This is a genomic window from Streptomyces sp. NPDC045287, assembly GCF_056432325.1.
Genome location: NZ_JBWKJG010000005.1, coordinates 115,344 through 171,683, shown reverse-complemented (window position 1 = coordinate 171,683; position 56,340 = coordinate 115,344). Strand labels below are relative to the sequence as shown.

The following is a 56,340-nucleotide window of genomic DNA, read 5'->3' as shown; positions in this document are numbered from 1 at the left end:
GCCGGCGCGCCGAGGCGCCGGGCGGTGTACGGACACGCATGAACGTCTCCTCGTGCGGGGGAGGGGAGTCGAGCACCTGGGTGGCGTGTCTGGCGCCGCCCCGCCGAGCCGTTCACCATCGGCGGCCTGCCGCGAAGGCGACAGGGGTGGGGCAGCACCCAATTGTTCGTCATGTCGAACGGCGTTCGTCGAATCGTCGAGACCATAGTTCCGTGAACGGGTGGCCGTCAATGTCGATGACATCCGCAATCGCCTCGGGGGGTAAAGGCGTAGCGGCCGGAAGGGGAGGCGCGCGGGTTCGGGTTCGGAGAGCGCGGGGGAAAGGGAATTCGGCGCGCCGGAGGCATTGACGCGCTCTCGGCGGGGTTTTACGGTCTGATCGGCTTCTCGAATCGCATTCGATATATCGGACATGGTGGTGTCGTCGAACCGCCTTCTCGCCTCCGCTTGTCCGCCGTGCCCGCCCCCCTCCCCCCACGAGCCCGGAGAGCCGATGAACCCGTCCGCCCCCTCCCGTCCCACGCGCCCCTGCGCACGCTCTTCCCCGGTGCCGCCGCGGCCACCCCGGTGACCCTGGCCGCCCCCCTTTCTCCGTTCACCCGGCCCGCCCGCGCCGCCGACTCCGCCTACGACGCGGGTTGCCGCACCGAGTCACCGCACCACCTCGCGCCGACCCGCGGGCGGCGCCGGGCGGAAGGCGGGAGAAAACGCTTCGGGAAAGTGACGTCCGGCCGGAAAGCACGGCCACCGGAGGAATTCTCCACCGCTGCTTCGCCATGCCGTTTTCCCGGGCGTGCGGCGGATGTCCGGCCTCACGCACGCGTATTTCGGCGCGTCTTCTCGCCGAGAGCCCTTTTCCCTCTCGCTGGGGGCGGCGGGCGGTGAGCGAGTGGGCGAGTGGACGTGAGGGCGTGAGGGGCGGATGCGGGAAGAGGCGTAACCCCTGGGAGAGGGCTGCCGTTCAGGGTCGACCTTGTCCGCCCGGAGCCTCGTGTGCTCGTCTCCCCGCAGGGCCCGCCGGGACCCTCCGGGGCCCACCTGCCCGGTTCGGCCCTGCGGTTCCCGGCCGGGAATCCGGTCGCCCCCGCTCCCGGCCTCGCTGGGGCCGCGCGGGCCGCTCTCCGCGAAGCCCCCGTGATCCTGAACGGCACGCCGCCGACCGGGGCCCCCGGCCGAGCGCCGGGGAGACCGCCGCCGACCGGCCCTGCCGGCCGGGTGCCCGAACCGTACGCGAACCCCCGGGTGCGACAGGCCCCGTACCGGATGCTGCCGCGGTCCGCGCGGCGATTCGGCTCCCTGCCCCCGCAACGCGCGGCCCACGACCCGGACCCGACCTCGGCGAGCCACGAGCGGACCACCCGGGCAGGCCGGACCACCCGGACCACCCGGGCAGGCCGGACCACCCGGACCGCCCGGGCAAGCCGGCGCCCCTGATCCGGATCCGCAGCGGCCCGCTCGTGCGCCCGAGGCGGCCGATCGGGAAACGATCAGGATCGGAGAAGCACAGGAGCCGGTCCGCGCCTACGGTGACGGGCATGGACATCACGATTCACACGACCTTCCTGCCGCACGACGACCCGGACGCCTCGCTCGTCTTCTACCGCGACGTCCTCGGCTTCACGGTCCGCAGCGACGTCGGCCAGGGCAAGATGCGCTGGATCACGGTCGGACCCGCCGGCCAGCCGGGCACCTCCATCCTCCTGGCCCCGCCGGCCGCCGATCCGGGCGTCACCGAGGACGAGCGCCGCGTGATCGCCGAAATGATGGCCAAGGGCACGTACGGCTGGATCCTGTTGGCCGCCCCGGACCTCGACGAGGTCTTCGAGAAGGTGCGGGCCGGGGGAGCCGAGGTCGTCCAGGAGCCGACCGAGCAGCCGTACGGCGTGCGCGACTGCGCCTTCCGTGACCCGGCGGGCAACCTGATCCGCATCCAGGAACTCCGCTGACGGCAGCCCCGGAGAGAGTCACGGAAGAGTGGGGAGTACGCATGTGCCGTCCCGCGTGGGCCCGCGCCCGCACGGCAGCGATACGGCTGCACGAACTGGCGCGGTTGCGCCGGGTCCGTGACCGCATCGACCGGGAGTACGCGAGGCCGCTGGACGTCCTGGCGCTGGCGAGGGAGGCGGGCATGGCGGCCGGGGAGCTGAGCAGCCGGTTCCGGCTGGCGTACGGCATGTCCCCGTACGGCTATCTGACGGAGCGTCGGGCCGAGCGCGCCCGCTTCGCCGCACTGGTTTCCGCCACACCGCCACACCGCCGCGCGGACGCGGGGAGCGCCTGAAGGACACCCTCGCCCGGCCGGAGGACGACGTCGGCCTCCGGGCGGCGGCCCCGGGATCCTCACGACCCACCCCGACTCCCGGCCCCCGGGACGGCTCGGGATCCCGACCCCCGGCCCCGCGTCCCGACCACCAACCGGGGCCCGCTCGCGGACGGCCGGGCCCGCCCGGGCCCCGGGCCGACGCGGGACGGCCGCCGGCTCGGCTGATCCGGTCAGTTTCGGAGAAGCGGGCGGGGGACCCGAAACCTAGTCTGAAACGGCGCGATCGATCCACACCACGAGGAGAACAGCGATGACCACCAAGACCTCGACCGAGACCACCGCCAAGACCACCGCGAAGGACTCCGCCGAGGGCCACGACGGCTTCACGGCGGAGGAGCGGGAGGCGATGAAGGAGCGCGCGAAGGAGCTGAAGGCGTCGAAGGGCCGCGGTTCGCGCGCCAAGGCGGACGGCGAGGCCGACGTCCTCGCGAAGATCGCGGAGATGGAGGGCACGGACCGGGTCCTCGCCGAGGGCGTCCACGCCATCGTCAAGAAGGTCGCCCCGTCCCTCGCCCCGAAGACCTGGTACGGCATGCCGGCGTACGCCAAGAACGGCAAGGTCGTCTGCTTCTTCCAGAGCTCCGGGAAGTTCAAGTCCCGCTACGCCACCCTCGGCTTCAACGACCCGGCGAACCTGGACGACGGCGAGATGTGGCCCACCGCCTTTGCCCTCACGGACCTGACCCCGGCCGTCGAGCAGCGCATCGCCGCCCTCGTCGAACAGGCCGCCTCCTGACCCCGGCCGGCCCGCCGCGGCACCCGCGGCACCCGCGGGCCACCGACCGCCGAGGCGGCGCGGGGCCCGGGACGGCGCCGGCCGCACGGTACGCGGAGCCGTCCCGGTCATGACGGCCAGGTCGAAACCTGGGGGTCGGGTTCACCCGGCCGTGCCGGACCGCCCGGGCGAACGCGCCGGACCGGGGGAACGGGCTGCGCCTCCGGCCGGGTCGCCGTGGGCGGACACCTCCGCCCACACGGTCTTGCCGCCGGGCGGATAGGCGGCGCAGCCCCACCGGTCGGCGAACGCGCCGACCAGGAGCAGACCGCGACCCCTCCCGTCGGCGTCCACGACGTGTGGCGCCCGTTCGCCGCGTGCGTCGGTCACCTCGATGCGGAGCCTCCCGGTACCCGGGTCGAAGGCGAGCCCGAGCCGGAAGCCGCGCCCCCGGACCCGCCCGTGCAGGACGGCGTTCGCGGCGAGCTCGGCGACGATCCACTCGGCGCGCTCGGACACGTCCTGCGGGCAGTCCCAGGCGTGGAGCTCCAGGGCCGCCAGCAGCCGCGCGAGCCTGGCGCCCCGGCGGGTGGAGGAGAAAAGCTGGCTGAAGGCGTGCGCTGTGGGGGACAACTGCGAAGTGCTCGGGTTCATGGGGCCACGGTGGCGGGACCGCCCGCGGCTGCGCGAGAGCCACACCCCGTACGCAGAGTCAGCGTACGGGCACGGAAGGTAGACGGTACGGTGCGTTTGCCGCCACGCTTGATCGGTCGCGCCGTGGAGATCGGCCGACCGGGACAGAGGTCCGTGCGGGCAGGTGTGTGGAGGTGGCCGCGTATGACGGTGATCGAGGGGGACGTCGACGGAGGGGCGGGGGAGCGGGACTAGACGGGGCCGACGGGCGATGGGGAACGGGAACCCGCCCCCTCGGACAGTCTGCGGACGTTCGGCGCCGTCGTCCAGGCGCTGCGCGAGCACGCGGGCCTCAGCCGGGTGGAGTTCGGCGCGCGGATCCGGTTCTCCAAGCACACGGTGGAGTCGGTGGAACTGGGCCGGCGCATGCCGGACGAGGCGTTCGTGGAACGGGCGGAGGAGGCCCTCGGCAACACCGGCGCGCTCCGGAAGGCGGCCCGTCACCTGACGCGCGGCGAACCGGGCCTCGCGGTGTGGTTCCGGCGGTGGGCCCGGCTGGAGAAGGCGGCGGTGAGCATGTGCACGTACGAGTGCAGGCTGGTGCCGGGACTGCTGCAGTCGGAGGCGTACGCGCGGGCGGTGTTCGACAACAGCATCCCGCTATTGACGGACGAGCAGTTGGAGACCCGGCTCGCCGCGCGGATGGAACGGCAGCGGATGCTGTACGAGCGGCCGACGATCCCGTTCAGCTTCATCGTGGAGGAGTCGGTCCTTCGGCGCAGACTGGGCGGGGTGGACGTGCAGATGAGCATGCTCGACCGGATGCTGGAGCTCAGCGCGCCGCGCAACGTGACGCTGCAAGTGGTGCCGCTGGAGGCCGAGATTCACGCGTGCCTGGACGGTCCGGTGCAGCTGCTGGAAACTCCGGACCGACGACGACTCGCGTACTCCGAGGGGCAGCAGAATGGGCGGCTGATCAGCGGCCCGAAAGAGGTGAGTCTTCTCTACCAGCGCTATGACACACTGCGCTCGCAGGCCCTGAACCCCAACATCTCGCGGGGTCTGCTGGAGCGACTGCGAGGAGAGCTATGAGCGCGACGGAATTGGCCTGGTTCAAGTCCAGCTACAGCGGTACCCAGGGCGACAGTTGCGTGGAGGTCGCCCTCACCGAGCGGACCGTTCATGTTCGGGATTCCAAGGACGTGGGCCGTCCCGCCCTCGCGGTGGGGCGTGAGGGATGGGGCCGGTTCGTGCGGTACGCGGCGGACCGCTGACGGTGCGGGTGTCGGCCCGGCGCGCGGCCGGGCCGACGGGGCGGGGGCCTCAGGTCAGGGTGTTGCGCAGGTGGGGGCCGAGGTACCCGACGTACACGCGGCCGGTCCGGGGCCCGTCGTCGTAGAAGTGCAGCCGGGGCGCGATGGTGTTCCCGGAGCCGATCTTCAGGTGTGCCTGCATGAAGACCACGCCGTCCGCGTGGACCTTCCTCGGGACCGGCAGCATGCGTTCCCGGCGCAGCTTGTCCGTGCGGGCGACGGTGTCGGACTCGCGCATCGCCACCTTCGCCGCCGGGAAGGGGAAGTCGCGTGACTCCTCCCCCTTGCACCAGCTCAGGAAGTCACCGCCCGCCGAACCCCCGGCCGACGCCCTGGCGTAGTGGTTCAGGGCGAGCAGGGCGTCCCAGGCCACCCGCAGCCAGTTGTCCACGGACTGGCTGTCGAGGTCGCGGGTGGGCTTGGCCTTGCCGGTGAAGGCGAGGTGGGTCAGTTCGCCGAACCGCTCCAGCAGGTCGGCGAACGTCTCCGGATAGGTGATGTCGGGCGCGTCGGGTACCGCGTACGAGGCCCCGTACCGGCCGACTTCCGCCAGCCTCTCCTGGAGGAAGCGAACCTGCCGCTGCGCGTGCTGGAACTGGTCGTACAACTCCTCGTTCTCGCCGCGCAGTTCGTGGGCGGTGCGTTCCGCCTTGTCGAGGTCGGCGTTGAGGTCGCTGATCTTCTTCGCCTGCGCGGCCTCGGTCTGCTCGGCCTCGTTGAGCATCGCGTGGAGCGTCGTGTTCTCGCCGGTCAGCCGCTGGACGTCCGTACCGTGCTCCCGGGCGCGCGGTCTGGTCCGCAGGATCGGCAGGGAATCCAGGGCGCCGGGCAGGGGCTGCCGCAGGGCCAGGCGCTGGGGGAGCGAGGCGAGGACGGACGCCGCCCGGTGCACGTTGGCCTCGATCGTCCTGCGGGACATCACCGGGTGGCGCTGGGCGTCGGGCTTCCAGGCGGGGTCGAGGCCCGGGAGGTACGTGCGGATGCCGCCGCCGAAGACCGGGTGGAACTCCAGGGCCCGGTTGAAGTCGGGCTGGGCCTCGGGGGACAGCACGTACAGTACGGCGAGGCCCGGGAGGTACTTGTACGCCCTCTCCACGGTCAACTCCGCCCAGTCGTCCACGTCCACGCCGTAGGGGACGCTCGCGACGACGACGGGCAGGCGGCGTTCGCCGTCGCAGAGCTCCTCGACGACCTCCGCGACGTCCTCCGGCTCGATGAAGACCGGTGCGGCCTTCACCTCGGCGAGACCGTCCCGGGCGCCGAGCGAGTCCAGGAGCAGACGGGCGATGCCGGGCGTGTTCGCGCGCTTGGGCACCTGGTCCGGGGAGGCGGGGCGGTGCTCGATGTCCACCTGGAGCCAGGTGCGGCGCCGGTCGTCCTTCGGGTCCGCCCGGACGACCAGGGTGGACTGCCAGGTACCGTCCTCCGGCGAGGGCGTCTCGCGCATCCGCCAGCGGGTGTGCGCGCCGTGCCGGCCGGACGACGAGTCGCAGTCCAGGATCACGTGGGGGGCGATGTCGTTCCGGCCCTCGTCGAGCGCCGACGTGTCGTACCCCTTGCCCTCCAGCCAGGCGTAGAGCTGGCGTTCGGCGTAGGCGGAAGCCGTGACGAAGTCCTGCTGGGTCGATATGACCATGCGGTAGCCGCGGGGTTCCATGGGCGATCCTTTCGAAGCGGCCGGTCGGCGCTGACCGGCCACTCGGCGTGGCTGAGCTGTGGGATCAACGGATCGGTCCCCCGCCTGTGTCGGGGCGCGGCCCGAGGGGGGTGCGGGTGAACGTGTAGTTTTTGGCATCGGCCAGGAGGTTGTCCAGGGTGGCGCCGCTCGCGGTCGCGCGGTCGTGCGCGGCGGGCGTCGGCTCCTCGGCGCGGCGCCGAGTGCCGTACCGGGCCCCGTCCCCGCACGGGGCGGGGGCCCGGGCAGGCCGGTGCCGCCGCGCGACCCGGGACGGCGGTGACGGAAGCGGCCCCACGGGGCGTCCGCCGCCCGCGCCGGTGCGCGACCGGCCGGTGCGGCCCCTCGGGCCGGCGGTTTTCGGTCCAGTACGCCCACGACGGAGAAGAGTCCCCATGCCGCTCCACCCCGGAAGCGCCGCGACCCCGCGCGTCCGCGAGGCCACGCCCGCCGACGGCGAGGCGATCACCGCCGTCTTCCTCGCCTCGCGGGCGGCGACCATGCCGTACCTGCCGAGGCTCCACAGCGACGAGGAGACGCGCGCCTGGATCGACGCCGTGGTCCTGCCCGGCAGCGCCGTCTGGGTGGCCGAGTCGGGCGACCCGGCGGAGGTCGTCGGCTTCGCCGCCCTCGACGGGACCGTCCTCGACCACCTGTACCTGCGGCCCGACGTGCGGCGCCGGGGCATCGGGTCGGCCCTCCTGGAGGCCGTCAGGGAAGCCTCCCCCGAGCGGCTGTCGCTCCACGTCTTCCAGCGCAACGCGGACGCCCGCGCGTTCTACGAGCGCCACGGCTTCACCGCAGGCGCGTTCGACGACGGCAGCCGCAACGAGGAGAACGAGCCCGACGTGACCTACCACTGGACCGCCGGCTGAAAGGCGGCGGTCGGGAGGCGGGATCGTCGTAGCGTCGGCCGCATGGACTCCGCGGACCCCTACACCTTCCGTACCGCCCGCCCCGGGGACGCCGCCGCCGTCGAGGCGGTCGACGGGTCCTTCACCACCGCCACCGTGTTCGAGGTCGCCGTGCGCGAGGACGGGTTCTTCGTGCGGGAGGTGGCCGTGGACCCGCCCCTGACCAAGGTCTTCCCCGACGACGGGACGGAGGGGACCGACGGTGGCGACGGCGACGGCGGTGGCGGGCGGCGGGTCTTCGTCGCCGCCGCCGGGGACGGCGGGATCGCCGGGTTCGCCGCCGTCTCCCACTCCGCGTGGAACCGGCGGCTCGTCGTCGAGGACATCGAGGTCGCCCCCGCGCACCGGGGACGCGGGGTGGGGCGCGGGCTGATGGGGTGCGCCGTGGAGTTCGCGCGGGAGTGCGGGGCCGGGCACCTGTGGCTGGAGGTCAGCAACGTCAACGCCCCGGCCGTCCACGCCTACCGGCGGATGGGGTTCTCCCTCTGCGGGCTCGACACCGCCCTGTACGACGGGACCGCCTCCGAGGGCGAGCAGGCGCTCTACATGAGCATGCCGCTTCCCCGGCCCTGAGCCGGGCGGGTTCCCGTACCGCCCGGGCGCGATCAGGCCAGTTGCGTCGCCTGGAGCCGGGCGTAGGCCCCGCCGCGCGCGAGCAGCTCCGCGTGGGTGCCGGTCTCCTGGACGCGGCCCCGGTCCATCACGACGATGTGGTCGGCGTTCCTGACGGTCGAGAGCCTGTGCGCCACGACGAAGACCGTCCGGCCCGCGACCAGGCGGGCCAGGGCCTCCTGGACGAGCGCCTCGGAGCGGGAGTCCAGGGCGGAGGTCGCCTCGTCGAGGACGAGGACGCGGGGGTCCCGCACGAGGGCCCGCGCGATGGCCAGCCGCTGGCGCTGGCCGCCCGACAGCCGGGTGCCGCGCTCGCCGACGACCGTGTCGAGCCCCTCGGGGAGCCCGTCGACGAACTCGGCGGCGTTCGCGTCCGCCAGCGCGCGGCGGACGGTCTCCTCGTCGACGTCCGGCAGGCCGTAGGTGACGTTGTCGCGGACGCTCCCTTCGAAGAGGACGGACTCCTGGGGGACGACCGAGACGAACCTGCGGTAGTCGCGCAGGTCCAGCTCGCTCATGTCGCGGCCGTCGAGGAGGAGGCGCCCGCCCGTCGGACGGTGGAACCCGAGGACGAGGTTGAGCAGCGTGGACTTCCCCGCACCGGAGCCGCCGACGATCGCGACGGTCCGGCCGACGGGGACGTCGAGCCGGATGCCGCTCAGCGCCGGCCGGCTCTCGCCGTCGTAGGTCAGGCTGACGTCCTCGAAGCGGAAGGCGCCCTCCACGGCGGTCACCCGGACCTTGCCGTCGTTGTGTTCGAGGTCGGGGTCCTGGAGGACCTCCCCGACGGACCGCACCGACTCGACGGCCTTGCCGACGACGGGCGCCAGCGTCAGCAGCGCCGTCACCGAACCGGTGAGGGTCGAGAAGTAGGCGCTCAGCATGACGATCTCGCCCGGGGTGACGTCCAGCCAGCCGTGGTAGGCGACGAGCGCGGTGCCCACCAGGCAGCCCGTGCCGAGGGCGTTGAAGACCACCCAGGACAGGGACCCGAAGCGCGCGTTGAGCAGGTCGAGGCGGGAACCCTCGTGGAGCACGGTGTCCAGGTCCCGGCCGACGCGCCCCAGGGCGGTGCGTTCGAGGCCGTGGGCGCGGGTGATCGGGATGAGCGTGGTCATGTCGCTGACGCTGGACGACATGCGTTCGACCGAGCGGCGGTACGAGGCGTTGCGCTCACCGAGCCGGGCGCGCAGCATCCCGACGAGGAGGACCGAGACCGGCACCAGGACGAGGAAGACCGGCAGGAAGGCGGGGGTGATCACGGTGATCACGCCGAGTCCGCCCGCCAGCGTCGCGACGGCGGTGAGCCCGTTGTCGGCGGTCTGCTGGAGTCCGGTCTCCAGGGTCTCGACGTCCCTGACGACCTTGGTGTGGAGCACCGAGGAGTTGGTGCGGCTGTGGTAGCCGATGGAGAGCTGCTGCATGCGGTGCACGAGCGCCGACCGCAGATCGCGCCCGACACGACGGATCGAACCGTGCATCCAGTGCACGTACAGCAGGTGCAGCGGCGGGTTCAGGGCCAGGACCGCGAACATCACCGCGCAGTTCCACCACAGCTCGGCCAGCGGCCGGTGCTCGACGACGACGTCGATGACGTTCGCCGTCACGGGCGGGAGCAGCCACACGGGAGCGTGCTTGCCGAAGAAGACGGCCACCGCACCGGCGAGCCGCGCACGGGCGGGGCCGAAGAGGTAGAGCAGGGTGCGCAGCGGATGCTCTCCCCGGTAGCGGTGGTCCAGCGGGGTCTCCGGCGTGTGCATGGGGCTGATTCCTTCTCTCGGGGTCCGGAACCCCGCGCCCGCGACGACGGCGCGGTGCCGGGGCCGGGGCGGTACGCGCGTCCGGCACGCGCGGAGCCCCCCGCGCCTGGTGGCGCGGGAGGCGGGTGGCGGAAGGCGGTGGACCGGCGGGCGGGGGACGGCCGCGAGGGCCGGTCGGCGCGTCCTCCTCGTCTACTTCGTGGCCCCCTGCGCGAAACCGTTGTAGATCCACCGCTGGAGCAGCAGGAAGACGACGAGCGTCGGCACGATGACGAGGATCGCCCCCGCCGAGATGGCCTCCCAGTGGGCGCCGAAGGGGCCCTTGAAGCGGAACAGGGCGGTGGAGATGGTGCCGAGGTCCTCGGAGTGCATGTAGAGGAAGGGGATGTAGAAGTCGTTGTAGGTCGTGATCCCCTTGATGATGACGACGGTGGCGATCGCCGGCTTCAGCAGCGGGAAGATGATCTTCCGGTAGATCGTGAAGGCGTTCGCGCCGTCCAGCCGGGCCGCCTCGTCCAGCGAGGTCGGGATGGAGCGGATGAACTGCAGGAAGATGTAGATCGACACGATGTCCGTGCCCATGTAGAGCAGGATCGGCGCCCAGCGCGTGTCCACGAGGCCGAAGCTGTTGATCACCTGGAAGGTCGCGACCTGCGTGGTGACACCCGGTACCAGGGTGGCCACGAGGAACAGCGCCATGACGGTCTTCTTCGCCCGGAAGTCGAAGCGGTCGATCGCGTAGGCGGTCATCGAGCCGATGAGGACGGTCCCGCCGATGGAGAAGAACAGGATGAAGGCCGTGTTGCCGAAGGCGGACAGCATGTTGCCGTCGGTGAAGGCGGTGACGTAGTTGTCGAAGTTCAGCCAGTTCCCCGGCAGGGAGAGCGCGCCCCCCTCCGTGGCCTCCTCCGACGTCTTGAGGGACATCAGGAACACGACGACCAGCGGCAGCAGGACCACCATCGAGGCGGCGACCAGCGACAGGTAGGTCAGCGCGGTCCCGATGGGCGGACGGCGGCGCCGGGCGGGCGGTGCGGCGGTGAGGTCGGAGGTCATACGAGATCCACCTTGTCGTCGGGCACGAGCCGGCGCTGGATCCACGTGATCAGGAGGATGATCGCGAGCAGTACCACGGCGGCGGCGGAGGCCAGGCCGGTCTTGTTGAACTGGAAGGCGAGCTTGACCGTCTGGATGACGAAGGTCGAGGTGCCGGTCGCGCCGCCGGTCATGATGTAGGGGATCTCGAACACGGACAGGGAGCCCGAGATCGCCAGGATGACGCTGAGGCTGAGGACGGGCTTGATGCTCGGGGCGATGATGTGGCGGAACTGCTGCCACCTGCTCGCGCCGTCCAACTGGGCGGCCTCGTAGAGCTCGCCGGGGATGGACTGGATGGCGCCGAGGAAGAGGACGAAGTTCAGCCCGGTGTAGCGCCAGATCGACACCCCCGCGAGGGAGGTGTTGGCGGAGGTGGGGTCGCCGAGCCACGAGTGGTCCGTGGTCACGCCCAGCCAGGACAGGACGGAGTCCAGGGTGCCGCCGTCCTGGAAGAAGTAGAGGAAGACGAAGCCGATCGCGACGCCGTTGATCAGGTAGGGGAAGAAGAGGATCCCCTTGAAGAAGTTGCGGAACCGCAGGTTGAAGCTGAGGACGGTGGCGAAGTAGAGCGCGACGGCGATCTGGAAGAAGGACGCCGCGAGGTAGTAGCCGCTGACGAAGAAGACGCGGAAGAGCTCGGGGCGGGTGAAGATCTGTACGTAGTTGTCGAAGCCCGTGAAGTTCCGGTCCGGGCTGACCCCGTCCCAGTCGGTGAAGCCGTAGTAGACCATGTTCGCCACGGGGACGTAGGTGAACGTGATCAGCAGCGCGAGCGGCAGCACCAGGAAGAGCCACGGCGTGATCCGCCGCAGCGGGCTGTCGCGCCAGGAGCGCTGCCGGGGGGCCTCGGGCGCGCCGCCGCGGCGGGCCCGCCGGCCCGCCGTACGGGTCTTCTCCGGAGCGGACCGCCCGGTCGTGGCGGCGCGCCCGGGGGCGGTGTCGGTTGTTTCGGTCATGTCGGCCTTTCGTGTCCGCGTCTGCGGGCGGAAGGGCCCCGGCCGGTGTCGTGCGGCCGGGGCCCGGTCCGCCGGTGTCAGGAGCCGGCGGTCTTCGCGGCCTCGTTCCACCGCTTGTCGAGGTCGGCGAAGAACTCCTGGAGGTTGCCCTTCTGCGCGCCGCGGGCGATGTCGACGAGCTGCTGCCGGTAGTCGGGCTTGGCCAGGCCGATCTCGGCGGCGTTGTCGATGGCGTTCACCTTCCCGGTCTCCGCCTCCGAGCGCTCCACCACCTTGACATCGTTGTCACCAAAGTCCTTGAGGGTGTCCGGCATGGCGGCGGCCTTCACCGCGGAGATGGCGCCCTCCTTCGCCGAGTAGCCCGACTTCTCGGTGAACCAGTCGATCCAGGCGCGCGCCGCGGACTTGTGCTCCGAGTGGGCGTTGACGGCCTGCTGGTAGTCCGAGGCGGCCGTCGCGCAGAACACGCCGTCCTTCTGGACGGGGAACGGCATGAAGCCGATCTCGGCGGGGTCGGCGCCGGCCTTCTTCGCCGCGTCCTGCATCTGCGTGATCGCCCAGGAGCCCAGGTGCATGGTGGCGATCTTCCCCTTGGCGATCATGCCCTTGGAGGCTTCCCAGTTGGTCGTGTTGGGGTCCTTCTCCGACAGGCCGCCCTTCACGATGTCGTGCAGCAGCGAGTCGATGACGTGCAGCTCGCTGCCCTCCTTCCAGGGGGAGACCGGGCCGGCCAGCTTGTCGTTGGCCTTGGCGTCGCAGGTGACCGAGCCGATGTTGTTGCTCCAGGCCGTCATCGGCCAGTTGTCCTTGAAGTTCGTGTAGTACGGGACGGCGTCCGTCTTCGCCTTGATCGCCTGGAGGTCGGCGAGGAACTCCTGCGGGGTGGTCGGCCAGTCGGTGATGCCGGCCTTCTTCCAGACGGCCTTGTTGTAGACGAAGCCGTTGGCGGTGCCGAACTGGGCGATGCCGTAGACCTTGCCGTCGACCTCGGTCTTGTCGCTGAAGCGGTACTTCGAGCCGAGCTCCTCACGGGTGCCCAGGGGGGCGAAGAACTTCGGGTAGTCGTTCTTGGCGACGGCGGCCGGGATCATGAGGACGTCACCGTAGTCCTCGGTGTTCATCCGGATCTTGACCTCGCCCTCGTAGTCGGTGAGCGCCTCGAAGGACACCTTCACCTTGGGGTAGGTCTTGTTGAACTCGGCGGCGTACTTGTCCATCGTCCCGTTCTGGACGAGGTCCGTACGGTGCGTGAGGACCTTGATCTCGCCGGAGACGTCACCCGGGGAGGACGGCGCGGCAGCCGTCTCCCCGGAGGGGGCGCCCCCGCCACTGCACCCCGCGACGGTCAGCATCGCGGTGGCGAGAAGCGCCCCCGTGAGCGTCTTCTTCTTCCCCATGTGCCCAGCTCCTTCAGGATTGCGGCTCAACTCTGCCGGTGGGATGTCGGCACTATGTCAGTCGGATGTGAACCGGTAAAGCTCCGGTTTCCAGCGTGATGCCTAATCGTTACTCTCGACCCGGTGTCCGAGCAGGTCTCGGCCGTGCAACGGCCGGGCCCCGCCCTGGTTGTCGGGAGCTAGACCGGTTTATGGACAGGGGGTGATCGGCAGGTTAGGTTGTCCGCCGTCGTACATCCGACCCGGCCTGAGTCAGGCGATTGGAGCCGCACCATGAAGGACATCACGCAGCTCACCGAGGGCTGGAGCCTGCGCCACGGCGACGCGCTCCTCGACGCCCGCGTACCCGGTTGCGTCCACACCGACCTGCTGGCCGCCGGGGTCATCCCCGACCCGTTCATCGGCCTCAACGAGAAGGAGGTCGCCTGGGTCGGCCGCCAGGAGTGGACCTACACCACGCGGCTCGCCCACGACAGCGCCCACGAGCGCACCGACCTGGTCTTCGACGGCCTCGACACCGCCGCGCACATCACCCTCGACGGCGAACCGGTCGGCACCACCCGCAACATGCACCGCCGCTACCGCTTCGACGTCACCGGACGCACCGGCGAGCTCCAGGTCCGCTTCGCCTCCGCCTACGACGAGGCGGACGCCGTCCGCGCCGTGACGGGGGAGCGGCCCAACGTCTACCCCGAGCCGTCGCAGTACATCCGCAAGATGGCCTGCAGCTTCGGTTGGGACTGGGGGCCGACCGTGGTCACCGCCGGCATCTGGCGCCCCGTCCGGCTGGAGCACTGGTCGACCGCCCGCATCGCCGACGTCCGCCCCCTCGTCACGGTCGACGGCGGCACCGGCCGCGTCGAGGTCCGGCTGGACCTGGAGCGCACCGCGCGGGGCGAGGGCCGCCCGCTGACCGTCCGCGCCCGCGTCACCGGCACCGGCGCGGAGACGGAGACGGAGGCGGCGGAGGCGGAGGCCGTCGCCACCGGCGACGGCGCCGTCCTGCGGCTGGAGGTGCCCGACGCGCGCCTGTGGTGGCCCCGCGGCTACGGCGAGCAGCCCCTGTACGACCTGGAGGTCACCCTCGCCGACGACGACGGCCCGCTCGACGCGTGGCAGCGCCGGATCGGCTTCCGCACCGTCGAGCTGGACCGCTCCGCCGACGAGCACGGCACCGGCTTCACCTTCGTCGTCAACGGCGTCCGCGTCTTCGCCCGCGGCGTCAACTGGATCCCCGACGACGTCCTGCCCTCCCGCATCACCCCCGAGCGGTACCGCACCCGCCTCACCCAGGCCGCCGAGGCCAACATCGACCTCGTACGGGTGTGGGGCGGCGGCATCTACGAGGACGACGCCTTCTACGACGCCTGCGACGAGCTGGGCCTGATGGTCTGGCAGGACTTCCTCTTCGCCTGCTCCGCCTACCCCGAGGAGCAGCCGCTGCGCGGCGAGGTCGACGCCGAGGCGCGGGACAACGTCGTCCGGCTCATGCCGCACCCCAGCCTGGTCCTGTGGAACGGCAACAACGAGAACCTGTGGGGCTTCCGCGACTGGGAGTGGGAGCCCGCCCTGGCCGGCGACTCCTGGGGCGAGGGCTACTACCTGGGCCTGCTGCCCCGGATCGTCGCCGAACTGGACCCCACCCGCCCCTACGCCGCCGGCAGCCCCTGGTCCGGCTCCTGGGACCACCACCCCAACGACCCGGCCCACGGCACCCACCACTCGTGGGAGGTGTGGAACCGCCAGGACTACGCCGAGTACCGGGCGAGCGTGCCCCGCTTCGTCGCCGAGTTCGGCTGGCAGGCGCCGCCCGCCCTGGCCACCCTGCGGCGCGCCCTGCCCGGCGAGCGGCTCGCGCCCGACTCGCCCGGCATGCTGCACCACCAGAAGGCCGAGGACGGCAACGGCAAGCTGAACCGGGGCGTCGCCCGCCACTTCCCGCTCCCCGAGGACGACTTCGACCGCTGGCACTACCTCACCCAGATCGTCCAGGCCCGCGCCGTCGCCGCCGGCATCGAGCACTGGCGGGCCCACTGGCCCGTCTGCGCCGGCACCGTCGTCTGGCAGCTCAACGACTGCTGGCCCGTCAGCTCCTGGGCCGCGATCGACGGGGACGGCCGCCTGAAGCCGCTCTACCACGAGCTGCGCCGCGTCTACGCCGACCGGCTCCTCACCCTGCTGCCCGACGCCGAGGGGCCGACCCTCGCCGTGGTCAACCAGTCCGCCGAGCCCTGGCGCGCCGCGGTGACGCTGCGCCGCCTGGCGGCGGACGGCACCGCCCTCCACCGCACCACCGTCGACGTGGCCGTGGAACCGCGCTCCGTCGTCCGCCTGCCCGTGCCCGCCGATGCCGCGCCCGCCGCGGGGTCCGCGAAGGAGTTCCTCGTCGCCGACGCCGACGGGCTGCGCGCCGTGCACTTCCCGGTCCCCGACAAGGACTTCGCCTACCCGCGGCCCCGGTTCGACGTCGCGGTGGAGCCGGTGCCGGGCCAGGAGGATAGAGTCGACGTCGTGGTGAGCGCGCACACTCTTGTCCGAGACCTCCTGCTCCAGGCCGACCGGCTCGGCGCGACGGCGACCGCCGACCGCGGCCCGCAGACCCTCCTGCCCGGCGAGCAGACCCGCATCCGGGTCTCCGGCTGCGGCGCCCCGGAGGTCACGGACGTCCGCTCCGCCCTGTTCTGCGTGGACGTGATGTGAGCGGCCCGCCGGAGCGCGTCACCATCAAGGACGTCGCGGCCAGGGCCGGGGTGTCCAAGGGCGCCGTGTCGCTCGCGTTCAACCACAAGCCGGGCGTGTCCGACGCCACCCGCGAGCGGATCTTCGCGGTCGCCCGCGAGCTGGGCTGGGCACCGAGCGCGACCGCGCGCAGCCTCTCCAGCCAGCGGGTCGACATCGTCGGGCTGGCGCTGTGCAGGCCGGCCCGGCTGCTGGGCATAGAGCCGTTCTACATGGACTTCATCTCCGGCATCGAGAGCGTCCTCGCGGACCGCTCCTGTTCCCTGCTGCTGCGGCTGGTCCGCGACGTCGACGAGGAGATCGCGCTCTACCGGAACTGGTGGCGCGGTCGCATGATCGCCGGGGCCGTCCTCGTCGACTTCCGGCAGAACGACCCCCGCGTCCCGTCGCTCCAGGCCATCGGGTTGCCCGCCGTCGCCGTCGGCCACCCGTCCCTGACGGGCTCCTTCCCCGCCGTGTGGACGGACGACGCCACGGCGGTCGGCGAGGCCGTCCGCTACCTGGCGGCCCTCGGGCACCGCCGGATCGCCCGCGTCGGCGGTCCGGCGGAGCTCGGCCACAGCGCGATCCGCGCGGAGGCGTTCCGGTCCACGGTGCGCGGGCTGGGACTGGAGGAGGGCCGGCAGATCGCGACGGGCTTCGACGAGAAGGAGGGCGCCCGGGCCACCCGGTCCCTGCTGCTCGCCGCGGACCGGCCCACGGCGATCGTGTACGACAACGACATCATGGCCGTCGCGGGCGCGGGCGTCGCCGCGGAGATGGGGCTGGTCGTACCGGACGACCTGTCGCTGCTGGCGTGGGACGACTCGCAGCTCTGTCGGATCACGCATCCGACGCTGTCCGCGATGAGCCACGACGTGCACCGCTTCGGCGCGGAGGTGGCGCGCGTCCTGTTCGAGGTGATCGAGGGCACGCACACCGGCCCGCACCAGGTGCCGACGCCGACGCTGACTCCGCGCGGCTCCACCGCGCCGGCGCCCGCGTCGCACGGCCGGCCGGCCTGACACGGCGGAGGGCCGCGCCCCGGAGGGGGCGCGGCCCTTGGTCGTACCCGGCTTCCGCGGCGCCGGGTCAGCCCTTGGCGCAGGGGGCGCCGTTGAGGGTGAAGGCGGCCGGCACGCCGTTCGTACCGGTGAACGAGGCGTTGATGCCGAAGCTCACCGAGCCGCCCGCCGGGATGGTCTCGGTCCACGACTCGGGGGTGGCCCGGACCTGGGTGCCCTGCTGGACGACCTTGGCGTTCCAGGCGGAGTGCACCGTCTGGGAGCCGGGGAAGGCGAAGTCGAGCTGCCAGCCCTTGACGGCCGTCGTCCCGGTGTTGCGGATGGTCACGTCGGCGTTGAAGCCGCCGCTCCACTCGTTCATCCGGTACGTGACCGCGCAGGCGCCCGTGGACTGCGCCGGCGCCGTGGTGACGGCGACCGGGGCGGAGCGCGCGGAGCGGTTGCCGGCGGCGTCGCGGGCGTAGACGGCGAAGGAGTACGCGGTGGACGGCGTCAGGCCGGTGACGGTCGCGCTGTTCACGGCGGCCGTCGCGACGCGGGTCTCCGCGGTGCCGTCGAGGCGCACCACGTCGTACGCGGTGACCGCCGTGTCGTCGGTGGAGGCCGCCCAGCCGAGCGTCACGCTGGTGGAACGGACGTCCGACGCGGTCGGGGTGCCCGGCGCGGTGGGGGCCTTGGTGTCGCCACCGCCGCCGCCGGAGTAGACGCTCGCCTCGCGGGAGGTCGCCTTGATGCCGTTCGCGCCGTTGAAGATCCGCTCGCCCCACGAGGAGAGGCGGGAGGGGTCGAAGCCGAGGGCCATGTCGAGGTACTCGACGCCGCCGCCGTTGCCGCTCCACGACCACCCCAGGTAGCCGAGGCCGAGCTCCTCGGTGGTGGCCATGATCGCGTTCTCGTCGGGGTTGCCGTCGGAGTGGTCGTGGCCGAACTCGCCGACGACGATCGGCAGTCGGGCGGAGACAAACCGGTTCAGGTAGTCCCGCACCTCGGCCGCCGTGTCGAACACGCCGTACATGTGGATGGAGAACACCGTGTTCCGCGCCGGGTCGGCGGAGAACACCCGCTGGGCGTTGTCCCGCATGGTGAAGGACCAGTCCTGGCCCCAGTTCGGGCCGTCCACCATCAGGGTGTGGGTGAATCCGGCGGTGCGGAGCCGGTTGATCGCGGCGGACGTGTCCGAGGTCCACGCCGTGTATCCGGAATTGCCGTGCGGCTCGTTCCCGATGTTCAGGACGACGTACTTCTCCTGGCCCTTGAGGGCGCTCTGCACACTGACCCAGTAGTCCACGGCGCGGTCCAGCGACACCGCGCCGGCCTGCTCGCCGTACCCGGTCGTGTCGTGCGCCTCCAGGACGCAGACGAGCCGGTTCTCCTTGCACTGGGCGACGACGGCCGCCACGTCGGCGGTGTCGTTCTTCGTCCAGCGGTCGCCCGTGGCGAGGACGACGCGGACCGTGTTGGCGCCGAGCGCCTTGACGTCCTTCAGGGCCTTCGGCGTCGTGGCCGTGTACCAGGCGTGGGCGTGGTTGACGCCGCGCATGACGAAGTCGTTGCCGTTCGCGTCCAGCAGTCGGCCGTCGCTGACCTGGAAGCCCGGTGCCGCAGTCGCCCCGGCGTCGGCCGCCTGGGCGGCGGAGGGGGCGGTGAACACCGAGGCCGCCATGGCCAGCAGCGCTCCCGCCGCGGTGGCCAGTCTGTTTCTCATCGCTTGCTCCCAACGTGGTCGCACGTACGCCGCGGACGCGTGCGTTCCCGGCGTACGGCTGGCGGTTCCCTTGCGGGGCTGTGCTCCCGGCCCCCGCGGACATTCCCCGGAGGTGCTTGGGGGCGGAGAATGTCCGGTGGGTGTCGCGCATTCACGAAAATGGTGCGTCGGAGAGCCGGGATGGATTCCCGCTGTCCGGTCCGAGATTGCGGCTCCAAGACCGGACAGCGGGGGAGCGGGCGCCGGCGGGGAACGCGGCACGCGCCCCGGGTAAAGGGCGTGTGACCGACGGTGGTTCATGGTCCGACCGGCGACTGGAAGAGAGGCTAGAACGCAGTCACGACCGGGACAACCGTTGGGGCGAAACCGGTTAAGTTTAGTTGTCGTTCACCTTGCGGAGGTGTTCCGGATGTCCGGTCGGGGTGTTTCATCCCGCCGTGGCGGTGGCCCTGAAGACCGTTCCGTCCCCGGTCACCTCGATCTCCTCGCCGGCCGGGACGTACGCCGAGGCGCCCGGCCCGAGGTCGAGTTCGCCCTCCCGACCCGCCAGTCGGACGCGGCCGTGGGTGCACACGAGGATCTGCGGGCCGGCCCCGTCGAGGTGGTGCGCGGCGCGGGCCGTGCCCGGCCGGAGCCGGGACAGCCGGAAGTCGTCGACCGGCGCCGGGTAGACCTCCTCGCCCCCGTCGAGGACCACCGGGCGCACGGCGCCGGACGGCCCGGCGGCGAAGCGCACCACGCGCAACAGCTCCTCCACGTCCACGTGCTTGGTCGTCAGCCCGCAGCGCAGCACGTTGTCCGAGCCGGCCATGACCTCCACGCCGAGCCCCCGCAGGTACGCGTGCGGCACCCCCGCCCCCAGGAACAGCGCCTCGCCGGGGGCGAGCCGGACCTGTCGCACCATCAGGGCGGCGAGCACCCCCGGGTCGCCGGGGTGGACGCGGGCCACGTCCTCGTAGACCGCGCACTCCCGCCCCCACGCGCCCCCGCCCCGCGCCACGCGCCCCAGCGCGCGGGTGACCTCGGCGAGCAGGGCCGGGTCGGGGGAGGTGAGGAACGCGGAGAACACCTCGCGCAGGGCGTCCTCCTCGGTGCCGGAGCGCAGGGCGTGCGCGTACGGGGCGAGGCCGGCCACCCCGAGGGTGTCGAGGAGCTCGGCGCACTCGCGGGCCGGACGGAAGCCGCACAGGCCCTCGAACGGGCTGAGCGCGACGATCATCTCCGGCTTGTGGTGGGCGTCCCGGTAGGTGCGGTGCGGCGCGTCGAGGGGGACGCCGGCGGCGTTCTCGCGCGCGTAACCGGCCGCCGCCTGCGCCGCGTCGGGGTGCACCTGGAGCGACAGGGGCGCGTCGGCCGCGAGGAGCTTGAGCAGGAACGGCAGCCGCGGCCCGAACCGGCGCACGGTCGCGTCGCCCAGCTCGGCACCGGGGTCGGCGGCGATGACCTCGTCGAGCGGCGACGGGCGGCCCCCGCGCGACACCCGGGAGGGGGCCGCGGGGTGGGCGCCCATCCACAGCTCCGCCTGCGGCGTGCCGTCGGGGACGGTCCCCATCAGTTCGGGCAGCGCGGTGGGGGAGCCCCAGGCGTAGGGGCGGACGGTGTTGCTGAGGAGGTCCACGGGTGGGTTCCTTTCGACCGGCCGGCCGAGGGACGTGCCACCCGGGGCGGCGGGAGGGAGGGGGGAGACGGGGAACTACGGGCAGGGCGGGCCGGGGGCCGGCCCGCCGGCGGGCGCGGTCAGCCCGCCGGTACGCGCGGCGCGGGGACGGATCCGGTGCGGGCCGCCGCGGCCGCCGCGCCGATGAGCCCGGCGTCGAGGGCCAGTTCCGCGGGGACGACCGGCACGCCGCGCGCGAAGCCCAGCACCGCGTACGCGTCCAGCCACCGCCGCAGCGGGGCGAACAGCGTGTCACCGGCCTGCGCCACGCCCCCGCCGATGACCACCACGTCCAGCTCGACGAGGGTGATGGTCGCCGCGATCCCGGCGGCCAGGGCCTGCGCGGCCCGGTCGTACGCGGCCCGGGCCGTCGCGTCGCCCGCGCGGGCGGCGTCCGCGACGGCGGCGGCGGTCGCCGCGGTGCCCGGGGGAGGCGTCCACCCGGCGGCCAGGGCGCGGGCGGCGATCGCCGTACCGCTCGCCAGGCCCTCCACGCACCCGCGCGCGCCGCACGGGCACGGATCGCCGTCGAGGTCCACGGAGATGTGGCCGATGTGCCCGGCGTTGCCCGAGGGGCCGGTGTGCAGCCGCCCGTCGAGGACGAGCCCGCCGCCGACGCCCGTGGACACCACCATGCACAGCGCGTTGTCCCTGCCCCGCGCCGCGCCCATCCAGTGCTCGGCGGCGGTCATGGCGACTGCGTCGCCGACCAGCACCGGCCGTATGCCGGCGGGCATCCGCGGATGGGTCCGCACCCGCTCGACCAGCGGGAACGCGCGCCACCCGGCGATGTTGACCGGGCTGACGGTCCCGGCGGCCGTGTCGACCGGGCCCGCGCAGGCGATCCCCACGCGGTCCAGGGACGCCCAGGCCGGGTGCGCGGAGAGCTCGTCCAGGACGGCGGTGACGGCTCCCATCAGCGCCTCGGCCGGCTCGCGGGCGGGCGTCGGCCGCTGCGCCCGGGCCACGAGACGGCCCTCCGGGTCGACGAGCGCCCCGGCGATCTTCGTACCGCCGATGTCCAGAGCCCCGTACACCATCGCGTCAGCCTTTCGTCACGGGTAGCGCGGGGCCGGGCGCCCCGCGAGGGATCACTGTGCCTGGAAGGTGACAACGTTGTCTAGCCGGTCGGCGGAGTTCAGCATAGGTTTAGTAAATCCCTCTCCCATTGGTCGGACCACCCTTTACGACGCCACTTGATCGGTTCAGTATCGGAGGGCCGTCCCCACCGCTCGAAGGGCACCGACACCCCGATGACCGACTTCCCCTCCTTCCCCCGCCACTTCGTCTTCGGCACCGCGACCGCCGCGTACCAGATCGAGGGCGCCGTCCGCGAGGGCGGGCGCGGGGACTCCATCTGGGACACCTTCGTGCGGCTCCCCGGCCGCGTCGACGGCGGCGACTCCGGTGACACCGCCTGCGACCACTACCACCGCCACGCCGAGGACATCGCCCTGCTCAAGGAGCTGGGCGTCGACTCGTACCGCTTCTCCATCGCCTGGCCCCGCGTCCAGCCGACCGGCACGGGCCCCGCCAACCCCGCCGGGCTCGACTTCTACGCGCGCCTCGTCGACCGCCTCCTGGAGGCCGGTGTCGAACCGGCCGTCACCCTCTACCACTGGGACCTGCCCCAGGCCCTGGAGGACCGGGGCGGCTGGCGGAACCGGGACACGGCGCTGCGGTTCGCGGAGTACGCCTCCGTGGTCGCGGAGGCCCTCGCGGACCGCGTGCCCCGCTGGATCACCCTCAACGAACCGTGGTGCAGCGCCTTCCTCGGCTACGCCAACGGCCACCACGCCCCCGGGGCCCGCGAGGGCACCCCCGCCCTCGCCGCCGCCCACCACCTGCTCGTCGGGCACGGCCACGCCATGGGCGCCCTGCGCGCCGCCGGCGTGCGGGAGGCCGGGATCACCCTCAACCCCGACCACGTCACCCCCGCGACCCCCGGCCCCGAGGACACCGCCGCCGCCCTGCGCGCCGAGACGCAGCGCAACCTCGTCTGGACCGAGCCCCTGCTGGCGGGCCGTTACCCGGAGTCCGAGGAGGACACCTGGGGCGAGCTGATCACCCGGCAGACGTTCCGCCGCCCCGGCGACCTCGAACTGATCTCCGCGCCGATGGACTTCCTCGGCATCAACTACTACACGCCGGCCGTCGTCCGCGACGCCCCCCACCGCGAGCCGGACCCGCGGCTGCGCACCGCCGACGACAACCGGTTCGCCGCCGTCGGCATGCCGGGCGTCCGCCACACCGCCATGGACTGGCCCGTCGCCCCGCACACCCTGCACGCGCTGCTGGTCTCCCTGCGGGACCGCTACGGCGACGCCCTCCCGCCGATCCACATCACCGAGAACGGATCGGCCGAGCACGACGAGCCCGCCCCCGACGGCACGGTGCACGACACCGACCGGATCTCCTACCTCGACGGGCACCTGCGCGCCGTGGCCGCCGCCCTCGCGGACGGCGTCGACGTGCGCGGCTACTACGTGTGGTCGCTCCTCGACAACTTCGAATGGGCCCACGGCTACAGCAAGCGCTTCGGCATCGTCCACGTGGACTACGCGACGCAGCGGCGCACCCCGAAGGACAGCTACCACTGGTACCGGCGGCTGATCGCCGCGCGGAGGTGATCCGGGGCGGGGGGCGCGGAAGCGGCCCGGGGTGAGGGGCGGAAGTGACCGGAGGTGAGGGGGTGGGGAAGCCGCCGGCCCGGGTACCCGTGCCTCCGCCGCCCCGTGCCGGGGCGGGTGGAACCCGGCGAATTCCCGGAGGCGAGACATGAGCAGCGACCGCACGAGCGACCCGTGGGGCTACCCCACCCCGTCCCAGGCGGAGGGCGAGCGGGAGCGGGATCCCGGTGCCGAGGAGCACCCCGACGTGGCCCGGTCGACCCCGTCCCAGGCGGAGGGCGAGCGGAGCGCCGAGGAGGGCGAGACGGAACTGGGGCCGGAGGCCGCGAAGAAGAACATCACCTGACGCGACGCGGGCCCCGGGGCGGACCGCACCGCGGCGGCGCCGCCCGGCCGGGGCTGCCCGGACCGGCCGGTCCGGCTCGGGCCGCCCGGTCCGGGCAGGCCCGGCCGAGCGGTTCGGGCCGTCCGGGCCGGTTCCCGTGCCGACGGGCGCACGGCCGGTCCCGACGCGTCCGGCGTGTGTCCGGCCCCGGCACGGCCGGCGCGCGTCCGGTCCCGGCGCGTCAGGTCTCGCAGGCGATCTCGGTGTCGGCGCCGGCCTCGCCGTCGCAGTCGTCCCTGCCGACCGCGCCGTCCTGGCGGTCGTCGGCGGGGCCGCCGCGCAGCAGGTCGTCCCCCGCACCGCCCTCGATGCGGTCGGCCGAGCCGCCCGCGGCGGCCGACGCGAAGGTGGCGCCGTCGACGTTGTCGCCGAACAGCCGGTCGTCGCCGCCGCGGCCCTGCACCAGGTCCTTCCCGCCCGTCGCGCCGGCGGGGTCGCCGAAGGCGCTGTCCCCGGCGAGGACGTACTCGGCCGCCGAGCCGCCCAGGATCCGGTCGTCGCCGGAGCCGACCGCCGTGCCGGTGGGCGCGTTGTGGTCGCCCCACGCGCCGAAGCCGCCGTCCTCGCCCAGGTCGATGAAGTCGTCACCGCCCGCGCCCCGGGCGCCCCCCGCCTGGGCGGCGCTGTCCCCGGTCGCGTCACCGAACTCGCCGGGCCCCTCCCGCAGGACGTCGTCGCCGGCCCCGGACGCCCCGTACACGCCGAGCGCGTCACCGACGAGGCTGTCGTGGCCCTCCCCGCCCTCCAGGATGTCGTCGCCGCCGCCGGTCGCGTGCTCGCCGCGGCTGTCACCGACCAGCGAGTCGTCGTCCGGGCCGCCGAGGAGCACGTCGGGGGAGGCGCCGGAGGCGGTGCCCTGCGGGGCGTAGGCGTCGCCCACCACCGTGTCCACGCCCGGACCGCCGTCCAGCCGGTCGGCGCCGGCCGGACCGGTCGTGTCGCCGGCCCTCGCCCCGTGGTCGCCGACCAGGACGTCGTGGCCCGCACCGCCGTCCAGCCGGTCGTCCCCGGCGTCGCCGAACAGCCGGTCGTCGCCCGTGCCGCCGGTGAGGCGGTCGTCGCCGCCTCCGCCGCAGACCACGTCGTCGCCCCCGCCGCCGTCGATCACGTCCGCGCCCGGTGTGCCGACGATCACGTCGTCACCGGGCGTGCCCGTGGTGCCGGGGGTGGTGGCCGCAGCGCCGAAGCACGTCCGCGCGTCGGTCGCCCCGGTGTCGGCCGCCCCGGCGCCGGGCGCGGCGGAACCGATCAGGGCGGCCGCGGCGACGATCTGGACGCAGACGGTGAGGACGCCCCGGCGGCCGGGTCTTCTTCCCTGCTCGCACAGCATGGTTCACTCCCTGGGGGTGGTGGGGTCACTGCCGCGTGATCCCTTCCATCACCGGGGGGCGCCACCGCAAGACGCCCAGTGTTTTCATCCGTTCAGATAATGATCTGAACAATCGGTACGCGTGTCCGTGTGCGAAGGCGCCCCGCCGGGGCGCCACCGCCGTGCCATGGGGGGACGAACGTCTGTGATCGACCTGCTGCTGCCGTCCGGGGTGTCCGTCGCCGAGGCCTTCCACGACCCGCCCGACCTGCCGCTGCTCGGCACGGAGGCCGAGGAGGTGAGCCGCGCGGTGGACAAGCGGCGCCGGGAGTTCACCACCGCCCGGTGGTGCGCGCGTCGGGCCCTCGCCGGGCTGGGCATCGGGCCCGTACCGATACCGCGCGGCGAGCGCGGGGCGCCGGTGTGGCCGGACGGGATCGTCGGCAGCATGACGCACTGCCAGGGCTACCGGGCGGCGGCCGTGGCGCGCGACACCGACCTGCGGTCCCTCGGGATCGACGCCGAGGAGCACCTGCCGCTGCCGGACGGCGTCCTGGGCCTGGTCGCGTCAGAGGGCGAGCGGGAGCACCTCGCGGAGCTGGCCCGGGTACGGCCCGGCGTCCACTGGGACCGGCTGCTGTTCAGTGCGAAGGAATCGGTGTACAAGGCGTGGTTCCCGCTGACCCGCCGCTGGCTGGGCCACGACGAGGCCGAGCTGGTCTTCGCGGCCGACGGGACGTTCGTGGCGCGGCTCCTGGCGCACGACCCGCGGGTGCCGGCGGAGGGGTTCACCGGACGGTGGGCCGTCGACGGGGCCCTCGCGGTCACCGCCGTGACGGTGCCGCCGCACGAGCCGCCCCCGCAGGGCTAGGTGTATTGACCCGTGAGGTCGGGTCCGGTCGGGTCCGCGGCCCCGTCACGGACCCGGCCGGGAGCGGGTGCGGCCACCGCGTGGGCACCGGGGCCGCGCGGACCCGCGAAGGCCGCGCGGGGACCACGGGCCGACTCGGGAGCCCGGCAGGGGCCGTGCGCCTGCGCCACCGTGGAACCGCAGGCCCAAGGGCCGGGGCGCCTGGTTCTCGGAGCGCTCGCGCCGGCTGTGGACGGCCGGCTGCGGAACCGGTGACGACGACAGGGCCGCGTACGTCGTCGTCCGCGCGGCGAGCGGGACGAGCGGCTCGTCGCGCCGGCGGCGGACGGCAGACGGCGGACGGCAGACGGCGGATGCGGACACGTCGTCGCCGCCGACCGCGTCGGCCGGGCGCCGGGCGTGGCGCGGCACGGCCGGGGCGATCACTGCGATCCTCCGGACGGCGGGATCCGCGACCCGGGTCGTATCGCCGTCAGGTGGCGTCGCAGCGGACCGGCGGGGCGGCCGGTGGCGCTCGTGGCCCACGGCGGACGGCACGGGTGACCAAGTGAGCGGGAGCCTCGGCGTACCCTCCGGCCACCGTCCCCCTGCTGCAACAGCCGCCGGAGGCAGTCGGGTTGCGCCGCACCGCGCCGCACCGCGCCGGCTCCGGCTCCGGCTCCGGCGTGGGAGGGTGGTTCGGGTCCCCGTCCCGGTGTCCGCTGACGCCGCGGCACAAGGGGCGGGGCGCGGCTGGAGGCACAGATGGAGATCCCCGACACGTCCCGCGGTGCCCGTCTGGCCGCCCACGGCGCCGTTTCCACGTCGCTGGCGCTGCGCAGCGACCGCGGACTGCGCGAGTTGGTGGACGCCGGCACACGGCTCGGGTCGGGCATCGGAGGGGAGACGGTCCTGCTGGAGGTCGAGGGAACCCCGGTCTTCGTCAAACAGGTGCGGCTGACCGATCTGGAGCGACGGCCGGAGCACGTTCGCTCCACCGCGAACCTCTTCGACCTCCCGGCCTTCTGCCACTACGGCATCGGCACCGTCGGCAGCCCGGGGTTCGGGGCCTGGCGGGAGCTGGCCGCGCACACCATGACGACGAACTGGGTGGTCGCGGGGGACTACGGGGGCTTCCCCCTGATGCACCACTGGCGGGTGATGCCGGACTCCGGCCGGCCGCTTCCCGAGGAACTGGCCGATGTGGACCGGGCCGTCGCCTACTGGGGAGGCGGTTCAGGGGTGCGCCGCCGGATCGAGGCCCTCCAACGGTCCACGGCGAGCCTCGTACTGTTCCTGGAGTACGTCCCGCAGAACCTGCACGACTGGTTGCGCGTCGAGATCGGGGCCGGTGGCGAGGCGGCCGAGCGGGCCTGCGCCATGGTGGACAGCGAGCTGGAAGCGGGCGTCTCGTTCATGAACGCCCGCGGACTGCTGCACTTCGACGCCCACTTCGAGAACATCCTGACCAACGGCCGGCAGATCTTCTTCACCGACTACGGCCTCGCGCTCTCCCCCCGCTTCGAGCTCGCCCGGGACGAGGCCGACTTCTTCGACCGGCACCGTGCCTACGACCGGCACTACACGACCACGCACCTGGTGAACTGGCTCGCCTTTGCCCTGTACGGACACGAACCGGAGGAGCGCGAAGCGTTCGTGCGCGCCTGCGCCCGAGGGGTCTTCCCCGAGGGGGTTCCGGCGTCGGTCGCGGCGCTCCTCGTCCGACACGCGCCGGTCGCCGCGATGATGGGCGACTTCTCCCGCGCGTTCCAGCGGGAGAGCCGGGCGGTCCTCCCTCCGCTGGCGGCGATCCGACGGAGGGAGCAGCAGGACGGTCCGTCCGCTGCCTGACGCACCGACGGGCCGGAGCTCGCGGGGGCGTCCCCGTGAACGGCGACAACCGGTCGCAAGCGGGTGGTGAACCGGTCGACCCGGGCCGTGCGGCGGGGCGGGGCGGGACGGGGCCGGGGCGGCGCTCGAAAACGGATGGACAGCCTCTCACCAGACTGCAAATGTATGCCATATGACGCATGATCATGCATTGACTCGGGATTCCGACCCCGTGGCGTGGCCCATGGGCTTCCGCGCCTACACGGGACACGGCGGACTGCGCGAACACGGCGACGACATCTCGATCGTCGCGTCGGAACGCCCGGCCACCAGCGCCGCGATGTTCACCCGGAGCCTCTTCGCGGGCCCGGCCGTACTCCTCAGCCGCGCGCATGCCGCGGGGCGGAACCTGCGTGCGGTGACGACGCTGGCGCAGAACGCGAACGTCGCCACCGGGCGCCAGGGCGAGGAGAACGCCGCCGAGGTCGTCCGCCGCGTCGCCGGGATCCTGGGCATCCCGGAGGGCGAGGTGCTCATCGGCTCCACCGGCGTCATCGGACGCCCCCTGCCGATGGGAACCATCCGTGCGCACTTCGACGGGACGGCCCGGCGCGGCCTCGCCGCGTTCACGGCAGGACCGCTGGACGTGGCCCGCGCGATGATGACCACCGACACCCGCCCGAAGACCGCCGTGCGGGCCGTCGGGCAGGCCCGCGTCGTCGGCGTCGCCAAGGGGGTCGGCATGCTGGAACCCGATATGGCCACGATGCTGGCCTACGTGTTCACCGACGCGGAGCTGTCCCCGGCCGACCTGGACGGGGCGTTGCGCGCAGCGGTGGACCGCACGTTCAACTGCCTGAGCGTCGACACGGACACCTCGACCTCCGACACCGTGGCGGTCATCGCCAACGGTGCCGCGGGACCGGTCGATCCGGCGCGGTTCTCCGAGGTCCTCGCCGACCTGTGCCTGGACCTCACCCAGCAGATGGCCGGTGACGGCGAAGGCGCCACCAAGCTCCTGCGCGTCACCGTCGGCCAGGCCGGCGACCACGGACAGGCGAAACGCATCGCCAAGAGCGTGGTGAACTCCCCCCTGGTCAAGACCGCCGTCCACGGCGCCGACCCCAACTGGGGCCGGGTGCTGATGGCCCTCGGCAAGAACACCGACGACACGGACATCGCGCCGGACCGCGTCACCGTGCGGTTCGGCGACATCGAGGTGTACCCCGAGGAGCCCGAGGCCGACACCCTCGACCGGCTCGTCGACCTCATGCGCCGGGACGAGGTCGACATCGTCGTCACACTGGGCCTGGGAGACGCCGAAGCCACGGTCTACGGCTGCGACCTGTCCGCCGGCTACGTCCGCGTCAACGCGGACTACACGACGTGACCGGACCCGGCCGCGGCGGCGGCCACCCTGCCGCTCGCGTGATTCCCCGGTACGAGGGCCGGCCGCACGCGGTCCTCAACGACCGGCCGAGGGCGCGCACCGGCTGCGCGCCACTCCCCGCAAAGCGTCGCACCGTCGTCGGAAACGATCCGTCCCGGACGGGACCAGGACGGCGTACAGCCGGGCGGTGCGACGGGGAGGACCGGGGTCGGACGCCACCGGTCGGCGACGTCCAGGCCCTCCGGAAGTCGACGCGGCAGGCGGGTCGACCAGCGGGGTGAGGGCGACCGCCCCACGAAGGGACCAGGCGGTGGCCCGGCTGCCGGGTGCGCGCGGTCGTCTACAGGACGACGGTGAGGCTGACGGGTCCGCTGACGTGTTCCAGGCCGTCGTCGGTGGCGCAGTCCAGGAGGTTCAGCGCGGGCAGGACCTTGGTCTGGGTGACGGTGGCGCCCTTGAACAGGCCGCCGGTGACCGTGCCGATACGGACCAGGACCGTCTGGCCGTTCGGCTTGAGGTTGATGGTCAGTCGCCCCTCGACCTTGCTGCTCTGCCCGGTGTTCCACCGGTAGGTGGCGGTGTCCTCGAAGTCGGCGGCCGTGCAGCTGGCCACCCCGTGCCCGCTGGCGGTGAAGTCCGCCCCGACGATCTCGGGATGGGTCGGCGACACGCACGGCGCCAGGCTGCCGCTGGCGGTGAACGTGGTCTGCTGGGGGGTGTAGGTGAGGCCGGGATGGTAGGTGCTGGTCTGCGTGCCCAGCGGACATGACACGTCCACCAGCGAGGACGAGGCGCCGGCGGAGGCCGAGGCGGGGGAAGCGCCTGCCATGCCGAGCGTGAGCAGCAGACCTGCGGGTAACAGTGCGGCAAGCCGACGACGCATGATCGTTCTCCTTCGGATGGAGCGGATCGGTGCGGATGAGGTGGGGTGTGGCGCCCCGGCGGTGCCGCCGCCGACCGGTGGTGGCCGGGGCCGCGGGTGGTTTTCGTGGCGGGCGTGTCAGCCGGCGAGGGTGAGGGTGACCGGGCCGGAGGCGTGCTCCAGGCCGTCCTCGGTCAGGCACTTGGTGACTTCCAGGGTGACGTCCGCGGTCGTGCGTACCACCTGGGCGCCTTCGAACTGTCCGCTGACGACTTCGCCTTCGCTGATGAAGACCGATTCGCCGTTGGGTTTGGCGTTGATGGTGAGGTTGTAGCGGATGACGCTGTTGGGGCCGTCGTTCCAGTCGACGACCATGGTGCTGTCGAACTGGGCGGTCAGGCAGCTGGCCGTGCCTGATCCGTTCACGGTGAACGTGGCGTAGGCGATCTCGGGGTTGGACAGCGAGGCGCACGGCCCCATCGTCCCCTCGATGTGGACGTTGGTCGGCTTGGGCTCGTAGGTCAGGCCCGGCTGGAACCTCACCGCCTCATCACCGAGCGGACAGGACACGAGCGTGAGCAGGTCCTCCTCGGCGGCAGGCGCGGCGGTGGCGGGAGGGGAGGAGACGACACCGGTCGTGACGAGGAGTCCGGCGGTGACGGCAAGGCGTACGGAACGCATGAGGACTCTCCCTCAATGAGGTGGAAAGTGTCCGGGGCGCTGGAACGGCGCGCCCTCCGGCACCCACACCCTTCCGTGGGCATGCCAACATCGCAAGCGCCCCGAAGGGCGCGAACAGAGCACATCGGCCTCGTACGGCCCGCCGGCGCGAGCCGGGCGCACACGGGCGGGTGCAGCACCCGAACCGCCCCCCTCTGACGGGGTGCCCTCGCCTCCCCGTCCCACCGCCTCCCCGTCCCACCGCCTCCCCGTCCCACCGCCTCCCCGTCCCACCGCCTCCCCGTCCCATTGGCTCCCCGGCCACCCGGCTCCCGGTCGGAACCCTGCGGGTCGATGCCCGCGGACGCGCCGGGCGCCGGATGGCCGGGTTCAGCGGTGGCGGGTGGGGCGGAGGCGGTCCGGGGCGGACAGGGCGGCCAGCACCCGGAGCACCTCGTCGTCCGGCACCTGGTCGAAGTCCCCGTACCAGAGGCCCACCGCGCGGAAGTCCGCCGGTTCGGAGAGGCAGACCAGGTCGTCCACCTCCGGACGCAGCCCCGCCGCGGCCCGACGGTCGCCCACGGGGACGGCCAGCACCAGCCGCGCGGGCTCCTCGCCCCGCAGCAGCCGCGCCGCCGCGCGGGCCGTGACGCCCGTCGCCAGGCCGTCGTCGACCAGTACGGCCGTCCGGTCCCGCAGGTCCGGTCCCGGGGCGCCGCGCCGGTACAGGGCCTCCCGCCGGTGCAGCTCGGCGCGTTCCCGGGCCACGTCGGTGCCCAGCTCGTCCGGGGTGATGCCGAGCATCGCCAGCGCCCGCTCGTCGAAGAGGGGCGGCGCCTCCCCGGCGATCGCCCCGATCCCGACCTCCGGCCGGCCGGGCAGCCCGATCTTCCGCACGACCAGCACGTCCAGCGGCGCCCCGAGCGCCCGCGCCACCTCCGCGCCGACCGGGACACCGCCCCGCGGCAGGGCCAGTACGACCGGGTCGGGCCACTGCCGCTCGGCCGCCCGCGCCCGTACCCGCTCACCGAGCCGGCGCCCCGCGTCCCGCCGGTCCTCGAACCGCAGCTCCATCACGACCTCCTCGCCGCGGCGGCCGTCCGGCCGGCCGCCACCCGGCCTCACGGCTGCCCGTCGCCCGCGTCGAACCCCTCGCCGCCCGGCCGCAGGAACCACTCCCGCGCGGCGCGGACCACGTGCTCCAGCGCGCCCGGCTCCTCGAAGAGGTGGCCGGCCCCGGGCACGACCTCCACCCGGTGCGGCGCCACCAGCCGCCCGGCCGCCTCGCGGTTCAGCCGCAGCACCTCGGGGTCCTCCCCGCCGACGATCAGCAGGACCGGTGCCGCCACCCGCGCCAGCGCGCCCCCCACCAGGTCCGGGCGCCCGCCGCGCGACACCACCGACCGCACCCGCGCGGGGCGTTCCGCCGCCCCCCGCAGCGCCGCCGCCGCTCCCGTACTCGCCCCGAACAGCCCCACCCCCAGCGACCGCGTCACCGGCTCGTCGGCGAGCCAGTCGACCGCGGACACGACCCGCGACGCCAGCAGGTCGACGTCGAACCGGTACTCGGCGGTCAGCAGGTCGTGCCGCTCCTCCCGCTCCGTGAGCAGGTCCATCAACAACGTGCCCATGCCCGCCTTCCGCAGCGCCCCGGCCACGGCCTGGTTGCGCGGGCTGTGCCGGGAGCTCCCGCTGCCGTGCGCGAACACCACCATCAGCGGCACCGAAGCGGGCAGCGCCAGGTCACCGCGGAGCGCGGAACCGTCCGTCGCGGGCAGGACGACCTCTTCCAGGATCACGACGGCCTCCCTCCTCCGGCCGGGACACCCGGGACCCTCGGGTCACCCGGGACGGGTGCTCCCGCCCCGCCGGGCCAAACGTGGGGTCCCGTTCCGAAGGGGAGGCCGGAACGGGCACCGGCGGCACGGCACGCGGCAGCGGCACGGGGGGCAGGAGGCGCCACGGACCGCGACCCGTTCGTTCACCGGACGGGTCCGGCACCGGGCCCGCCCGCGGGGCCGGGCGGGGCGGGGACCCCGCGGACGGTCCCGTGCGCAGGGTCCGCGGGCCCTGATCACCGGGTCGGGCCGTCGTCGTACCGGGCGGCCCCGTGCGCAGGGTCCGCGAGCCCCCGGGCCCGCGCCCTGGGGCGGCTCGCTCTTCGCCGGCGGCCGGCGCACCCACGCGGGCGGCCCCGGCCGGCACCGGTCCGCCTCCCGTGCCACGGCCCCCCGGCGGGCGCGGCCCCCGGTGGGCGCGTGACCTCCGAAGGGCGTGGCCCCGGTGGGCGCGTGGCTCCCGCGCCGGGGGCGGCGCCGGGCGCGCGGCGGCCGGGGCGCGGCCACGCCTCGTTGACGGTGCCGCCTCCGCGTTCTAGTTTCGGCCCTGTCCACAAGTCGACGGGAGGGGGAAGGCGTGAGCGGGTACGCGTGGCTGCGGCCCACGGCCGAGGAGCACGTCGGGTGGGACGTCGACGTGCTGTACGGACCCTGGCCCCGGCACCACCGCGACACGACCCTGGCCGAGGTGCGGGCCCGGCTCGCCGCGTCACCCGTCGCCGGGGCGCTGGCGCTGTCCACGCGCGGCCCCCTCTTCGACGACGCGGGCGGCAACGCCGAGACGCTCCGCGACCTCGCCGGCTGCCCCGAACTCCGCCCCGTCGGCACGGTCGACGTGCGCGACGCCCTCACCGCCGAGGCCCGCCTGGACGAACTGGCCGCCGCCGGCGTCCGGTTCCTGCGCCTGTTCACCGTCGACCAGGGCGCCGAACCCGACTTCCCCGGTTACCGCAGGGTCGTCCGGCTGGCCGTCGAACGCGGCCTGGTCCTCCTCCACGACGGCGATCCGCGCCGCTTCGGCCCGCCGCTCACCGGCCGGGGCGCCGACGTCGTGTTCCTCGACCTCCACGCGTACCTCCTCGCCGACTTCCTCCTCCTCGCCCGGGACGAACCCGGCTTCCGGGCCACCACCCGGATGCTCTCCGGACCCGACTCCATCGAGCGGGTCGTCGAGTCCGTGGGCGCCCGCCACCTCGTCTTCGGCTCGCGCACGCCCTTCATGGACATCTCGCCCCAGACGCTGAAGCTGCGGTACGCCGACATCTCCGCCGACGACCGCGCCGCGATCGCCACGAAGAACGTCGAGGAGCTGCTCGTCTGATGCCGATCATCGATGTGCACGCCCACGTGGGCCACTGGCCGTTCCACCTGACCTCCGGCGACGCCGACACCAACCTCCGCCAGATGGACCGGTACGGCATCGACCTGCAGCTCGTCTCCGCGTCCGAGGCCGTCGTGTACGACGCGGTCGCCGGCAACGCCGCCCTGTACAAGGCCCTCGCGACCCGGCCCCGCCTCCTCGGCTACGCCGTCGTCAACCCGAACCGCATCGAGGAGAGCGCCGCCGACCTGCGGCGCTGCCTCGACACCGGACGGTTCGTCGGCGCGAAGATCCACACCCACTACCCGGGCCGACTGCCCGGCTCGCCCGAGATGGCCGCCGCCTTCGACGTGGTCGCCGAGGCGGGCGTGCCGCTCCTCCTGCACACCTGGGGCACCGAGGTCACCCTCCTGCCGGAGCTGGTCGAGGCCCGCCCCGGCCTGCGCGTCATCCTGGGGCACGCGGGCGGCGACGCCTGGCGCGAGGCGGCGCACGCCGCGGCCGCCTGCGACCGGCTGTACCTGGAGCACTGCCGCACCGCCACCGACGCGGGCCGCGTCGCGTACGCCCGCGAGGCCGGGGTGCCGGTGGAGCGCATCCTGTTCGGGACGGACGCCACCCTCGTCGACCCGTGCGTCTCGCTCGGCGTGATCCGTGACGCGCACTTCACCGAGGACGAGTTGGAGCGGGTGCTGTGGCGCAACGCCGCCCGCCTCTTCGGCCTGAGCCTCTGACCCCCGCCCGCGCCTGCCGAACCCCCTCGCGCCACCGAACTCCCCCTTCCACCGGGGCCCCTCACCCCACCTCGCCCCACCGGGGCCCCTCGCCCCACCGGGCGCACACGCCCCCGCGCGCCCCGGAGCCGCCGCGCCCCGGGGCGCGCCCCCGTCCGCCCCCGTCCGGGCGGAGCTCAGACGAAGTTCAGCTCCGCCCGCCGCACCAGCGGGTCGTCCAGCATCGACCACAGGGGCACCGCGTAGTTGCCGAAGCCGTACCGACCGCCGAAGTGGAGGCCCAGGACGCGGTGGTCGGCCAGGTCGAGGACGGGGGAGCCGCTGTTGCCGCCCAGCGTCGAGCAGTCGTGCGTCAGCACGTTCCGCTCCGGCAGCAGCCGGTTGGCCACGCCCGGCTGGAGCCGCTTCACGTTGTAGACGTCCATGAAGATCCGGCGCATCGCCTCGGGCTCGTTGCGCCGCCCGTCCCACGCCGGGTGCCCCACCACGTACACCGGGTGGCCCGGCAGGTCGGCGGGGGCGTCCGCCGCCACGGCCAGCGGCGTCGGCAGCGGCTGCCCGCCCGGCGCGGGGGCGATCCGCAGCAGCGCCATGTCGACGTCCCGGTGGACGCCGACGACCTCCGTCACCGCGTACGTCGTCAGCCCGCCCGCGCCCGGCAGCGCGCCGTACTCGCGGGTCGGGTCCAGCACCGCGTCGAGCCCCGGCTGGAACGTCCACTCCGCCGCGCCGTCGTCCCGCGCGAACTCCAGCGCGACGTGGCGGTTGGTCATCACCACGTCCGCGCCGACCAGGAACGCCGTGCCCACCCAGTCGAGGCTGACGTGCCCGGACACGTCGACCCGGCCCACCCGGGACAGGGTCTCCCGGATCGCGGCCCGCTGGGCGTTCAACACCGCCCAGTCGCCCTCCTGCGGCGGGAAGTCCGCGTCCTGCACGAGGATCGCGGGCCGGCCCTCCAACAGGACGATCGCCTCCATCCCGAACGACTCGTCGTCGCCGACCTCGTCGTCGCGGCCCGCCGCCAGCTTCTCCAGCCCGCGCGCCCCCGCCTCCAGCACCCGGGCCCGCTCCTGTTCGGCGAACCGGGCGATCTCCTCGCCCGGGGCCTGATCGGCGGGCGGTTCGTACGCCGACTCGGGGACCTCCCGCGTCAGCCCTTCCCGTACCCGGTCGGCGACGGCCCGCAGATCGGTGAAGATCTCCTGGGGGCCGGCCGCGACCGGCGACCTGCTCCGGCTGACCATGTGTTCCTCCTCTCAGACGGGCGGCCCGGCCGCGCCGGACTGAGCCGCCTCGATCTCGGCGTGCACCTGCGGGGCGCGGGCCGCGAGGTGGGCCATGACGGCGGTGAACTGCGTACCGACGTTCACGAACGCCGTCCTGCGGCCCTGGAACGACACGTTCTCGACGCGCCGCGCGCCCCGGTGCAGCGCCACGACGCGCCAGTCGTCCGTCAGGACCGGCGCCCCCGACGAGCCGCCGCGCGTGTCCGTGAAGTAGCGCAGGTCGCGGTCGTCCGCCTCGAACACCAGGTTGTTGCGGAGCGCGACCCGCTTCGGGGCGCCGCCCGGGTGCTGGATGATGTTGACGGCCACCACGTCGCCCGGTGCGACCCGCAGCGTCCGCCCGGCCAGGCGCAGCACCGGCCGCGCGGACGGCGCCGTCAGCCGCAGCACCGCGTAGTCCAGCTCCGCGTCGGCGGCGGCCAGCTCCCGTACGGCGGCCTCCTCCGTCTCGGTGTCGTCGCTCTCGTAGTCGAACCGGGCCCGTGCTCCGCGCGCCTGGAGCAGCAGGTCCTCCGGGCCGGCCAGGGCGCGCCTGCCGCCCACCCCGGTGCGCGCGTTGACGACGTGGTGGTTGGTGACGACCAGCTCCGGGGTGACCAGCCAGGCGGTGCCCGAGTGGGGGAAGCCGTTCGGCTGGAGGGGCTGCCCGCCCTCGTACGGCGGCACCTTGATCCGCGCGACCGCCGCGCCCGCCTCGTCGCCGCCGCGCAGGAACTCGAACGGCACCGTGTCGTCCCGGTGGACGATCTCCTCCTTGAGCTCCGGTACCGGCCGGCCCGCGAGGACGTCCGGCTCCCCGCCCGCGTTCCGCGCCACGTCGTCCAGGGCCCGCTGGAACACGGCGGCCGGCGCCGCCGCCGCGGTCTGCGCGACCGCGTTGCGCAGCCACGTCTCCAGCGGCACCGACCCGTCGACGAGCCGTTCGACGCGGTTCATCTCCACCAGGTCCGACTGCACCTGCAGTCCCGGCGCCGCCAGCAGCGGCAGCGTCGCCCGGTACCGGGGCATGATCCCGTCGAACAGCAGCGGCCGCACTGCCGGATCGGCGAGGCCCGCGTCCAGGGCCGCGTCCCGCACGGCGAGGATCTCCTCCTGCGGCAGGTAGCCCGTCACGCCCGCCGCGCCCTGCCCGCCGGTCACGGCGGACCACCGCCTTCCCCGCCGCCGCGCAGGGCGGCGGCCACGCTCGCCGCGATCTGCCCGCTCCCGTCCCGCAGCACCAGCAGCCGCCGCACCAGCTCGTCGAGCGTGCCCCGGTCCCGTACGAGCCGCAGGATGTCCGTGACGTCCGACGGCGGCGGCGACGGCGGGGCTCCGGCTGCCGCGGGCCGGGCGGGGGCGTCCCGCGCGCCGGCCGCCGAGCACAGGATGTCCATCAGCGGCCGCAGCAGCAGCGGGTCCGCCCGCACCGCCCGCCGCAGCCCCGTGCCCAGCACCTCCAGCACCTCGTCGCCCTCCGGCAGCCCCACCAACTCCAGTGCGTGGTCCAGCGCCCGCGCGTCCAGCGTGTACACCTGGGAGGCCGCGGCCCGTACCAGCGACGGCTGGCCGGCCAGCACCTCGTCCGGGACCTGCCGCAGCCGCCGCGCGAGCCGCGTGTCCACGTCCCGGTCGGGCACGTGCGCCCCCGCCGCGAGCCGCGCCCTGGCCAGCAGCGTGCCCATCGCCTCCAGGTCCTGGCCCAGGCCGATCGCCACGTCCTCCGCGAGCCGCAGCTCCCGGTCGGCGCTGTCCGGGTCGCCGTCCTCCTCCGCGAGCCGCGCCGACAGCAGCAGCAGCTCCAACTGCCGCTCCCCGCACCCCGCCTCCCGCGCGGCGTCGACCGCGTCGGACGCCGCCCGCCGCGCCTCCGCCCTTCGCCCCGACCGGTCCAGGGCCTCCACCAGCAGCGGGTGCAGGGCGCTGCACGGCGTCCACGGGCGCCGCTCGGCCAGCCGGGCCAGCGCCTCCTCGGTGAACCCCTGCGCCAGCAGGTCCTCCACCTCGTGGCCGACGATCCGCTCCCAGTCCTCCTGGTCGGCCTCCGCCATCACCAGGTCCGACGCCCCGCCGCGCCGCCGGTGCGCGCTGAGCAGCGCCGCCGCCCGGGGGCTCATCTCCTCCTGCGCCCCCTCCAGCAGCCGCTCCACCCCGGGCAGCCACCGCTCCTCCACGGTGCGCGGGTCCTCGTTGAGCCGCAGCCGGTGGTAGATCTCCTCGGCGCGCGCCTCCGGGCCCTCCCGCGCCGCGTAGTACGCCACGGCCCGCCGCTCCACCTCCCGCGCCGGCGACGCCGGGTCGCCCGCGACCAGCCGCAGCATGATCGCCCGTACGTCCGCCCGCACCCGCACCGCCTGCGGCCCCCACGGTTCGACCAGGTCCAGCCGGGACAGCGCGCCGAACAGCCGCCGCGCCTCCTCCGCCCCCGCCACGGCCACCCCGCACGGCTCGGCCAGCACCTCTCGGACGACGTCCGGCGTGATCAGCCGCAGCACCAGCCCGGCGTGGGCCAGGCGCCGCACGTCCGGGTCGGGGATGTGCTGGAGGATCCGCTCGTACAGGGTGCCCTGGACGAGCAGTTGGTCGACGCGGCGGAAGAAGTCCCGGCGCCGCGCCGGCAGACTGCCGATCAGCTCCCGCACGCCCGCCGTGCCCGATCCGGCCAGCGCCGCCGCCCGCGCCGCCAGCCGCAGGCTGAGCGGATGCCCGCCGACCCGTTCGGCCAGCACCCGCGCCAGCTCCGGGTCCCGCACCCCGCACGCCCCGAGCAGCGCCACGGACGCCTCCGGGCCCAGGTCGCGCAGCTCGATCTCCACCGACCGCACGCCGACCGCCGGGTGCCCGACCGGCGACCGACCCGACACGACGGCCCGCACCCGCGGGTACGCCTCCGTCAGCGCCAGGAACACCGCCCACATCCGGCCCAGCGCCGGCGAGCCCCGGTACTGGGCCTCCTCGAACGAGTCGACGACCATGACGAACGGCGCGCCCCCCGCCGCCCGCCGCAGCACCTCGCCGACCTGCCGGGACAGCGCGCTCTCCCGCTCGCTCGCCCCCGCCAGGAACTGCTGCGACGTCCTCCGGCCGACCCCCGCCCGCGTGGTCGCCAGCCGGTTGAGCTCGACGACCCGCTCCTCCTCCGCCCGCTGCGCGCTCGCCTCCTCCTGGCACCCGGCGGCCAGCGCGTCCAGCTCGGCGCGGAACGCCGGGTACTGGACGCCCAGTTGCCGGGCCATCTCCGCGACCAGCGTCACCGGCTCGTGCACCGACAGGGTGGCCCGCTCGAAGTCGACGTACACGAAGGGGAACGGGAACCTCCCCCCGCCGTCACCCCCGCCCCCGGTCCCCGCCCCCCTGCGCAGGCTGTCCAGCAGGAAGGTGGCCAGGAGCGTGCTCTTGCCCATGCCGCCCGGCCCGTGCACCACCAGCGGCGCCGGTACGGTCGGGCCCGCGCCGGGCGGGGGCCCCGGCGCGTGGACGTAGTCGCGCAGCTCCGCCAGCTCCGCCTCCCGGCCCACGAACGGCACCCGCACCAGGCGCTCCAACGGCTGGAGCAGCCGGGCCAGTTCCAGCTCGCCCCGGACGGCGCGGGCGTCCGGCAGCCCCGCCACCCCCGGCACCAGCGACAGCCACAGCACGGCCTGGAGCACGTCGGACAGCTCGTCCGGCCCCGCGCCCGCCGTCCCGGGCGCCTGCCCGCGCAGCACCGCGAGGCACACCCGCTCGGGCCCCGGCCCCCCGGGCACCGCGCCGAGGTTGGCCTCCAGGGCGCGCAGCGCCTCCCCGGGGCCGGACAGGGCGCGCAGCGTCTCCTCCCGCACCTCGGGCTTCAGCGTCCACTCCGTGCGGTCGGCCGCGCCGGTCGCCGCGCAGTCCGCGGCCAGCTCCATCACCGCCCGTCCCGTCGGCGCGGACTCCCCGGGCAGCCGCAGCTCCCGCGGGTCGAACGAGGTGAGCAGGCAGGCCGCCCGGCGGTAGCCGCACCTCGCGTCCGGCACGGCGCCGGGCGGCCCGGCGCCGGCGTGCCGCAGCTCCTGCCGCAGTTCCTGCCGCAGCCGGGTCCGGAACAGTTCGCACAGCGCGGCGGCGCCGGGGGCCTCAGCGGAGGGCACGGTAGACACGGACCGCTCCCTCCACCGCGGTGCCCAGCCGCCGCATGTAACACTCCCCGCCGGGGCCGTAGGGGCTACAGGGACCGTAGGGACTGTTGGGGTCAGCAGGGCCGTAGGGACTGCCAGAGCTGCCAGGACCAGCAGGGCCGTAGGGACCGTGGGGGCCGTCGGGGCTACCGGGGCCGGCAGGACCACCGCGACCACCGGGACCGCCCGGGCCGCCCGGCGCGTCGCCGTCCGCGTCACCGGCCGCCGCGAGGACCTCCTCCACGGCCACGTCGACCAGCCCGGCGAGCGCCGCCTCCCGCTCCTCCGCCGCCAGCGCGGCCAGCGACGGGGGCGGTTGTTCGCGGACGTACCGCTCGAAGAAGGCCCGCACGTCGTCCGGCCCGGCACTCCGCGCCCGGTCCCGGCACAGGCTGTGCCGCAGCTCGTACGGCAACTGCCGCATCGCCTCCCCGTAGCCGAGGAGCACCAGGCGCGGCGCCTGGGCACCGCGTACGGGCTGGTGCTCGTAGATGGCGAGGGCGAGCCGGCTGATCAGGTCCCACACGTCGGAGCCCGGGTCGAGCCGGTCGCAGTCGTCCAGCACGAACCAGAACAGGTCCTCGGCGCCGGTCGCCTGGACGACCACCCAGTGCACCGCCTCCTCAAGCGCCGGAAGCGGGTCGTCGAGGTCCGTCGCGACGGGCGGCACCACCCCCGCGCGCGGGTCCGAGACGAACGCGGCGAGACGCCGCACGACCTTGGTGGCCGTCGTGGTCGGGTCCAGCAGCACCCGCGCCGGGCGGAACCCCTGGTGCTGGGCGACGTGCCGGATGAACGCGTACGTGTACGAGCGGCCGCTGTGCGGTTCGCCGTCGACCAGCAGCACCGACTTGTGGCCGTCCGCCACGAACGCGCGCAGCGTCTCGCGCAGGTCCTCCCGGTCGAGGAACACCTCCGCGCCGCCGCGCAGCACCTGCGTGCGGAACACGTCCTGCGAAGTGTGCGCCTCGGCGTCCCGCTCCAGCCGCGCCAGGCACTCCTCGGCGTCCCTGACGTACGGCAGGACCCGCAGCCGGTCGTTGAGGACCAGCGCCCGCAGGAGCCGCACCTGTCCGTCGATGGTCCTGCGTGACGCCTGGACGAGGGCGCGCGCGTTGTGGGAGCTGACGGCGGTCAGCGGGAGGCCGCCGATGAACTCGGGGGCGAATCCGGCGTGCCGCAGTTGGACGTACGGGTCGGTGGAGTCCAGCAGGTACTCCCGCACCCACTCGGTGACCTTGTCCCACTCGGGGGTCTCCAACGGCATGGTTGAGCACCTGCCCGGTCGTCGCCGTCGTACCGGTCGCCCTCCCGGTCTGCCCGAGCCCCCCTTCGGCCCTCTCCCGTCATCGTCACACCCGGTACGGGGTCATGCAATCCGGCTGAACACCCGGCGCACCGGCTCTCGCACCAGCGGGTTCGACAGGTACTCGCCGACCCCGTGGTGGTCGGCGCTCGCGTTGGTGACCAGCAGGTCCGTGACGCGGCCCGGCGGGGCGTAGTCGGGGCGCAGCGTGTGGTCGAGCGCCACGACGTCGCGCGCGTCGGAGGCGTTCAGCCACAGCGCCGTACCGGACGGCACCGCGGGCGGTGCGGCGAGGCGGCCCTGCACCTCGGCGACCCCGAGCGGCGAGCCGAGCGTCACGAACAGGTCGACCGCCCGGCCCCGGGAGGCCAGCACCTCGTACGCGACGACGCCGCCCAGGCCGTGCCCGACCACGACGAGGGGGCCGCCGCCGTCCGCCTCCCGGGCCTCCTCGGCGGCGTCCAGCGTGTCCGACACGACCTGCCGCACCGCCGGCCCGGCACCGGTGAGGAAGTAGGCGTGGACGTCCTCGAAGACGTGCTTCACCAGCAGCCGGAACAGCGCCGTACGGGCGGGCCGGGGGAGCGGCAGCGCCTTCGGCAGCGGCTCCTCGCCCGGACCCGGGCGGGGCTCCTCGGCCAGGGCGAGCGCCTCGGCGAAGTACGCCATGTCGCGCAGCCACCCGTCGAGCGGCCCGTCCCCGCCGCCCTCGCCCCCGCCCTCCGCGCTGGAGCGGACCCGCGCGGCCCCGGCCGCCGTCCGCGCCACGAACCGGGCCGGGTCCTCCGGCAGCGGCCCCACGGCCTCCTCCGCCCCTTCCCGGGGCCCCGCGGGCTCCTCGGCCCCCTCGGGCCCTTCGGTCTCCGCTTCCGCGACCGCCCCCGGTCGCCCCTCCAGCGGGTCCGGCACGCGGTCGGGCAGCGGCTCCGGGTGGAGCAGCGGCGCCCAGTACGCCAGGTACGACGTGCCCTCCGCCTCGTGCCCGAACAGCGCCCGGTCCCACTGCGCCCTGAGCAGCCCGGCGCGCGGCTTGGGGCCGCTGCCGTGGACGTACACGATCCGGGGCCGCATCGGGCCTCCCTCCCTGTCGGATGTCCCAGCCCCGTCAGATGTCCAAGGCGGTCTCGTCGGGCGCCTCCAGACGCCGCCACCGGGCCTCCGGAGCGCGCGCCGGGGGCATCAGGTCGGCGGCCGGCAGCGGCCCCAGGTCCAGGCCGGTCAGCAGCACCACGTCCGCCACCGGCACCTGGTACGTGCGGAACGCGCCCAGCGGCGGCGGCGCGCCCGGCACGGCCCCGGCGAGCGCCCGGTCGGCGTCGCGCGTCAGGTCGGGGCTCTGGTCGAGGACGTACGCCGTCGCCGCGAGCGCCCCGTCGTGGAGGAACGCGGCGACCTTCCAGAACCGCAGCGGCACCTGCACGCCCCGGTACGGCGGGTCGGCGTCGTGCAGGACGGGACCGGTGAGCACGGTCAGCCGGCGGTCGTAGCGGGCGGCGTGGTCCAGCAGGTAGTTCTCCAGGCCCTGCCAGACCTGCTTGCCCTGGTTGAACACGTCGGCCTGCGGGGCGGCGTTCGTGTAGTGGAACGTGTCGCCGTCCGCGCGCGCCGCCACCGCCGCCGTCCCCCACACCGGGTCGAGGCGGCGCACCAGGTGGCCCCGGTCCAGGGAGTTGTCCCGGTACACCTCGGGCCCGGCCTGCCAGTCCTCCGCCACCCGCGGGTCGTACCGCCAGGCGTCGGTGCGCGGCACGTCCTCGACCAGGTGCTCGCCGTCGACGCACACGGCGGTGGCTGCCGCGAGGCGCCGGTCGGGGCGCAGCACCACGCTGAAGTGCGTGTACGGCAGGACGACCGTCTCGACGCGGGGCGCGGTGGGGCGCGGCAGCGGTACGGCGGGGCCGAGGAAGCCCTCGTCGTAGCCGTCGCGGCCGGCCAGGGAGCCGCCCGGGCCTTCCGAACCGTCGGAAGAGATCATGATCTGACTGGTACCGCGCGGGGGCGGCCCCCCAACGGCGCGGCGGGCCACGCCACCCCATCAGCGCAGGGAGGGCGCCGGGGCACGGGCCCGGCGGCGCGCGGGCCGGGCGGACGGACCCGTTCAGGCGGATTTCCCCGCCCGGTCGCCCCCCTGCGGTTCACCCGGGAGCCGGGCACGGAAGGGATGTGACCGACCCCGCAGCCGCCCGCGCTAGGAGACCTCCATGGGTGCCACCGGCCTTTCCCTGCACATCGGACTCAACACGGTCGACCCCGACCGCTACGACGGCTGGAACGGCCACCTCCTCGCCTGCGAGAACGACGCCCGCGACATGGCCGCCCTCGCCCGCGACGCCGGTTACGCCGACACCGTCCTGTTCACCGGCGAGGCCACCGTCGACGGCGTCACCGCCGCCCTGCGCGCCGCGGCGGCCCGACTCCGCGAGGGGGACGCCTTCCTCCTCACGTACTCCGGCCACGGCGGCCAGGTCCCGGACGAGACCGCCGGCGAGGACGAGCCGGACGCCCTCGACGAGACCCTCGTGCTGTACGACCGGCAGTACCTCGACGACGAGTTGAACCGCGAACTCGCCCGCTTCGCCGAGGGCGTGCGCATCCTGGTCCTGCTCGACTGCTGCCACAGCGGCAGCGGCATCGAGGTCCGCGACCTGCTCACCCCGGAGGCGCTGCGCGAGCAGTTCGGCACGGCGGACCCGGACGAGATCGAGACGGTGTCCCGCCTCATGCCCGTCGCCCGGCAGGGCGCCCTGTACCAGCGCGACAGGGAGTTCTTCGGCGAGCTCCAGCGGGAGCTGCGCGCGGACGGGCGTCCCGCCGACGCCCTGCTCGTCTCCGCCTGTCAGGACAACCAGCTCGCCGCGGACGGGCGGGTGAACGGCAGGTTCACCGGGACGCTGCTGGAGGTCTGGGACAGGGGTGCCTTCCGCGGCGGCCACCGGGCCTTCCACCGCGCGATCACCCGCCGCATGCCCGCCAGCCAGAGCCCCAACCTGTACGTGTCCGGGCGGCCGGCCGAGTCGTTCCTCGCGCAGCGCCCGTTCACGATCTGACCCACGCGGACCCCGCCGGACCCGCGGATCCGCTGGTCTGTCGGCCCCGCCCGGGTTGCCGGATCCGCGGGTCTGCCGGTCCCACCGGTCCTGCCCCGGATCCGCAGGGCTGCCGGTCTCGTCGGTCCCACCGGACCTGCGGGTCCCGCCGGTCCCGCGGGTCCCACCGGTCCCACCGGTCCCGCGGGTTCCGCTGGTCCTGCGGGACTGCCGGTCCTGCCGGATTCGCCTGTCTGTCGTTCCCGCCGGTTTGCCGGTCCCGTACGTCTGCCGGTCCCGTACGTCTGCCGGTCCCGCAGAACTGCTGGTCCTGCCGTTCCCGCAAGACTGCTGGTCCTGCCGGTCCCGCAGGACTGCTGGTCTCGTCGGCCGGCCCCGCCGGGCTCAGCCGAACAGGCCGGGCACCCGGATCGTCCGCACGGGCCGGTCCCGCCACGCCGCTCCCCGGCCGGGCCGTGCGGGCCCGTACGCCGGGAGCCGCGCCCCGGGAGTGCTCCGCTTGCTGCCGTCACGGCCACCGTCGTCACGCCCACCGCCGTCACGGCCGCGGGCGGCCGACCCGGGGGCACCGGCGGGTCCACCGCGCTCTTGGCGCCGGTCGCGGCCCTGCTTGGTCCTGTCCGTCACCACGCCACCTCCTCCACGCGCCGCGTCACGCCGCGACGCCCGCGTCACGGCACCGGCGGCACCCGGTCGTCCCGCCGGGGCGGGAGGCCGGGCACCACCGGGTACGGGTACGGCGGCTGCGCGCCCGCGCCGGGCAGGACCCCGGGCCCGCGGCCGGCCAGCGCCGTCACCACGTCGGCGGCGGTGAGCAGCCCGGCCAGCGTCCCGTCGTCCCCGACGACCGGCAGCGCGTCGCAGCCGTTCGCGTCCATCACGGCCACCGCCCGGCCCACCGCGTCCCCGTGGTGCACCACCGCGCACCTGCGGCAGCGCACCAGGTCGCGCGCGTAGCGCCGGGACAGCGACACGGCGGGTGCCGCGCAGACGACCGCGACCTCGGCCCGGTCCAGCAGACCGGCGCAGCGTCCGTCCGGCAGGACCACCGGAAGGTGGCGCGCGCCCGACCGCTCCAGCAGTTCCCACGCGGCGAGCACCGTCTCGCCCGCCGCGACCGTCACCAGCGACGTCCGCATCACGTCCCGGACGGCCCGCTCCAGCACCGGTACGCCGCGCGGGACGGGGACGGGGGCGCCCTCCGGAGTCCGTACCCCTTCGTGGGCCTCCTCGCGGGCAGGGGCCTGCGGGGCGCCCTGCACCAGCACGTGCTGCCTCATGACGGCCTCCCGGAGGTCGGCGCCGGAAACGGCGGTTCCGCAACCCTCTCCTTCCACTGTGGGCCCTGCGGCGGTCCGCGCAAGGGGGGGCCGACTCCCTCTTCGCGGGGCCCGGCGGTCAGGCCGCGCCGGTGGCGGGGGAGGGCGGCGGCAGGTGCCGCAGGAACCAGGCCGCGGCCAGCTCCTCGACCTGCTCCATCGCGCCGGGCTCCTCGAACAGGTGGGTGGCGCCCGGCACCACCTCGACGGCGTGCTCGCAGCGCAGCCGCTCCGCCGCCCCGCGGTTGAGCGGCAGCACCGGCGCGTCGGCGCCCCCGACGACGAGGAGCGTCGGTGCCCGGACGTCCCCGAGCCGGTCACCCGCGAGGTCCGGCCGGCCGCCGCGGCCGACGACCGCCGCGATGTCCGCGTCCGGCTCCGCCGCGGCGGTCAGGGCGGCAGCGGCGCCCGTACTGGCGCCGAAGTAGCAGACCGGCGGGGCGGGGGCGTGGGCGCGGCGCAGCCAGGCCGTGGCGCCCGTGAGGCGCCGCGCCAGCAGCGGGACGTCGAAGACCCGTTCGCGGTCCCGGGACTCGGACTCGGTGAGGAGGTCGAACAGCAGGGTGCCCAGGCCGTGCCGGTTCAGCTCGTGCGCCACGGCCCGGTTGCGGGGGCTGTGCCGGGAGCTTCCGCTGCCGTGCGCGAACACCACGACGCCGCGCGCCCCGCGGGGCAGCACCAGGTCGCCGGGGAGCCGGACGCCGTCGGCCTCGACGGTGACGGCGACGGGCCGCCCGGCACCGCCGAGGCCGCCGGCGGGGGCGTCTGTGGGGGCGTCGAGCGGGGTGCCGGCCGTGCCTCCGCCCGGGCCTTCGGACTCACGGGCGGGCGGGGCGTGCCGGGCGAGCAGCTCCGCGACCTCGCCGTCCCCGGTCTGCGTGAAGTCGTCGTACCACTGCCCCACGGACCCGAACCACTCCGGCGACGACAGGCACACGACGTCGTCCGCCTCCCGCCGCAGCAGCGCCAGCGCCTCCGGCGGGGCCACCGGGACGGCCACCACCACCCGCGCCGCGCCGTGCGCCCGCGCGACCCGGCAGGCCGCAAGGGCCGTCGATCCCGTCGCGATCCCGTCGTCGACCAGCACCGCCGTCCGCCCCCGCAGCGGCACCCCGGCCCGGTCGCGCCGGTACCGCCGCAGCCGCTCGTCCAGTACGGCCCGCTCGGCCCGCTCCACCCGCGCCCGGTCCTGCTCGCCGACCCCGGCGGCACGGACGACCACGTCGTTCACGATCCGTACGCCGTCCTCGCCGATCGCACCGAAGCCCAGCTCGGGCCGGGACGGCACCCCCAGCTTGCGGACGACCAGCACGTCCAGGGGCGCTCCCAGCGCCGTGGCCACCTCATGGGCCACGGGGACCCCGCCGCGCGGCAGCCCGAGCACGACGGGGCGGTCCGGGCGCAGCCTCTCCACGGCCTCGGCCAGCTGCCGTCCGGCGGTCGCACGATCCGTGAACCGCATGCCTCCATCGTAGGAGCGCCCACCGGAAGCCGCCTGCCCGTCCCAAGGCGCCCTGCCACGGGGTGCTCCCCCCTTCAACCGTTCCGAGGGTCGCCGGGACGGAGCGGTGGACGCACGAGAACGTCCCCGCCCCCGCCACCCCGCCCAGCGGCCCGCTGCTCCGGATCGGCCGTCGCGGGGCCGCTGTTCGGCACCGGCCGAGGTGCCGGCGGGGTCGCGGGCGGCGCGGACCGGTGCGACACGACCCGTGTCGGAGTTGGGCCGAACGGGTGAGGGGCGCCAGGATGGGAGCATGAGTAGGCACGAGAGGTACGACGTCACCGACGAGCAGTGGGAGGGACTGGCGCAGGTCGTCCCGCTGCGGGGGCGCGACGAGTGGCCGTCCAGGGCCGATCACCGGACGATCCCCCAGGACTCCGAGGCCGGGGCACAGCGCCGCATGGTGGTACTGAGGGTCCAGGTCTTCGCGGACGCGCGGGAGGTCGCCGAGTACCTCGTCGCCCAGGTTCCCGTGCTGCTGGACCTGACCAGCGCCGAGACCGAAGTCGCCAAGCGCGTCCTGGACTTCAGCAGCGGGGTCGTCTTCGGCCTGGGCAGCTCCATGCACCGGGTCGACCGGAACGTGTTCCTCCTCACCCCCGCCGGTACGGAGGTCGAGGGCACGGCCACCGCGGCCGTGCCGCACGCCTGACGGCCCTGACGGCCCTGACGGCCCTGATGGCCCTGACGGCCCTGACAGCTCTGGCGGCCTGACGGCCCTGGTGGCCTGACGCGTGCCTGACGGCCGTGGTCGGTAGGCGGTCTGGCGGGCCGACAGGACGGGCGGGCTGTGGGAAGCGGGCGTCCGGCGGCGCCTGACGGTGCGGCACGGCCCCGTCCGGGGCGGCCCTGTCCGGGACGGCCCGGCCCCGTCCGGCGTGACCCGGTCCCGGCGTGCGGGGCGGGCGGCGGCGTGCGCGGCGGCGGTGGTAGACCTGTCGCCGTGACCGAACTGGACGTACAGGGACTGCAGCGCCGGCTGGCCGAGTTCGCCGCTTCGCGCGCCTGGCAGCCTTACCACACCCCGAAGAACCTGGCGGCGGCGCTCAGCGTCGAGGCGGCCGAACTGCTGGAGATCTTCCAGTGGCTGACCCCGGAGGAGGCCGACCGGGTCATGGACGACCCGGAGACGGCGCACCGCGTGGCCGACGAGGTCGCGGACGTGCTCGCCTACCTCCTCCAGTTCTGCGGGGTGCTGGGCGTCGACCCGCTGGAGGCGCTCTCCGCGAAGATCGACCGGAACGAGCGGCGCTTCCCCGTGGGGCGGCCTCCGGGGCGGTCCGCGCGGCAAGATCGTCACTCTTCGGAGTGAGCGACTTATTCACACTGAGCTTCCTGTCCACAGATTTCCGAATTCCCCTGGTGTTTGGACTCGGATAGCTTCACTCTGGGTAGTGAGTTAGTGAGCGGAAAGTCGTATGAACGGGGGCGGCGGGCATGGACGCGGAACGGCTCATCTCCATCAGCCGGAGTGATCTCGCCGAGAGCCGGGCGGTGCCCGACATCATGGCGGCCGTCTGGCAGGCGCAGTGCCTCGCCCAGGCGATCGGGGACCACCTGGCGTTGTTCGGGCCGCAGGAGCTGAGAGGCGAGGCGCGCGGGCTCGGCGAGACCGGCAGTCGCGGGGGCGCGGGCCCGGACCATCCGGCGCGGCGGACGGGGGCGGCGGCGTCGCAGTTGTCCGAAGTCCTCGACCTGCGCGGCACGTTACGGGCGCTCGGCGCGCTGCTCGGGGAGGTGGGCATGGCCCTCGTCGGCGTGGCCTGCTCCACGGACGAGGAGGGCCTCTACTGGCAGTGCATCGAGGCGATCGACGCGGCCGACGAGGCCGGTGACCGGGTGCGCGTCATGCTGCGCCGGATGGCGGCGCGCGGCCGCGACCGGCCTCCCGAAGGGGCGGGCGGACGGTGGGTCCGGGGCGGTGCGGCGCTCGGCGCCGTGCCGGTCGCGCGCCCGGCCGGCGGGGGAGGGGAGAGACCCGACCGGGTCCGGGTGACGGACCCGGCGGACTCGACGGCGGGGCCGTGACCGCCTGGCGGCGGGGCCGTGACCGCGCGACGGCGGTGCCGGGGCCCGGCCGCGGCGCTCGCCGGTGCAGGATGGGGGCATGGATCTGCGCATCTTCACCGAACCGCAGCAGGGTGCCGACTACGAGACCCTGCTCACCGTCGCCAAGGCCACCGAGGACCTCGGGTTCGACGCCTTCTTCCGCTCCGACCACTACCTGCACATGGGGTCCGTCACCGGGCTGCCGGGTCCGACGGACGCCTGGATCACGCTGGCGGGCCTGGCCCGCGAGACCCGGCGCATCCGACTCGGCACGCTGATGACGGCCGCGACGTTCCGCCTCCCCGGGGTGCTCGCGATCCAGGTGGCGCAGGTCGACCAGATGTCGGGCGGCCGGGTCGAGCTGGGCCTGGGCGCCGCCTGGTACGAGGCGGAGCACACGGCGTACGGGATCCCGTTCCCGAAGGAGAAGTTCGGCCGCCTGGAGGAGCAGCTCGACATCGTCACCGGCCTGTGGGGCACGGAGACGGGCAAGACGTTCAGCTACGAGGGCAAGTACTACCGGCTGGCCGACTCGCCGGCGCTCCCCAAGCCGGCGCAGCCGAAGGTGCCGGTCCTGATCGGCGGCCTCGGCGCGACCCGCACGCCGCGCCTGGCGGCCCGGTACGCCGACGAGTTCAACATCCCGTTCGCCTCCCTCGCCGACACGGAGCGCCAGTTCGGCCGGGTCCGCGCGGCCGCCGAGGAGGCCGGGCGGAGCGCTGACGACCTGGTGTACTCCAACGCCCTGGTGGTGTGCGTCGGCAGGGACGACGCGGAGGTGGCCCGCCGCGCGGCGGCCATCGGCCGGGACGTGGACGAGCTGAAGGAGAACGGCCTGGCGGGCTCGCCCGCCGAGGTCGTCGACAAGATCGGCCGGTACGCGGCCCTGGGCAGTTCCCGGGTGTACCTCCAGATCCTGGACCTCCACGACCTGGACCACCTGGAGCTGATCTCCTCCCAGGTCCAGTCCCAGCTGGACTGACCGGCGCGGGGGAGCGGCGGGCGGGGCGCCCGCACGCGTGGGGCGCCCCGCCCGTACCGGCCGCCGGCCCACCGGCCGGGGCAGGGGCCCGCGGGTCCCCGCCCCGGCCGGTGGCTACAGCCGGGGGTCGACCGGTTCCGACTCCAGGGCCAGGACGGCGAAGACCGGCTCGTGGACGCGCCACAGGGGTTCGCCGGCGGCCAGCCGGTCCAGGGATTCCAGGCCCAGGGCGTACTCGCGCAGGGCGAGGGAGCGCTTGTGGCCGAGGGAACGGGAGCGCAGGCGCTGGAGGTTCTCCGGGCGGGTGTACTCGGGCCCGTAGACGATCCGCAGGTACTCGCGGCCGCGGCACTTGACGCCCGGCTGCACCAGCCGGCCCCGGCCGTCCCGGGCGAGGGCCCGCAGCGGCTTGACGACCATGCCCTCGCCGCCCCGGCCGGTCAGCTCCAGCCACCAGTCGACGCCCGCCCGCACGGACGTCTCGTCATTGGTGTCGACGACGAGCCGGTCCGTGGCGCGCAGCAGGCCCGTCGTGTCGGCCGCGACGAGACGGTCGACGAGGGCGAGCTGCTCGTCGTGCGGCAGACCGGCCAGGCTGCGCCCGCGCGCGGCGAGGACTTGGAACGGCGCGAGCCGCACCCCGTCCAGCCCGTCCGTCGGCCAGCAGTACCGTCGGTAGGCGCCGGTGAACGCGGCCGTGTCGACGGCCCGTTCGCGCTGCCGCCCCAGCGGCCCGGACACGTCCACGCCGCGCGCGGCCGCCGACTCCAGCGCGGCGATCGCGCCGGGCAGCGACGCGCCGGCCGCGGCCCCCACCGCGGCGTACTGCGACCGCAGCAGGCCGCCGGCCTTCAGCGACCACGGCATCAGCTCCGCGTCCAGGAGCAGCCAGTCCGTGTCCAGCCCGTCCCACAGCCCGGCGGCCGTGACCGCGGCGCGGACCCGTTCCAGGACGGCCTCGGTCATCGCCCCGTCCGGGAAGAAAAAGCGCCCGGTGCGGGTGTACAGGGAGCCGGTGGGGCCCTCCACGCCGAACCGCTCGCGCGCCGCTGCCGCGTCCCGGCACACCAGGACCACGGCCCGCGACCCCATGTGCTTCTCCTCGCACACGACACGGGCGACCCCGTCGGCGGCGTACGCGGCGAACGCCTCCGCCGGGTGCTCCAGATACCCGTCGAGGCCCGACGTGGCGGTCGGCGCCATCGTCGGCGGCAGGTACGGCACGAGGCGCGGGTCGACGGCGAAGCGGCTCATGACCTCCAGGGCGGCCGCGGCGTTCTCCTCGCGCACGCCGACGTTGCCCGCGTACCGGGTCTCCACGACGCGCCGGCCGTGCACGTCGGCCAGGTCCAGCGGCCGGCCCTCGTGCCCGCCGGGGACGCTTGCGGCGAGCGGCCGGGCCGGCTCGTACCAGACCCGCTCGGCGGGCACGTCGACGAGCTCCCGCTCGGGCCAGCGCAGCGCGGTCAGCTTCCCGCCGAACACGACGCCGGTGTCCAGGCAGATCGTGTTGTTGACCCAGGAGGTGTCCGGCACGGGCGTGTGGCCGTACACGACGGTGGCGCGGCCCCGGTAGTCCTCGGCCCACGGGTAGCGCACGGGCAGCCCGAACTCGTCGGTCTCCCCGGTCGTGTCGCCGTACAGGGCGTGCGAGCGGACCCGGCCCGACGTGCGGCCGTGGTACTTCTCCGGCAGGCCGGCGTGGCACACCACCAGCCGCCCCCCGTCGAGCACGTAGTGGCTGACGAGCCCGTCGACGAACGCGCGCACCCGCTCCCGGAAGGCGTCGTCCTCCCGCTCCAGCTGCTCGATCGTCTCGGCGAGGCCGTGGGTGCGCCGGACCTCGCGGCCGGCCAGCCAGCGGCCCAGCTTGTTCTCGTGGTTGCCCGGCACGCACAGCGCGTCGCCGGACTCGACCATGTCCATGACGCGGCGCAGCACACCGGGGCTGTCCGGGCCGCGGTCGACGAGGTCGCCGACGAACACGGCGGTGCGCCCCTCGGGGTGGCGGCCGTCGACGTAGCCGAGTTCGGCGAGCAGGGCCTCCAGCTCGGAGGCGCAGCCGTGGACGTCGCCGACGATGTCGAACGGGCCGGTCAGGTGCCGCAGGTCGTTGTACCGCTTCTCCAGGACGACCTCAGCGGCCTCGATCTCCTCGACGCCGCGCAGCACGTGCACCTTGCGGAAGCCCTCGCGCTCCAGGCCGCGCAGGGACCGCCGCAGTTCGCCGCGGTGGCGGCGGATGACGTGCCGGGGCATGTCCGCCCGGTCGGGGCGGGCGGCGTTGCGTGCCGCGCACACCTCCTCGGGGACGTCGAGGACGATGGCCATGGGCAGCACGTCGTGCTCGCGGGCCAGCCGCACCAGCTGGCGGCGCGCCTCCGGCTGCACGTTCGTCGCGTCGACGACGGTGAGCCGGCCGGCGGCGAGCCGCTTCCCGGCGATGTAGTGGAGCACGTCGAACGCGTCGCGGCTCGCGCCCTGGTCGTTCTCGTCGTCGGAGACCAGTCCGCGGCAGAAGTCCGAGGAGATGACCTCGGTGGGCTTGAAGTGCCTGCGGGCGAACGTCGACTTGCCGGAGCCGGTGGCGCCGACGAGGACCACGAGGGACAGGTCGGTGACGGGCAGCCTGCGGGTCCGCGCGGCGGCGGGCTCCGTGACGGCGGTGGTGGTCATGCGGTCTTCCCCTCCTTCGTGGTCGGCGCGGTGCCCTTCGTGGCCGGTGCGGTGCCGGCGGCGGTGAACACGGCCATCTGCGTGGGCGGACCCACCTGCGGATCCTCCGGCCCGACGGGCGCGAACGCCACCGCGTACCCGTGGCGCGCGGCGACGCCGAGCGCCCACGCGCGGAACTCGGCGCGGGTCCACTCGAACCGGTGGTCGCCGTGGCGGACGTGCCCGGCGGGCAGGGACTCCCAGCGGACGTTGTACTCGGCGTTCGGCGTGGTCACGAGCACCGTGCCGGGCCGGGCGGCGCCGAACACCGCGTACTCGAGGGCGGGCAGTCGCGGCGGGTCGACGTGCTCGACGACCTCGCTGAGCACCGCCGCGTCGTACCCCTGGAGCCGCTTGTCCGTGTACACGAGGGAGCCCTGCACCAGCCGCACCCGCGCCGCCCGGTGCTCGCCCATGCGGTCCAGACGCAGCCGGCGGGCGGCGAGGGCCAGCGCCCGTACGGACACGTCCACGCCGACGACCTCCGTGAAGCGCGGGTCCTCCAGCAGTTCGCGGACCAGCTGGCCCTGCCCGCAGCCCAGGTCGAGGACCCGGCTCGCGCCCGCGTCGCGCAGCGCGGCCAGGATCGCCCCGCGGCGCCGCACCGCCAGCGGCACGGGGCGCTCCTCGGTGTCGGTGTCCTCGTCGACGGCGTTGTCCAGCTCCTCGGCCTCCGTGTCGTCGGCCGCGGCCAGCCGCGCCAGCTCCAGGCGCTCCGTCGCCACCCGCGTCAGGGACCGGCGGCGCGACAGGTAGCGCTGGGTGATCAGCTGTTGTTCCGGGTGGCCCGGCAGCCAGCCCTCGCCGACCCGCAGCAGCTTGTCGACCTCGTCGGGCGACACCCAGTAGTGCTTGGCGTCGTCCAGCACCGGCAGCAGCGCGTACAGGTGGCGCAGCGCGTCCGCGAGGCGCTGCTCGCCGTCGAGGACGAGCCGGACGTACCGCGAGTCGCCCCACGCGGGGAACCGCTCGTCGAGCGGCACCGGTTCGGCGGTGACCGCCCAGCCCAGCGGCTCGAACAGCCGTCGCACCAGGTCGGCGCCGCCCTTCGCGGGCACCGCCGGCACCTCGACGCGCAGCGGCAGCGAGGCCGCCACCAGCTCGGGGCGGGCGGCGCACCGGCCGGCCAGCGCGCTGGAGAACACGTTGCCCAGCGCGACGGCGAGCAGCGAGGAGGCCGCGTACGGGCGGTCGTTGACGTACTGGGCGAGCGCCGTGTCGGGGCCGCGGCCCCGGTCGCTCCTGCCGCGGCGCACCAGCGCGACCGGATCCACCTCCAGCAGTAGCGCGGCCGTGCAGCGCTCGGCCGTCGCCTCGGGGTAGAAGACGTGGGCCGTGCCGTAGGAGGTGGGGAACGCCTGCGCCTTGTCCGGGTGCTTGTGCAACAGGAAGCCGAGGTCGGTCGCGGGGCGTTCGGGGGTGCCGGTCGTGCTGATGGTCAGGAACACCCGGCCAGTATCGGGGCGCCCCCGCGCCGCCGGCCAGGGGTTTTACCGGTGGGTCGGAGGGCGGGCCGGACGGTGGGCCGGGGCCCGGGAGGCGCCGGGCGGGCCCGTGGGCCCGGCCGCCGTGGGGGCGCACGGACGGCGCAGGGAGCGGACGTACGGCGCATTCGGGCGGCATGAGGGGAGTGGACCGGGTGAGGCTGCGCCCCGTGCGCCTCCTCCTTGGTTGACGGGTTTGAACCGAACCCCTAGCGTTCTTCACCCCAAAGGAGTGACGGAACGTCAACTTCCTTGTTTTCAAGGTCATTTGAAGTGCCGCATGAATCGAAAACGTGCGAACTTCCATACGAATCAACCGAACGAGCGGCTGTCTGTTCGAGGGTGCGCGGCGCGGGGGAAGGGAGCGGAATGAGTCTTTTCGGCCAGGACCGCTCCTTCCTCGAAGCCCTCTCCCCCCAGGACCGCCGCGCCCTCCTCGCCGAAGGCGTCCCCCGTGTCTACGAACCCGGCACCGTCATGATCCGGGAACGCGACACCTCCGCCTACGTCCTGGCCCTGCTCTCCGGCTGGGCCGTCGTCTCCGTCGGCACCGAGCGCGGCGCGCGCCTCATCCTCGCCCTGCGCGGCGCGGGCGAGGTCGTCGGCGACCTCGCCGCCGTCGACCAGGGCCCGCGCAGCGCCACCGTCACCGCGCTGGGCCGGGTCCGGGCCGTGTCCGTCACCGGCGACCGGTTCCGCCGCTTCCTCGCCGCCCGCCCGCACGCCACCTCACTGATCATGCGGCAGCTCAGCACCCGGCTGCGCAGCGCCGACGTCGAACGCCGCTCCCTCGCCTCCGAGACCGTCCTCCAGCGCCTCGCGGCCCGGCTCGCGGAACTCGCCGAGCGCGCCGGACGGCCCGGTCCCCACGGCATGGTCCTGGAGATCCCGCTGCCCCAGCACGACCTGGCCGCCGCCATCGGCGCCACCCGCGAGGCCGTCGCCAAGGCCCTGCGCCAACTGCGCGAACAGGACGTCGTCCGGACCGGTCCGCGCCAGGTCGTCGTCACCGACATGGAGGCCCTCCTCCACCTCGCCCAGGGCCGCGGGGCGCGCCCGGCGGGGCCCGCGGAGAAATCTCCGCCGGGTGTGTAAACGACTACATCGCCCGCCGCGCCACGCGGCGAGGCTTGCCCTGTCACCACGAGCACCACGGCACACCACGCCATCCAGGGAGTCCGAGTGAGCAGTGCGGGAGCCATCCACCGGCTGGTCGTCTACGGAGACGCCTGCGCCTCCGGAACGCTGGGCATCGACGCGAAGAAGCGCATGCGCGCCGCCATGTACGAGGCGTTCGGCGAGGCGTACGCCGCCGTCGGCGTCGAGCCCGGCCACGTCCACCAGGAGGACCGGGGCGACGGCATCCTCGCCGCCCTGCGCCCCGACGTACCGCCCACGCTCATGGTCGGGCGGTGGGTCGACACGCTCTACGAGAGCCTGCGCGAGCACAACGCCGGCCGCGACCCGCGGCTGCGGCTGCGCGTCGGCATGAACGCCGGCCTCGTCCTCGACGACGGCGAGGGGCTCGTCGGCCGCGCCGTGGACCTCGCCTGCCGGCTCTGCGACAGCCCCACCGCCAAGGACGTGATGGCCCTCGCCGACGACGCCGACCTCCTCGTCGTCGTCTCCGGCTGGCTGTACGACAACGTCGTCTCCGAGGGCGGCCGGTACGTCGAGCCCGGCCACTACCGGCCCGCCCGCGTCCGAGCCAAGGAGACCGACGAGACCGCCTGGTTCCACATCCCGAGGCGGTCCGCACCGCCCCTGCCGGGCGATCCCGGCGGGGAACCCGCCGGCACCCCGGGCCGCGCGCCCGGTGCCGCACCGACCGGCGGTGGGCCGACGACGGGGGACGGCCCACCGCCCCGCACCGCCGACGCGCCCCCGCCCGCACGCAGCTACCGGGCCGGGGGCGACCTCCAGGTCTTCGAGCGCAACACCATCCACGGCGGCTTCACCGGCATCCGCAAGGACCGCGACGGAGGCGGGCACGCATGACCGATCACGACGACGCCCCGCAGCCCGACCACCACGCCGACGACGCCAAACCCGCCGACCCGTCCCACGACCGCGACCATCGCGACCGCGACCGGGACCACCGGGACCGGGACCGCGACCACCGCGACCGGGACGGCGCCGGCAAGGAGCAGCCCGGCAGGGACCCCGCCGACGCCGACCGCGCGCCCGAGCCCCCGCCCAACCCCTTCGACCACGCCGGCC

At 74.5% G+C, this 56,340-nt stretch carries 46 protein-coding genes and 2 pseudogenes (1 of these 48 cut by a window edge); 24 read left to right on the top strand and 24 right to left on the bottom strand.

What is annotated here, in order from left to right; translation table 11 throughout:
• The first annotated feature begins 1,535 nt into the window (after positions 1–1,535).
• The 3 genes and pseudogenes from AC07D6_RS11110 (at position 1,536) to AC07D6_RS11100 (ending at position 3,059) form a co-directional block, all read left to right on the top strand.
• Positions 1,536–1,946, top strand: a complete 411-nt coding sequence (locus AC07D6_RS11110) for a VOC family protein (RefSeq protein WP_479043414.1) — start codon at positions 1,536–1,538, stop codon at positions 1,944–1,946.
• Between the two features lie 41 nt (positions 1,947–1,987).
• Positions 1,988–2,218, top strand: a pseudogene (locus AC07D6_RS11105) (AraC family transcriptional regulator); the annotation flags it as partial.
• 355 nt (positions 2,219–2,573) lie between these two features.
• The gene (locus AC07D6_RS11100; RefSeq protein ID WP_479043413.1) at positions 2,574–3,059 is read left to right on the top strand and encodes an iron chaperone; all 486 of its coding nucleotides are present in this window, start codon (positions 2,574–2,576) and stop codon (positions 3,057–3,059) included.
• Between the two features lie 141 nt (positions 3,060–3,200).
• Here AC07D6_RS11100 and AC07D6_RS11095 read toward each other — a convergent pair whose 3' ends face one another.
• Positions 3,201–3,692 (bottom strand): ATP-binding protein, encoded by a 492-nt coding sequence (locus AC07D6_RS11095; protein ID WP_479043412.1) that lies wholly within the window; start codon positions 3,690–3,692, stop codon positions 3,201–3,203.
• 240 nt (positions 3,693–3,932) lie between these two features.
• Between AC07D6_RS11095 and AC07D6_RS11090 the strand changes: the two are divergent.
• A pseudogene (locus AC07D6_RS11090) lies at positions 3,933–4,763 on the top strand (helix-turn-helix domain-containing protein); the annotation flags it as partial.
• On the top strand, positions 4,760–4,945 hold the full coding sequence (locus AC07D6_RS11085) for a DUF397 domain-containing protein (RefSeq protein WP_479043411.1): 186 nt from the start codon (positions 4,760–4,762) through the stop codon (positions 4,943–4,945). The pseudogene AC07D6_RS11090 and the gene AC07D6_RS11085, both read left to right, overlap by 4 nt.
• A 49-nt stretch (positions 4,946–4,994) precedes the next feature.
• On the opposite strand, the gene AC07D6_RS11080 is transcribed toward AC07D6_RS11085, so the two are convergent.
• Positions 4,995–6,641 carry a hypothetical protein gene (locus AC07D6_RS11080; RefSeq protein ID WP_479043410.1) on the bottom strand — a complete coding sequence of 549 codons (1,647 nt, stop codon included), beginning with the start codon at positions 6,639–6,641 and terminating at the stop codon, positions 4,995–4,997.
• Positions 6,642–7,054: 413 nt separating this feature from the next.
• Here AC07D6_RS11080 and AC07D6_RS11075 point away from each other — a divergent pair, with 413 nt between their 5' ends.
• Both AC07D6_RS11075 and AC07D6_RS11070 read left to right on the top strand, forming a co-directional pair.
• On the top strand, positions 7,055–7,534 hold the full coding sequence (locus AC07D6_RS11075) for an N-acetyltransferase family protein (protein ID WP_479043409.1): 480 nt from the start codon (positions 7,055–7,057) through the stop codon (positions 7,532–7,534).
• A 42-nt stretch (positions 7,535–7,576) separates the two neighbouring features.
• Positions 7,577–8,146, top strand: coding sequence for a GNAT family N-acetyltransferase (locus AC07D6_RS11070; RefSeq protein ID WP_479043408.1), 570 nt, complete (start codon positions 7,577–7,579; stop codon positions 8,144–8,146).
• 32 nt (positions 8,147–8,178) lie between these two features.
• On the opposite strand, the gene AC07D6_RS11065 is transcribed toward AC07D6_RS11070, so the two are convergent.
• From AC07D6_RS11065 to AC07D6_RS11050, 4 genes are all read right to left on the bottom strand, one after another.
• Positions 8,179–9,945: an ABC transporter ATP-binding protein gene (locus AC07D6_RS11065; protein ID WP_479043407.1), complete on the bottom strand. Its 1,767-nt coding sequence runs from the start codon at positions 9,943–9,945 to the stop codon at positions 8,179–8,181.
• A 192-nt stretch (positions 9,946–10,137) separates the two neighbouring features.
• The gene (locus AC07D6_RS11060; protein WP_479043406.1) at positions 10,138–11,001 is read right to left on the bottom strand and encodes a carbohydrate ABC transporter permease; all 864 of its coding nucleotides are present in this window, start codon (positions 10,999–11,001) and stop codon (positions 10,138–10,140) included.
• Entirely contained in the window at positions 10,998–11,999 is a 1,002-nt protein-coding gene (locus tag AC07D6_RS11055; protein ID WP_479043405.1) for a carbohydrate ABC transporter permease, read from the bottom strand. The genes AC07D6_RS11060 and AC07D6_RS11055 overlap by 4 nt, the downstream gene beginning before the upstream one ends.
• A gap of 77 nt (positions 12,000–12,076) precedes the next feature.
• Positions 12,077–13,396: an ABC transporter substrate-binding protein gene (locus AC07D6_RS11050; protein WP_479043404.1), complete on the bottom strand. Its 1,320-nt coding sequence runs from the start codon at positions 13,394–13,396 to the stop codon at positions 12,077–12,079.
• A 273-nt stretch (positions 13,397–13,669) separates the two neighbouring features.
• On the opposite strand from AC07D6_RS11050, the gene AC07D6_RS11045 reads away from it, so the two are divergent.
• Both AC07D6_RS11045 and AC07D6_RS11040 read left to right on the top strand, forming a co-directional pair.
• Entirely contained in the window at positions 13,670–16,096 is a 2,427-nt protein-coding gene (locus tag AC07D6_RS11045; protein WP_479043403.1) for a glycoside hydrolase family 2 protein, read from the top strand.
• On the top strand, positions 16,093–17,139 hold the full coding sequence (locus AC07D6_RS11040; protein ID WP_315879282.1) for a LacI family DNA-binding transcriptional regulator: 1,047 nt from the start codon (positions 16,093–16,095) through the stop codon (positions 17,137–17,139). Before AC07D6_RS11045 ends, AC07D6_RS11040 begins: the two co-directional genes overlap by 4 nt.
• A gap of 67 nt (positions 17,140–17,206) precedes the next feature.
• Here the strand turns inward: AC07D6_RS11040 and AC07D6_RS11035 are convergent, their stop codons facing one another.
• From AC07D6_RS11035 to AC07D6_RS11025, 3 genes are all read right to left on the bottom strand, one after another.
• Positions 17,207–18,844, bottom strand: a complete 1,638-nt coding sequence (locus AC07D6_RS11035; protein ID WP_479043401.1) for a cellulase family glycosylhydrolase — start codon at positions 18,842–18,844, stop codon at positions 17,207–17,209.
• Positions 18,845–19,271: 427 nt separating this feature from the next.
• A complete protein-coding gene (gene manA, locus AC07D6_RS11030; RefSeq protein ID WP_479043400.1) occupies positions 19,272–20,462 on the bottom strand; it encodes a mannose-6-phosphate isomerase, class I in 1,191 nt (396 codons plus the stop codon).
• Positions 20,463–20,581: 119 nt separating this feature from the next.
• Positions 20,582–21,541: an ROK family protein gene (locus AC07D6_RS11025; RefSeq protein WP_315879279.1), complete on the bottom strand. Its 960-nt coding sequence runs from the start codon at positions 21,539–21,541 to the stop codon at positions 20,582–20,584.
• 213 nt (positions 21,542–21,754) lie between these two features.
• Here AC07D6_RS11025 and AC07D6_RS11020 point away from each other — a divergent pair, with 213 nt between their 5' ends.
• Complete coding sequence (locus tag AC07D6_RS11020) at positions 21,755–23,131, top strand: GH1 family beta-glucosidase (protein ID WP_479043399.1); 1,377 nt, start codon at positions 21,755–21,757, stop codon at positions 23,129–23,131.
• A gap of 148 nt (positions 23,132–23,279) precedes the next feature.
• Positions 23,280–23,477 (top strand): hypothetical protein, encoded by a 198-nt coding sequence (locus AC07D6_RS11015; protein WP_479043397.1) that lies wholly within the window; start codon positions 23,280–23,282, stop codon positions 23,475–23,477.
• 220 nt (positions 23,478–23,697) lie between these two features.
• Here AC07D6_RS11015 and AC07D6_RS11010 read toward each other — a convergent pair whose 3' ends face one another.
• Positions 23,698–24,846 carry a calcium-binding protein gene (locus tag AC07D6_RS11010; protein WP_479043395.1) on the bottom strand — a complete coding sequence of 383 codons (1,149 nt, stop codon included), beginning with the start codon at positions 24,844–24,846 and terminating at the stop codon, positions 23,698–23,700.
• A gap of 184 nt (positions 24,847–25,030) precedes the next feature.
• Between AC07D6_RS11010 and AC07D6_RS11005 the strand changes: the two genes are divergently transcribed.
• The 3 genes from AC07D6_RS11005 to argJ all read left to right on the top strand — a co-directional run bounded on the left by AC07D6_RS11005 (position 25,031) and on the right by argJ (position 28,895).
• Positions 25,031–25,696: a 4'-phosphopantetheinyl transferase family protein gene (locus tag AC07D6_RS11005; RefSeq protein ID WP_479043394.1), complete on the top strand. Its 666-nt coding sequence runs from the start codon at positions 25,031–25,033 to the stop codon at positions 25,694–25,696.
• A 744-nt stretch (positions 25,697–26,440) separates the two neighbouring features.
• Positions 26,441–27,526 (top strand): protein kinase family protein, encoded by a 1,086-nt coding sequence (locus AC07D6_RS11000; RefSeq protein ID WP_479043392.1) that lies wholly within the window; start codon positions 26,441–26,443, stop codon positions 27,524–27,526.
• A gap of 172 nt (positions 27,527–27,698) precedes the next feature.
• Positions 27,699–28,895, top strand: coding sequence for a bifunctional glutamate N-acetyltransferase/amino-acid acetyltransferase ArgJ (gene argJ / locus AC07D6_RS10995; protein ID WP_479043391.1), 1,197 nt, complete (start codon positions 27,699–27,701; stop codon positions 28,893–28,895).
• 340 nt (positions 28,896–29,235) lie between these two features.
• Here argJ and AC07D6_RS10990 read toward each other — a convergent pair whose 3' ends face one another.
• The 4 genes from AC07D6_RS10990 to AC07D6_RS10975 all read right to left on the bottom strand — a co-directional run bounded on the left by AC07D6_RS10990 (position 29,236) and on the right by AC07D6_RS10975 (position 32,216).
• Complete coding sequence (locus tag AC07D6_RS10990; RefSeq protein WP_479043390.1) at positions 29,236–29,778, bottom strand: hypothetical protein; 543 nt, start codon at positions 29,776–29,778, stop codon at positions 29,236–29,238.
• Positions 29,779–29,895: 117 nt separating this feature from the next.
• The gene (locus AC07D6_RS10985; RefSeq protein ID WP_479043389.1) at positions 29,896–30,438 is read right to left on the bottom strand and encodes a hypothetical protein; all 543 of its coding nucleotides are present in this window, start codon (positions 30,436–30,438) and stop codon (positions 29,896–29,898) included.
• A gap of 369 nt (positions 30,439–30,807) precedes the next feature.
• Complete coding sequence (locus tag AC07D6_RS10980; protein ID WP_479043563.1) at positions 30,808–31,485, bottom strand: phosphoribosyltransferase; 678 nt, start codon at positions 31,483–31,485, stop codon at positions 30,808–30,810.
• Between the two features lie 53 nt (positions 31,486–31,538).
• Positions 31,539–32,216, bottom strand: coding sequence for a dienelactone hydrolase family protein (locus AC07D6_RS10975; protein ID WP_479043388.1), 678 nt, complete (start codon positions 32,214–32,216; stop codon positions 31,539–31,541).
• 616 nt (positions 32,217–32,832) lie between these two features.
• On the opposite strand from AC07D6_RS10975, the gene AC07D6_RS10970 reads away from it, so the two are divergent.
• Both AC07D6_RS10970 and AC07D6_RS10965 read left to right on the top strand, forming a co-directional pair.
• On the top strand, positions 32,833–33,576 hold the full coding sequence (locus AC07D6_RS10970) for an amidohydrolase family protein (protein ID WP_315879273.1): 744 nt from the start codon (positions 32,833–32,835) through the stop codon (positions 33,574–33,576).
• Positions 33,576–34,310 (top strand): amidohydrolase family protein, encoded by a 735-nt coding sequence (locus AC07D6_RS10965; protein ID WP_315879272.1) that lies wholly within the window; start codon positions 33,576–33,578, stop codon positions 34,308–34,310. Before AC07D6_RS10970 ends, AC07D6_RS10965 begins: the two co-directional genes overlap by 1 nt.
• Before the next feature lie 176 nt (positions 34,311–34,486).
• Here AC07D6_RS10965 and AC07D6_RS10960 read toward each other — a convergent pair whose 3' ends face one another.
• The 6 genes from AC07D6_RS10960 to AC07D6_RS10935 form a co-directional block, all read right to left on the bottom strand.
• Positions 34,487–35,557: a trypsin-like serine peptidase gene (locus AC07D6_RS10960; RefSeq protein WP_479043387.1), complete on the bottom strand. Its 1,071-nt coding sequence runs from the start codon at positions 35,555–35,557 to the stop codon at positions 34,487–34,489.
• A 12-nt stretch (positions 35,558–35,569) separates the two neighbouring features.
• Positions 35,570–36,739: a trypsin-like peptidase domain-containing protein gene (locus AC07D6_RS10955; protein WP_479043386.1), complete on the bottom strand. Its 1,170-nt coding sequence runs from the start codon at positions 36,737–36,739 to the stop codon at positions 35,570–35,572.
• Positions 36,736–39,699, bottom strand: coding sequence for an AAA family ATPase (locus tag AC07D6_RS10950; RefSeq protein WP_479043385.1), 2,964 nt, complete (start codon positions 39,697–39,699; stop codon positions 36,736–36,738). Before AC07D6_RS10950 ends, AC07D6_RS10955 begins: the two co-directional genes overlap by 4 nt.
• Positions 39,677–40,984, bottom strand: a complete 1,308-nt coding sequence (locus AC07D6_RS10945) for a hypothetical protein (protein ID WP_479043383.1) — start codon at positions 40,982–40,984, stop codon at positions 39,677–39,679. Before AC07D6_RS10945 ends, AC07D6_RS10950 begins: the two co-directional genes overlap by 23 nt.
• 102 nt (positions 40,985–41,086) lie before the next feature.
• Entirely contained in the window at positions 41,087–42,094 is a 1,008-nt protein-coding gene (locus AC07D6_RS10940) for a hypothetical protein (RefSeq protein WP_479043382.1), read from the bottom strand.
• A gap of 34 nt (positions 42,095–42,128) precedes the next feature.
• The gene (locus AC07D6_RS10935) at positions 42,129–42,998 is read right to left on the bottom strand and encodes a DNA/RNA non-specific endonuclease (protein ID WP_479043380.1); all 870 of its coding nucleotides are present in this window, start codon (positions 42,996–42,998) and stop codon (positions 42,129–42,131) included.
• A 226-nt stretch (positions 42,999–43,224) separates the two neighbouring features.
• Between AC07D6_RS10935 and AC07D6_RS10930 the strand changes: the two genes are divergently transcribed.
• Positions 43,225–44,070, top strand: coding sequence for a caspase family protein (locus tag AC07D6_RS10930; RefSeq protein WP_315879265.1), 846 nt, complete (start codon positions 43,225–43,227; stop codon positions 44,068–44,070).
• Between the two features lie 671 nt (positions 44,071–44,741).
• Here the strand turns inward: AC07D6_RS10930 and AC07D6_RS10925 are convergent.
• Positions 44,742–45,350, bottom strand: a complete 609-nt coding sequence (locus AC07D6_RS10925; protein ID WP_479043379.1) for a CBS domain-containing protein — start codon at positions 45,348–45,350, stop codon at positions 44,742–44,744.
• A 118-nt stretch (positions 45,351–45,468) separates the two neighbouring features.
• Positions 45,469–46,851, bottom strand: a complete 1,383-nt coding sequence (locus tag AC07D6_RS10920; protein ID WP_479043378.1) for a phosphoribosyltransferase family protein — start codon at positions 46,849–46,851, stop codon at positions 45,469–45,471.
• A gap of 292 nt (positions 46,852–47,143) precedes the next feature.
• Here AC07D6_RS10920 and AC07D6_RS10915 point away from each other — a divergent pair, with 292 nt between their 5' ends.
• The 4 genes from AC07D6_RS10915 (at position 47,144) to AC07D6_RS10900 (ending at position 49,921) form a co-directional block, all read left to right on the top strand.
• Positions 47,144–47,542 (top strand): cell division protein SepF, encoded by a 399-nt coding sequence (locus tag AC07D6_RS10915; protein WP_315879262.1) that lies wholly within the window; start codon positions 47,144–47,146, stop codon positions 47,540–47,542.
• A gap of 291 nt (positions 47,543–47,833) precedes the next feature.
• Positions 47,834–48,202 (top strand): nucleotide pyrophosphohydrolase, encoded by a 369-nt coding sequence (locus AC07D6_RS10910; protein WP_315879261.1) that lies wholly within the window; start codon positions 47,834–47,836, stop codon positions 48,200–48,202.
• A 125-nt stretch (positions 48,203–48,327) separates the two neighbouring features.
• Positions 48,328–48,918, top strand: a complete 591-nt coding sequence (locus tag AC07D6_RS10905) for a DUF6099 family protein (RefSeq protein ID WP_479043375.1) — start codon at positions 48,328–48,330, stop codon at positions 48,916–48,918.
• Between the two features lie 79 nt (positions 48,919–48,997).
• Entirely contained in the window at positions 48,998–49,921 is a 924-nt protein-coding gene (locus AC07D6_RS10900; protein WP_479043374.1) for an LLM class F420-dependent oxidoreductase, read from the top strand.
• A 114-nt stretch (positions 49,922–50,035) separates the two neighbouring features.
• On the opposite strand, the gene AC07D6_RS10895 is transcribed toward AC07D6_RS10900, so the two are convergent.
• Positions 50,036–52,597: a polynucleotide kinase-phosphatase gene (locus AC07D6_RS10895; protein ID WP_479043373.1), complete on the bottom strand. Its 2,562-nt coding sequence runs from the start codon at positions 52,595–52,597 to the stop codon at positions 50,036–50,038.
• Positions 52,594–54,084, bottom strand: a complete 1,491-nt coding sequence (locus tag AC07D6_RS10890) for a 3' terminal RNA ribose 2'-O-methyltransferase Hen1 (protein WP_479043372.1) — start codon at positions 54,082–54,084, stop codon at positions 52,594–52,596. The genes AC07D6_RS10895 and AC07D6_RS10890 overlap by 4 nt, the downstream gene beginning before the upstream one ends.
• A 405-nt stretch (positions 54,085–54,489) precedes the next feature.
• On the opposite strand from AC07D6_RS10890, the gene AC07D6_RS10885 reads away from it, so the two are divergent.
• The 3 genes from AC07D6_RS10885 to AC07D6_RS10875 all read left to right on the top strand — a co-directional run.
• Positions 54,490–55,215: a Crp/Fnr family transcriptional regulator gene (locus AC07D6_RS10885; protein ID WP_315879256.1), complete on the top strand. Its 726-nt coding sequence runs from the start codon at positions 54,490–54,492 to the stop codon at positions 55,213–55,215.
• A gap of 87 nt (positions 55,216–55,302) precedes the next feature.
• Positions 55,303–56,118: a hypothetical protein gene (locus tag AC07D6_RS10880; RefSeq protein ID WP_479043370.1), complete on the top strand. Its 816-nt coding sequence runs from the start codon at positions 55,303–55,305 to the stop codon at positions 56,116–56,118.
• Positions 56,115–56,340, top strand: partial view of an nSTAND3 domain-containing NTPase gene (locus AC07D6_RS10875; protein WP_479043369.1) — the 5' portion only. 2,153 nt of this gene lie beyond the right edge of the window; 226 of the gene's 2,379 nt are visible here — the first part of the coding sequence; the start codon lies at positions 56,115–56,117; the stop codon falls past the right edge of the window. The genes AC07D6_RS10880 and AC07D6_RS10875 overlap by 4 nt, the downstream gene beginning before the upstream one ends.

What these genes read in the sequence shown, in the direction of transcription:
- AC07D6_RS11110 (WP_479043414.1), top strand. Translation starts at nt 1,536, where the DNA reads ATGGACATCACGATTCACACGACCTTCCTGCCGCACGACGACCCGGAC.
- AC07D6_RS11100 (WP_479043413.1), top strand. Translation starts at nt 2,574, where the DNA reads ATGACCACCAAGACCTCGACCGAGACCACCGCCAAGACCACCGCGAAG.
- AC07D6_RS11095 (WP_479043412.1), bottom strand. Translation starts at nt 3,692, where the DNA reads ATGAACCCGAGCACTTCGCAGTTGTCCCCCACAGCGCACGCCTTCAGC.
- AC07D6_RS11085 (WP_479043411.1), top strand. Translation starts at nt 4,760, where the DNA reads ATGAGCGCGACGGAATTGGCCTGGTTCAAGTCCAGCTACAGCGGTACC.
- AC07D6_RS11080 (WP_479043410.1), bottom strand. Translation starts at nt 6,641, where the DNA reads ATGGAACCCCGCGGCTACCGCATGGTCATATCGACCCAGCAGGACTTC.
- AC07D6_RS11075 (WP_479043409.1), top strand. Translation starts at nt 7,055, where the DNA reads ATGCCGCTCCACCCCGGAAGCGCCGCGACCCCGCGCGTCCGCGAGGCC.
- AC07D6_RS11070 (WP_479043408.1), top strand. Translation starts at nt 7,577, where the DNA reads ATGGACTCCGCGGACCCCTACACCTTCCGTACCGCCCGCCCCGGGGAC.
- AC07D6_RS11065 (WP_479043407.1), bottom strand. Translation starts at nt 9,945, where the DNA reads ATGCACACGCCGGAGACCCCGCTGGACCACCGCTACCGGGGAGAGCAT.
- AC07D6_RS11060 (WP_479043406.1), bottom strand. Translation starts at nt 11,001, where the DNA reads ATGACCTCCGACCTCACCGCCGCACCGCCCGCCCGGCGCCGCCGTCCG.
- AC07D6_RS11055 (WP_479043405.1), bottom strand. Translation starts at nt 11,999, where the DNA reads ATGACCGAAACAACCGACACCGCCCCCGGGCGCGCCGCCACGACCGGG.
- AC07D6_RS11050 (WP_479043404.1), bottom strand. Translation starts at nt 13,396, where the DNA reads ATGGGGAAGAAGAAGACGCTCACGGGGGCGCTTCTCGCCACCGCGATG.
- AC07D6_RS11045 (WP_479043403.1), top strand. Translation starts at nt 13,670, where the DNA reads ATGAAGGACATCACGCAGCTCACCGAGGGCTGGAGCCTGCGCCACGGC.
- AC07D6_RS11035 (WP_479043401.1), bottom strand. Translation starts at nt 18,844, where the DNA reads ATGAGAAACAGACTGGCCACCGCGGCGGGAGCGCTGCTGGCCATGGCG.
- AC07D6_RS11025 (WP_315879279.1), bottom strand. Translation starts at nt 21,541, where the DNA reads ATGGTGTACGGGGCTCTGGACATCGGCGGTACGAAGATCGCCGGGGCG.
- AC07D6_RS11020 (WP_479043399.1), top strand. Translation starts at nt 21,755, where the DNA reads ATGACCGACTTCCCCTCCTTCCCCCGCCACTTCGTCTTCGGCACCGCG.
- AC07D6_RS11015 (WP_479043397.1), top strand. Translation starts at nt 23,280, where the DNA reads ATGAGCAGCGACCGCACGAGCGACCCGTGGGGCTACCCCACCCCGTCC.
- AC07D6_RS11010 (WP_479043395.1), bottom strand. Translation starts at nt 24,846, where the DNA reads ATGCTGTGCGAGCAGGGAAGAAGACCCGGCCGCCGGGGCGTCCTCACC.
- AC07D6_RS11000 (WP_479043392.1), top strand. Translation starts at nt 26,441, where the DNA reads ATGGAGATCCCCGACACGTCCCGCGGTGCCCGTCTGGCCGCCCACGGC.
- argJ (WP_479043391.1), top strand. Translation starts at nt 27,699, where the DNA reads ATGACGCATGATCATGCATTGACTCGGGATTCCGACCCCGTGGCGTGG.
- AC07D6_RS10990 (WP_479043390.1), bottom strand. Translation starts at nt 29,778, where the DNA reads ATGCGTCGTCGGCTTGCCGCACTGTTACCCGCAGGTCTGCTGCTCACG.
- AC07D6_RS10985 (WP_479043389.1), bottom strand. Translation starts at nt 30,438, where the DNA reads ATGCGTTCCGTACGCCTTGCCGTCACCGCCGGACTCCTCGTCACGACC.
- AC07D6_RS10965 (WP_315879272.1), top strand. Translation starts at nt 33,576, where the DNA reads ATGCCGATCATCGATGTGCACGCCCACGTGGGCCACTGGCCGTTCCAC.
- AC07D6_RS10960 (WP_479043387.1), bottom strand. Translation starts at nt 35,557, where the DNA reads ATGGTCAGCCGGAGCAGGTCGCCGGTCGCGGCCGGCCCCCAGGAGATC.
- AC07D6_RS10945 (WP_479043383.1), bottom strand. Translation starts at nt 40,984, where the DNA reads ATGCCGTTGGAGACCCCCGAGTGGGACAAGGTCACCGAGTGGGTGCGG.
- AC07D6_RS10940 (WP_479043382.1), bottom strand. Translation starts at nt 42,094, where the DNA reads ATGCGGCCCCGGATCGTGTACGTCCACGGCAGCGGCCCCAAGCCGCGC.
- AC07D6_RS10935 (WP_479043380.1), bottom strand. Translation starts at nt 42,998, where the DNA reads ATGATCTCTTCCGACGGTTCGGAAGGCCCGGGCGGCTCCCTGGCCGGC.
- AC07D6_RS10930 (WP_315879265.1), top strand. Translation starts at nt 43,225, where the DNA reads ATGGGTGCCACCGGCCTTTCCCTGCACATCGGACTCAACACGGTCGAC.
- AC07D6_RS10925 (WP_479043379.1), bottom strand. Translation starts at nt 45,350, where the DNA reads ATGAGGCAGCACGTGCTGGTGCAGGGCGCCCCGCAGGCCCCTGCCCGC.
- AC07D6_RS10920 (WP_479043378.1), bottom strand. Translation starts at nt 46,851, where the DNA reads ATGCGGTTCACGGATCGTGCGACCGCCGGACGGCAGCTGGCCGAGGCC.
- AC07D6_RS10915 (WP_315879262.1), top strand. Translation starts at nt 47,144, where the DNA reads ATGAGTAGGCACGAGAGGTACGACGTCACCGACGAGCAGTGGGAGGGA.
- AC07D6_RS10905 (WP_479043375.1), top strand. Translation starts at nt 48,328, where the DNA reads ATGGACGCGGAACGGCTCATCTCCATCAGCCGGAGTGATCTCGCCGAG.
- AC07D6_RS10900 (WP_479043374.1), top strand. Translation starts at nt 48,998, where the DNA reads ATGGATCTGCGCATCTTCACCGAACCGCAGCAGGGTGCCGACTACGAG.
- AC07D6_RS10895 (WP_479043373.1), bottom strand. Translation starts at nt 52,597, where the DNA reads ATGACCACCACCGCCGTCACGGAGCCCGCCGCCGCGCGGACCCGCAGG.
- AC07D6_RS10885 (WP_315879256.1), top strand. Translation starts at nt 54,490, where the DNA reads ATGAGTCTTTTCGGCCAGGACCGCTCCTTCCTCGAAGCCCTCTCCCCC.